Annotated in this window: 56 protein-coding genes (2 of these 56 running past the window's edge); 25 read left to right on the top strand and 31 right to left on the bottom strand. The window is 61.2% G+C overall.

Annotated elements, in window-relative coordinates; genetic code table 11:
- Nucleotides 1–755, top strand: partial view of an alpha/beta fold hydrolase gene (locus RBB29_RS06675; protein WP_306113776.1) — the 3' portion only. The gene continues 25 nt to the left of window position 1, outside the view; 755 of the gene's 780 nt are visible here — the last part of the coding sequence; its start codon lies off the left edge, out of view; it ends in the stop codon at nucleotides 753–755.
- Here the strand turns inward: RBB29_RS06675 and RBB29_RS06670 are convergent.
- A complete protein-coding gene (locus RBB29_RS06670) occupies nucleotides 752–1975 on the bottom strand; it encodes an MFS transporter (protein WP_306113775.1) in 1224 nt (407 codons plus the stop codon). The two genes, RBB29_RS06675 and RBB29_RS06670, sit on opposite strands and share 4 nt — an antisense overlap.
- A gap of 71 nt (nucleotides 1976–2046) precedes the next feature.
- Complete coding sequence (locus tag RBB29_RS06665) at nucleotides 2047–2604, bottom strand: YceI family protein (protein ID WP_306113774.1); 558 nt, start codon at nucleotides 2602–2604, stop codon at nucleotides 2047–2049.
- Nucleotides 2605–2785: 181 nt separating this feature from the next.
- Between RBB29_RS06665 and RBB29_RS06660 the strand changes: the two genes are divergently transcribed.
- On the top strand, nucleotides 2786–3829 hold the full coding sequence (locus RBB29_RS06660; protein ID WP_306113773.1) for an aldo/keto reductase: 1044 nt from the start codon (nucleotides 2786–2788) through the stop codon (nucleotides 3827–3829).
- Here the strand turns inward: RBB29_RS06660 and RBB29_RS06655 are convergent.
- Nucleotides 3823–4761: a LysR family transcriptional regulator gene (locus RBB29_RS06655; protein WP_306113772.1), complete on the bottom strand. Its 939-nt coding sequence runs from the start codon at nucleotides 4759–4761 to the stop codon at nucleotides 3823–3825. The two genes, RBB29_RS06660 and RBB29_RS06655, sit on opposite strands and share 7 nt — an antisense overlap.
- Nucleotides 4762–4868: 107 nt before the next feature.
- Between RBB29_RS06655 and RBB29_RS06650 the strand changes: the two genes are divergently transcribed.
- Nucleotides 4869–5873: a D-cysteine desulfhydrase gene (locus RBB29_RS06650; protein ID WP_306113771.1), complete on the top strand. Its 1005-nt coding sequence runs from the start codon at nucleotides 4869–4871 to the stop codon at nucleotides 5871–5873.
- Nucleotides 5870–6568: an aspartate/glutamate racemase family protein gene (locus RBB29_RS06645; protein ID WP_306113770.1), complete on the top strand. Its 699-nt coding sequence runs from the start codon at nucleotides 5870–5872 to the stop codon at nucleotides 6566–6568. The genes RBB29_RS06650 and RBB29_RS06645 overlap by 4 nt, the downstream gene beginning before the upstream one ends.
- A gap of 89 nt (nucleotides 6569–6657) precedes the next feature.
- On the opposite strand, the gene RBB29_RS06640 is transcribed toward RBB29_RS06645, so the two are convergent.
- From RBB29_RS06640 to RBB29_RS06630, 3 genes are all read right to left on the bottom strand, one after another.
- The gene (locus RBB29_RS06640; RefSeq protein WP_306113769.1) at nucleotides 6658–7020 is read right to left on the bottom strand and encodes a hypothetical protein; all 363 of its coding nucleotides are present in this window, start codon (nucleotides 7018–7020) and stop codon (nucleotides 6658–6660) included.
- Between the two features lie 93 nt (nucleotides 7021–7113).
- Nucleotides 7114–8064: a hypothetical protein gene (locus tag RBB29_RS06635; RefSeq protein ID WP_306113768.1), complete on the bottom strand. Its 951-nt coding sequence runs from the start codon at nucleotides 8062–8064 to the stop codon at nucleotides 7114–7116.
- Nucleotides 8065–8156: 92 nt separating this feature from the next.
- Nucleotides 8157–9203: a Glu/Leu/Phe/Val dehydrogenase gene (locus RBB29_RS06630; RefSeq protein ID WP_306113767.1), complete on the bottom strand. Its 1047-nt coding sequence runs from the start codon at nucleotides 9201–9203 to the stop codon at nucleotides 8157–8159.
- Between the two features lie 121 nt (nucleotides 9204–9324).
- Between RBB29_RS06630 and RBB29_RS06625 the strand changes: the two genes are divergently transcribed.
- Nucleotides 9325–9780 (top strand): Lrp/AsnC family transcriptional regulator, encoded by a 456-nt coding sequence (locus RBB29_RS06625; protein WP_306113766.1) that lies wholly within the window; start codon nucleotides 9325–9327, stop codon nucleotides 9778–9780.
- A 65-nt stretch (nucleotides 9781–9845) separates the two neighbouring features.
- Nucleotides 9846–11018, top strand: a complete 1173-nt coding sequence (locus RBB29_RS06620) for an NAD(P)/FAD-dependent oxidoreductase (RefSeq protein ID WP_306113765.1) — start codon at nucleotides 9846–9848, stop codon at nucleotides 11016–11018.
- Between the two features lie 89 nt (nucleotides 11019–11107).
- Here RBB29_RS06620 and lptE read toward each other — a convergent pair whose 3' ends face one another.
- A complete protein-coding gene (gene lptE / locus RBB29_RS06615; RefSeq protein ID WP_306113764.1) occupies nucleotides 11108–11581 on the bottom strand; it encodes an LPS assembly lipoprotein LptE in 474 nt (157 codons plus the stop codon).
- Nucleotides 11582–11848: 267 nt separating this feature from the next.
- On the opposite strand from lptE, the gene RBB29_RS06610 reads away from it, so the two are divergent.
- Together RBB29_RS06610 and RBB29_RS06605 are read left to right on the top strand one after the other, a co-directional pair.
- On the top strand, nucleotides 11849–12793 hold the full coding sequence (locus tag RBB29_RS06610; RefSeq protein WP_306113763.1) for a glycosyltransferase: 945 nt from the start codon (nucleotides 11849–11851) through the stop codon (nucleotides 12791–12793).
- Between the two features lie 132 nt (nucleotides 12794–12925).
- Nucleotides 12926–14710: an ABC transporter ATP-binding protein gene (locus tag RBB29_RS06605; RefSeq protein ID WP_306121112.1), complete on the top strand. Its 1785-nt coding sequence runs from the start codon at nucleotides 12926–12928 to the stop codon at nucleotides 14708–14710.
- 9 nt (nucleotides 14711–14719) lie between these two features.
- Here the strand turns inward: RBB29_RS06605 and RBB29_RS06600 are convergent, their stop codons facing one another.
- The 3 genes from RBB29_RS06600 to RBB29_RS06590 all read right to left on the bottom strand — a co-directional run bounded on the left by RBB29_RS06600 (nucleotide 14720) and on the right by RBB29_RS06590 (nucleotide 17440).
- Nucleotides 14720–15670, bottom strand: a complete 951-nt coding sequence (locus RBB29_RS06600; protein WP_306113761.1) for a glycosyltransferase — start codon at nucleotides 15668–15670, stop codon at nucleotides 14720–14722.
- Nucleotides 15667–16362 carry a sulfotransferase gene (locus RBB29_RS06595; protein ID WP_306113760.1) on the bottom strand — a complete coding sequence of 232 codons (696 nt, stop codon included), beginning with the start codon at nucleotides 16360–16362 and terminating at the stop codon, nucleotides 15667–15669. Before RBB29_RS06595 ends, RBB29_RS06600 begins: the two co-directional genes overlap by 4 nt.
- An 82-nt stretch (nucleotides 16363–16444) precedes the next feature.
- A complete protein-coding gene (locus tag RBB29_RS06590) occupies nucleotides 16445–17440 on the bottom strand; it encodes a sulfotransferase (protein WP_306113759.1) in 996 nt (331 codons plus the stop codon).
- Nucleotides 17441–17504: 64 nt separating this feature from the next.
- Between RBB29_RS06590 and RBB29_RS06585 the strand changes: the two genes are divergently transcribed.
- Both RBB29_RS06585 and RBB29_RS06580 read left to right on the top strand, forming a co-directional pair.
- A complete protein-coding gene (locus RBB29_RS06585; protein WP_306113758.1) occupies nucleotides 17505–18257 on the top strand; it encodes a WbqC family protein in 753 nt (250 codons plus the stop codon).
- 91 nt (nucleotides 18258–18348) lie between these two features.
- Entirely contained in the window at nucleotides 18349–19383 is a 1035-nt protein-coding gene (locus tag RBB29_RS06580) for a DegT/DnrJ/EryC1/StrS family aminotransferase (RefSeq protein WP_306113757.1), read from the top strand.
- Here RBB29_RS06580 and RBB29_RS06575 read toward each other — a convergent pair.
- The 10 genes from RBB29_RS06575 to RBB29_RS06530 form a co-directional block, all read right to left on the bottom strand.
- Nucleotides 19380–20354, bottom strand: coding sequence for a sulfotransferase (locus tag RBB29_RS06575; protein WP_306113756.1), 975 nt, complete (start codon nucleotides 20352–20354; stop codon nucleotides 19380–19382). The two genes, RBB29_RS06580 and RBB29_RS06575, sit on opposite strands and share 4 nt — an antisense overlap.
- Before the next feature lie 65 nt (nucleotides 20355–20419).
- Nucleotides 20420–21316: a glycosyltransferase gene (locus tag RBB29_RS06570; protein WP_306113755.1), complete on the bottom strand. Its 897-nt coding sequence runs from the start codon at nucleotides 21314–21316 to the stop codon at nucleotides 20420–20422.
- A 152-nt stretch (nucleotides 21317–21468) separates the two neighbouring features.
- Complete coding sequence (locus RBB29_RS06565; RefSeq protein WP_306113754.1) at nucleotides 21469–22245, bottom strand: LamB/YcsF family protein; 777 nt, start codon at nucleotides 22243–22245, stop codon at nucleotides 21469–21471.
- A gap of 3 nt (nucleotides 22246–22248) precedes the next feature.
- The gene (locus tag RBB29_RS06560; RefSeq protein ID WP_306113753.1) at nucleotides 22249–23271 is read right to left on the bottom strand and encodes a biotin-dependent carboxyltransferase family protein; all 1023 of its coding nucleotides are present in this window, start codon (nucleotides 23269–23271) and stop codon (nucleotides 22249–22251) included.
- Entirely contained in the window at nucleotides 23268–24011 is a 744-nt protein-coding gene (locus RBB29_RS06555; RefSeq protein ID WP_306113752.1) for an allophanate hydrolase subunit 1, read from the bottom strand. Before RBB29_RS06555 ends, RBB29_RS06560 begins: the two co-directional genes overlap by 4 nt.
- Before the next feature lie 21 nt (nucleotides 24012–24032).
- Nucleotides 24033–25316, bottom strand: coding sequence for a TRAP transporter large permease (locus RBB29_RS06550; protein ID WP_306113751.1), 1284 nt, complete (start codon nucleotides 25314–25316; stop codon nucleotides 24033–24035).
- A gap of 3 nt (nucleotides 25317–25319) precedes the next feature.
- Complete coding sequence (locus RBB29_RS06545) at nucleotides 25320–25883, bottom strand: TRAP transporter small permease subunit (RefSeq protein WP_306113750.1); 564 nt, start codon at nucleotides 25881–25883, stop codon at nucleotides 25320–25322.
- 61 nt (nucleotides 25884–25944) lie between these two features.
- Nucleotides 25945–26982, bottom strand: a complete 1038-nt coding sequence (locus RBB29_RS06540) for a TRAP transporter substrate-binding protein (protein WP_306113749.1) — start codon at nucleotides 26980–26982, stop codon at nucleotides 25945–25947.
- Nucleotides 26983–27004: 22 nt separating this feature from the next.
- Nucleotides 27005–27817, bottom strand: coding sequence for a putative hydro-lyase (locus tag RBB29_RS06535; RefSeq protein WP_306113851.1), 813 nt, complete (start codon nucleotides 27815–27817; stop codon nucleotides 27005–27007).
- A 77-nt stretch (nucleotides 27818–27894) separates the two neighbouring features.
- The gene (locus tag RBB29_RS06530; protein ID WP_306113748.1) at nucleotides 27895–28800 is read right to left on the bottom strand and encodes a LysR family transcriptional regulator; all 906 of its coding nucleotides are present in this window, start codon (nucleotides 28798–28800) and stop codon (nucleotides 27895–27897) included.
- A 244-nt stretch (nucleotides 28801–29044) separates the two neighbouring features.
- On the opposite strand from RBB29_RS06530, the gene RBB29_RS06525 reads away from it, so the two are divergent.
- Together RBB29_RS06525 and RBB29_RS06520 are read left to right on the top strand one after the other, a co-directional pair.
- Complete coding sequence (locus tag RBB29_RS06525) at nucleotides 29045–31303, top strand: ATP-binding protein (protein ID WP_306113747.1); 2259 nt, start codon at nucleotides 29045–29047, stop codon at nucleotides 31301–31303.
- Nucleotides 31300–32010, top strand: a complete 711-nt coding sequence (locus RBB29_RS06520; RefSeq protein WP_306113746.1) for a response regulator — start codon at nucleotides 31300–31302, stop codon at nucleotides 32008–32010. Before RBB29_RS06525 ends, RBB29_RS06520 begins: the two co-directional genes overlap by 4 nt.
- Here RBB29_RS06520 and RBB29_RS06515 read toward each other — a convergent pair.
- From RBB29_RS06515 to RBB29_RS06485, 7 genes are all read right to left on the bottom strand, one after another.
- Nucleotides 32003–33040, bottom strand: coding sequence for a DMT family transporter (locus RBB29_RS06515; RefSeq protein WP_306113745.1), 1038 nt, complete (start codon nucleotides 33038–33040; stop codon nucleotides 32003–32005). The two genes, RBB29_RS06520 and RBB29_RS06515, sit on opposite strands and share 8 nt — an antisense overlap.
- Nucleotides 33041–33165: 125 nt before the next feature.
- On the bottom strand, nucleotides 33166–33969 hold the full coding sequence (locus tag RBB29_RS06510; protein WP_306113744.1) for a metallophosphoesterase: 804 nt from the start codon (nucleotides 33967–33969) through the stop codon (nucleotides 33166–33168).
- Nucleotides 33966–34775: a carbohydrate ABC transporter permease gene (locus RBB29_RS06505; RefSeq protein ID WP_306113743.1), complete on the bottom strand. Its 810-nt coding sequence runs from the start codon at nucleotides 34773–34775 to the stop codon at nucleotides 33966–33968. Before RBB29_RS06505 ends, RBB29_RS06510 begins: the two co-directional genes overlap by 4 nt.
- Nucleotides 34772–35665, bottom strand: a complete 894-nt coding sequence (locus tag RBB29_RS06500) for a carbohydrate ABC transporter permease (RefSeq protein WP_306113742.1) — start codon at nucleotides 35663–35665, stop codon at nucleotides 34772–34774. Before RBB29_RS06500 ends, RBB29_RS06505 begins: the two co-directional genes overlap by 4 nt.
- A 61-nt stretch (nucleotides 35666–35726) precedes the next feature.
- On the bottom strand, nucleotides 35727–36971 hold the full coding sequence (locus RBB29_RS06495) for an ABC transporter substrate-binding protein (protein ID WP_306113850.1): 1245 nt from the start codon (nucleotides 36969–36971) through the stop codon (nucleotides 35727–35729).
- A 109-nt stretch (nucleotides 36972–37080) separates the two neighbouring features.
- A complete protein-coding gene (locus RBB29_RS06490; protein ID WP_306113741.1) occupies nucleotides 37081–38103 on the bottom strand; it encodes an ABC transporter ATP-binding protein in 1023 nt (340 codons plus the stop codon).
- Nucleotides 38100–38840: a DeoR/GlpR family DNA-binding transcription regulator gene (locus tag RBB29_RS06485; protein ID WP_371931433.1), complete on the bottom strand. Its 741-nt coding sequence runs from the start codon at nucleotides 38838–38840 to the stop codon at nucleotides 38100–38102. Before RBB29_RS06485 ends, RBB29_RS06490 begins: the two co-directional genes overlap by 4 nt.
- Before the next feature lie 344 nt (nucleotides 38841–39184).
- Here RBB29_RS06485 and RBB29_RS06480 point away from each other — a divergent pair, with 344 nt between their 5' ends.
- Complete coding sequence (locus RBB29_RS06480; protein ID WP_306113739.1) at nucleotides 39185–40081, top strand: HAD-IIA family hydrolase; 897 nt, start codon at nucleotides 39185–39187, stop codon at nucleotides 40079–40081.
- Between the two features lie 21 nt (nucleotides 40082–40102).
- On the opposite strand, the gene RBB29_RS06475 is transcribed toward RBB29_RS06480, so the two are convergent.
- On the bottom strand, nucleotides 40103–41008 hold the full coding sequence (locus tag RBB29_RS06475; RefSeq protein WP_306113738.1) for an AraC family transcriptional regulator: 906 nt from the start codon (nucleotides 41006–41008) through the stop codon (nucleotides 40103–40105).
- A gap of 430 nt (nucleotides 41009–41438) precedes the next feature.
- Here RBB29_RS06475 and RBB29_RS06470 point away from each other — a divergent pair, with 430 nt between their 5' ends.
- Nucleotides 41439–41900: a (2Fe-2S)-binding protein gene (locus RBB29_RS06470; RefSeq protein ID WP_306113737.1), complete on the top strand. Its 462-nt coding sequence runs from the start codon at nucleotides 41439–41441 to the stop codon at nucleotides 41898–41900.
- A 1-nt stretch (nucleotide 41901) separates the two neighbouring features.
- Nucleotides 41902–44079 (top strand): xanthine dehydrogenase family protein molybdopterin-binding subunit, encoded by a 2178-nt coding sequence (locus RBB29_RS06465; RefSeq protein WP_306113736.1) that lies wholly within the window; start codon nucleotides 41902–41904, stop codon nucleotides 44077–44079.
- Between the two features lie 39 nt (nucleotides 44080–44118).
- Here RBB29_RS06465 and tdh read toward each other — a convergent pair whose 3' ends face one another.
- The 3 genes from tdh to RBB29_RS06450 all read right to left on the bottom strand — a co-directional run bounded on the left by tdh (nucleotide 44119) and on the right by RBB29_RS06450 (nucleotide 47443).
- Nucleotides 44119–45144, bottom strand: coding sequence for an L-threonine 3-dehydrogenase (gene tdh / locus RBB29_RS06460; RefSeq protein WP_306113849.1), 1026 nt, complete (start codon nucleotides 45142–45144; stop codon nucleotides 44119–44121).
- An 11-nt stretch (nucleotides 45145–45155) separates the two neighbouring features.
- Entirely contained in the window at nucleotides 45156–46346 is a 1191-nt protein-coding gene (locus RBB29_RS06455) for a glycine C-acetyltransferase (RefSeq protein WP_306113735.1), read from the bottom strand.
- Between the two features lie 179 nt (nucleotides 46347–46525).
- Nucleotides 46526–47443: a LysR substrate-binding domain-containing protein gene (locus RBB29_RS06450; RefSeq protein ID WP_306113734.1), complete on the bottom strand. Its 918-nt coding sequence runs from the start codon at nucleotides 47441–47443 to the stop codon at nucleotides 46526–46528.
- Nucleotides 47444–47537: 94 nt separating this feature from the next.
- Between RBB29_RS06450 and RBB29_RS06445 the strand changes: the two genes are divergently transcribed.
- From RBB29_RS06445 to RBB29_RS06400, 10 genes are all read left to right on the top strand, one after another.
- A complete protein-coding gene (locus tag RBB29_RS06445) occupies nucleotides 47538–49061 on the top strand; it encodes a trimethylamine methyltransferase family protein (protein ID WP_306113733.1) in 1524 nt (507 codons plus the stop codon).
- Between the two features lie 29 nt (nucleotides 49062–49090).
- Complete coding sequence (locus RBB29_RS06440) at nucleotides 49091–51562, top strand: FAD-dependent oxidoreductase (protein ID WP_306113732.1); 2472 nt, start codon at nucleotides 49091–49093, stop codon at nucleotides 51560–51562.
- A 225-nt stretch (nucleotides 51563–51787) separates the two neighbouring features.
- Entirely contained in the window at nucleotides 51788–51949 is a 162-nt protein-coding gene (locus RBB29_RS06435; protein ID WP_306113731.1) for a hypothetical protein, read from the top strand.
- On the top strand, nucleotides 51940–52107 hold the full coding sequence (gene hemP / locus RBB29_RS06430) for a hemin uptake protein HemP (RefSeq protein WP_306113848.1): 168 nt from the start codon (nucleotides 51940–51942) through the stop codon (nucleotides 52105–52107). Before RBB29_RS06435 ends, hemP begins: the two co-directional genes overlap by 10 nt.
- Nucleotides 52104–52580, top strand: a complete 477-nt coding sequence (locus tag RBB29_RS06425; RefSeq protein ID WP_306113730.1) for a hypothetical protein — start codon at nucleotides 52104–52106, stop codon at nucleotides 52578–52580. Before hemP ends, RBB29_RS06425 begins: the two co-directional genes overlap by 4 nt.
- A 12-nt stretch (nucleotides 52581–52592) precedes the next feature.
- Nucleotides 52593–53870 (top strand): imelysin family protein, encoded by a 1278-nt coding sequence (locus RBB29_RS06420; RefSeq protein WP_306113729.1) that lies wholly within the window; start codon nucleotides 52593–52595, stop codon nucleotides 53868–53870.
- A 104-nt stretch (nucleotides 53871–53974) separates the two neighbouring features.
- Nucleotides 53975–55000, top strand: a complete 1026-nt coding sequence (locus tag RBB29_RS06415) for a hypothetical protein (RefSeq protein ID WP_306113728.1) — start codon at nucleotides 53975–53977, stop codon at nucleotides 54998–55000.
- A gap of 9 nt (nucleotides 55001–55009) precedes the next feature.
- Nucleotides 55010–55309, top strand: coding sequence for a bacterioferritin-associated ferredoxin (locus RBB29_RS06410; RefSeq protein ID WP_306113727.1), 300 nt, complete (start codon nucleotides 55010–55012; stop codon nucleotides 55307–55309).
- Entirely contained in the window at nucleotides 55252–55737 is a 486-nt protein-coding gene (bfr, locus tag RBB29_RS06405) for a bacterioferritin (RefSeq protein WP_306113726.1), read from the top strand. Before RBB29_RS06410 ends, bfr begins: the two co-directional genes overlap by 58 nt.
- Nucleotides 55697–55863: the start of a di-heme oxidoredictase family protein gene (locus RBB29_RS06400; protein WP_306113725.1), read on the top strand. It continues 1378 nt past the right edge of the window; the window shows 167 of its 1545 coding nt (coding positions 1–167); it begins with the start codon at nucleotides 55697–55699; its stop codon lies beyond the right edge, outside the window. The genes bfr and RBB29_RS06400 overlap by 41 nt, the downstream gene beginning before the upstream one ends.

Here is a 55863-nt window from a genome sequence, read left to right as displayed (position 1 = left end):
TCACGGTGCAGGGGGACGGCCCGCCGCTTTTCCTGATCCACGGGATTGGCGCGGCGCGCAATACCTGGGCCAAGGCCTTGCCGGTTCTGACGCCGCATTTCACCGTCGTGACCTATGATCTGCGCGGTCATGGTGCGTCGCCGATGCCGACGGGCGAATTTGGTCTCGACGCGTTGGTGAACGATCTTGAGCGGGTGCGTGAACGCTCCGGCTTTGACACCGCGCATTTCGCCGGGCATTCGCTGGGCGGCATGATCGGCCCGGCTTATGCGTTGCGGTATCCCGACCGGGTGCAATCGCTGGGCCTTCTGTCGACGGCGGCGTTTCGGACCGAAGACGACAGCGCCAAGGTCTGGGGCGTTGTCCGCGCGATGGAAGAAAAGGGCATCCCGCAGGTGCTGGGCACGCTGACGGACCGTTGGTTCACCGATGGGTTCATCGCCGCGCATGGCGATGTGGTCGAACGCCGGTTGAAACAGGTGGTCGATACCGATCCCGACGTATTCCTCAACGTGTTCCGCATCTATGCGGGGACGGAAATGGCGCCCTGGCTGCACGAGGTGACCGCGCCGTCGCTGATCCTGACCGGGGAAAATGATGGCGGATGCAACCCGCGCCTCAACCGGTTGATCGACGATGCGCTTCCCAATTCGGAACTGGTGATCCTGCCGGACCTGAAACACTCGCTGCTGCTGGAGGCCGGGGATATCGTGGCCGGTCACCTTGTCCGGTTTATCGAGGGGTTGGACGCCTAGCGTTTGTCGCGCAGCCGCTCTGTCAGGCGGCCCAGGGTAAAGCTGGTGCGGGGGCTCCAGATATAGGGGGTGCGTTCATCGCGGGTCTTGCGCGCCTTCATCCGCACAAGACTGAAGAACACCAACAGCAGGTGACCCGCTGCGATCATCACGAACATCGCTGACGGCCCGAAACTGTCGATCAGTTTCGACGCCAGCAACGGTGCCGCGATTGCGCCGAGCGCGTAGAAGAACATCAAGGCGGCGGAAAGCTCGACCCGTTGCGAATTGTCGGCGAAGTCATTCGCATGGGCGGCGGATATCGAAAAGATCGGGAAGCTGGTCAGGCCGAAGAGGAAGGCCGCCGCCATGACCCCTGCGGGGCCCAGATAATTGGAGTAGGCCCCGAAGACGCAGGAGATCACGGCGGCAAAAGACAGCCCGATCAGCACGTGCCGCCGGTTGAACCGGTCGGCCAACCAGCCCACGGGATATTGCGCCAATGCCCCGCCCAGCACAAAGACCGCTAGGAACCAGGCGATCTGCTCGACTTCGAGCCCCACCTGCTGACCATAGACCGGCCCGACCATGCGGAACGACGCGCTTGACAAGGCCGCAACCAGCACCCCGGCTGCCGCCAGCGGCGAACACTCGATCAAGAGCATCGGGCGCAGGCGCGGGGCCGCCGGTGTTTCGGGTTGGGACGCCTTGGTCAAGGTCAGCGGCAGCAGCGAGGCGCAGCAGACGATGGCCAGCAGATTGTAGGAGACGTAAGAGGCCGGCTCCAGAACCGAAATCAGCAGCTGCGCCGCAAGCGATGCGCCCATATCCGCGACACGGTAGGCACCCATGGCGCGACCGCGGGTCTTGTTGGTGACCTTCGCGTGCAACCAGGCCTCAATCACCGTATAACACCCCGCTACGCAAAGGCCCGATGCCACCCGCATCACCGCCCAGGCATAGGCGTCGATCCAGAGCATATGGGCCAGCAGGCCGATTGCACCCGCTGAGGTGAACGTGGCAAAGGCGCGGGAATGGCCGACACTGCCCATCAGGCGCGGCGCCCACCAGCAGCCGATGAAAAAGCCAAAGAAATGCGCCGAGCCAAGCAGGCCGATCTCGGCGGTGCTGAAGCTGAGCGCAAGGCCGGAAATCGCGTCAAGTGGCCCGACACCGCCGGTCGAAAGCTGCAACAGGATGACCGAGAGGAACAGGGCGGCAAAGGAAATCAGCATGCGCATAATGCGCCTACCATGTCATGGCCGGATCGCGGTGCCCGGCCCTATTCGACATTCGGGTGTCGTTTTCGGCGCTATCTGGTGATGCGGGCGATGATCCGAAGGCCGATCTCGTCGCCGACCAGATTGGGATAACCGTTGGCCCCGAAGGCCGAGCGGGGGATGGCGCCGGTCAGTTCGACAAGCAGGTTTCGGCGGTCCTGCGGTTCGGTCCCGCGTTGGCGAAACAGGCGGGCATCAAGCACGACCTGGCGGGTAACGCCTCGCACCGTAAGGTCACCGGTCACCTTCGCGCCGCGCAGGTCCCCGACAATGCGGGTGGAGCGAAAATGGATTTCCGGAAAACGCGCGGTATAGAGCACCTTGCGGCTCTTCATCGCCTCGGTTGCGAAAATGAACCCGGCGCGCGCACCCGCGGCGTTCAGCGTCACCAGAACGCGGCTGGCGGGCAGGTTGTCGAGGTCAATCAGCAGATCGGCGGACGATACCGGCATCTGCCCGGACTTGCGCGCGCCGTCGAAATCATAGCTGAAGCCAACGGTTGAGCGATCGGGGTCAAGGCGATAGCTCTCTGGCCCGGCGGCGGCGAGCGTGGGGGTGAGCGCGAAGAGGAGGAGCAGGGTACGTAACATCTGGTGACAGATAGGGGCGTTTCTGGCGTGTGCCGCAGAACGCGCCATCACGTTTGCGTCAGGGGCGCGCGATGTGACCCCTGCTGGCCGTGTCGCTTCGAGGGCTAACCACCCCAGAGGGCATTGCGATTGGCCGCGCGGGCGTTAGGGTGCGCGCAACAGAAGTGGGGAGAAACGCGCGATGAAGACAAGACCGCTCGGACGGACCGGGATGATGGTGAGTGAGCTCTGCCTGGGGTCGATGACCTGGGGGACACAGAACACCTCTGACGAGGGCCACGCCCAGATCGACATGGCGCTCGACCACGGGATCAACTTCGTCGACACCGCCGAGATGTACCCCGTCAACCCGATCAGTGCCGAAACGGTCGGGCGGACCGAAGAGATCATCGGAGAGTGGAACGCCAGGTCGGGTCGCCGGGCGGAGGTGATCCTGGCGACGAAACATTCCGGCGCGGGGATGAACCATGTGCGCGACGGTGCCGCAATTTCATCCGCCTCTGTGCCCGAAGCGGTCGAGGGATCGTTAAAGCGGCTGCAGACCGATTATATCGACCTCTACCAGTTCCACTGGCCCAACCGCGGCAGCTACATGTTCCGGCAGAACTGGCGTTATGACCCGTCGAAACAGGACCGTGCCGAGACCCTTGCGCATATGGAAGACACGCTTGGTGCGCTGCAACGCGAGGTCGAGCGGGGCACGATCCGCGCCTTTGGCCTCTCCAACGAAAGCGCCTGGGGGACGGCGCAATGGTTGCGCCTGTCCGAAGACAAGGGCCTGCCGCGTGTGGCTTCGATCCAGAATGAATATTCGCTGATGTGCCGGCTCTATGACACGGACCTGGCGGAGCTGAGCGTCAACGAAGAGGTGGGCCTGCTGGCATTCTCGCCGCTCGCCGCGGGGTTCCTGACCGGTAAATACCAGGGCGGTGCCGTCCCCGAAGGATCGCGCATGTCGCTTGTGTCAAACCTGGGCGGACGCCGGACCGACCGCGCCTTTGCCGCGGTCGATGCCTATCTGGGCGTTGCCGAAAAACACGGACTCGACCCGGTGCATCTCGCGCTTGCCTGGTGCCTGACGCGGCCATTCATGTGTTCGGCCATCTTCGGCGCGACCGATCTGGCGCAACTGGAACGGGCGCTGGGCGCGGGGGATGTCACGCTTTCCGACGAGGTGTTGCGCGATATTGATGCCGCCCACCGCGCCCACCCCATGCCTTATTGATCGGCGGCCTGCCGGTCGATCCCGTCCACCTCAAGCGTCCGGGCCTGGGTGCTTAGCCGGTCCCATGCCGCCGCCGCCAACGCCGTGGCCCCGGACCGCATCCGCAACAGGCGGATATCGAGGCGGGTGCTGGGCAGGCGGTCCGACAGGTCGGTCACCTCTCCGCGGGCCAGCGATTCATGCGCGACGGATCGCGGCAACCAGCCGATGCCGAGGCCTTGGCGGACAAATTGCAAGATCGCCGGGGTGAGGCCGGTTTCCGCCACGCTGTGTGTGACCGCATCGCGCGGCAGAGCGGGCAGGAGGTGGAGTTGCAGGATTTCGCCCAGGTAGATATCCGCCGGATAGGTGATGAGCGGCAGCTGCATTTTTTCGAGCGCCGCGCGGAGAGTCGGATGATCGCGAAGATTCGCCACCGGCAGCAACCGGTCCGCCCCCATCGGCACATTGTCGAAAAGCGCGCTGTCCGCGGCCGATGCTTCGCCCGCGGTCTGATACACCAGCGCAAAATCAATCTCGTGTCTGAGCAGCATCAACTGGCATTCGCTCCGCGTCCCTGACCGGATGCGCAGCTCCACATCGCGATCCTGCGTCAGGCTCCGCGCCAACAGGGGCGATACCATGGTCGTCAGCGCGTGTTGACACCCAAGGGACAGGCGATTGCGATTGCGGCCGTCAATATCCGACAAGCCTGCTTGCAAGTCTCGAAACTGTCGCGCCGCGGCGCGCATCTCTGCCTCCATCGCCCGCACATGCGGCAAGAGCGTCACGGGTTTTCGATCCCTGTCGAACAAATCGCAGCCAAGTGCCGCCTCGATCCCCCGGATACGCCGGGTAAATGCGGAGGGCGTGAGGAACCGTCGTTCGGCGGCCGCGCTGAACGATCCGGTGTCGAGAACCGCCAGTATGTCGTCAATCCATTCAAGTCGCATGCCACACTCTAACTTGCATGATTTGCAAAAAGAAGTCGGGATTTCGAATTTGAGCGTTGGCTTGCGGTGTGATTAATGTCGATTAACGTCATATAAGGAGTCCTGCCATGAATCTCGCCAAATTCCCCCGCGTCCGCCTTGCCCATCTCGCCACGCCACTCGAACATATGCCGCGCCTGAGCGAACATCTCGGCGGGCCGGAGATCTGGATCAAGCGCGACGATTGCACCGGGCTATCGACCGGCGGCAACAAGACCCGCAAACTGGAGTTCCTGATGGCCGAGGCGCAGGCTGAAGGTGCCGAGATGGTAATGACCCAGGGCGCCACCCAATCGAACCACGCCCGCCAGACCGCGGCGGCGGCGGCGAAATTGGGCATGGCCTGCCATATCCTGCTCGAAGATCGCACCGGCTATAACCATGAGAACTACAAGTATAACGGCAACGTGTTGCTCGACCATCTGCATGGCGCAACGATGGAACATCGCGGTCCCGACCTCGACATGAATGCCGAAATGGAGGCTGTTGCCGACAAGTTTCGCGCGGAGGGCAAGAAGGTCTACACGATCCCTGGTGGCGGCTCCAACGCGACCGGCGCTTTGGGCTATGTGAACTGCGCCTTCGAGATGCTGCACCAGTTCGTGACGATGGGCCTTGATGTTGACCATATCGTGCACGCGACCGGCTCTGCCGGGACGCAGGCGGGCCTTATCACCGGCCTCAAGGCGATGAACGCCAACATCCCGCTTCTGGGCATCGGTGTTCGTGCGCCCAAGCCAAAGCAGGAAGAGAATGTCTACAACCTCGCCGTCAAAACCGCTGAAAAGCTCGGCTGCCCCGGTGTGGTGGCGCGCGAGGATGTCGTGGCCAACACCGATTACGTCGGCCCCGGTTACGGCATGCCCGGCGACGACACGCTTGAAGCGATTGATATCTTTGCCAAGACCGAGGCGATCCTGCTTGATCCGGTCTATTCTGCCAAGGGCGGTGCCGGTTTGATTGACCTGATCCGCAAAGGCCATTTCAAGAAAGGAGAGCGTGTGGTTTTCCTGCATACCGGCGGCGCCATCGGCCTGACCGGTTACACGCATTGCTTCGACGTTCCGAAATGAGGCCAGTCGGCATTCTTGGCGGGATGGGGCCCGAGGCCACCATCCTGCTGATGCAAAAGGTTCTCGCGGCGATACCTGCGGCGGATGATGCCGATCATGTCCCGCTGATCGTGCATCAAAATCCGCAGGTGCCATCGCGCATCGCCGCCCTGATCGAAGGTCATGGAGAGGATCCTGGGCCGACGCTGGCGGGCATGGCACAAGACCTTCGGGAGGCGGGTGCGGCGGCGCTGGCGATGCCCTGCAATACCGCGCATCACTATGCCCCCGCGGTCCAAGGCGCGACTGATCTGCCCTTCCTGAACATGATCGACCTGACCGCAGAGGCTCTGGCGGCCTCCGGCGCCCGCCGTATTGGCATGCTTGCCTCCCCGGCCACGCGGATGGCGTCGGTGTTTGACGCAAGTTTTGCCGCGCACAATCTGACACCGGTCTGGACATCGGATGAACCGGCAATGCTCGCCCTGATCCAGCGCGTCAAGGCTGGCAGGGGTCCGGAAGAGACCGGCGAAGAGCTGAGACTTCAGGCGCAGAGCCTACTGGACGCAGGCGCGGAACATCTTCTGATCGCCTGCACGGAATTGTCCCTGCTCACGGATCATCTTCCAAGGGGGGCTGCCTGGCATGACAGCCTTGATTGCCTCACGACCGCTATCACCCGATTTGCACGCCAGAAAATCACGCAAGACGACTGATCCTGGCGGCCCGAGGATGTCGCGCCGGAGGCGCGCGACGAGATATGGGGATGTGCGCGATAGCGCACGCAATCTGATAACCTCGGAGATCACCCCGTCCGGCAGACCCGTTCCGAGCGCTCGCCATAGGCGCGATAGGCTTTCCAGAATTGCTCGTCCGCGGCCCGATCAGATTGCCGTATATTCTGTGCCTGCTGCGGGTTGCTGTAGAAAGACGCGGCGCGGCGTTGCTCGCTGCCGGTCAAGGTCTGATTGGCAACCGCCTGAATGCAGTCGCAGAGCTTTCTTGACCGCGCCGTCCGGTCCGAGGCAAGGCACGCATTGCTGATGGGCCCACTCGCCACCGGCGTCGGGGCGGTGCTGACGGCGCGGCCCGGTGTTGAATTGCTGTTACCCCCGCCGCAGCCTGCCAGAACCGCTGCAACCACGCCCATCATCAGAAAATTTCGCACCACTCACCCCATGCCTGTTGCCGCGTTTCGACCTGTCTTTCCTGTTAGATGCCGCATCGGACTGCGGTTTTCAATTGTCGGGGCGGTGATTTTTCATCCACCGCTGCCGGTCGGCGAAAAAGTGATGGCGCGGTCGGGCCCGGGATAGACCACGAAGGCCGGAAACCGCAGTGACACTGTCCGGGTATCGGCAAGATCCGCCCAGGACCGCCCGGTATCGACGCAGTTCGCCTGACGCCCGGCAAGGGACCCGCGCGATGATGCCCGGCGCAGGAACCGCAGGTCTTTGACCAGCACCTTGCCATCAACGGTCACGGCCGCGCGGGCCAGCACTTCCGGTGCCTGCATTTCGGTGCGCGGTGACTGGCCCCGGCTTTCCGACCAAGTGCCGCAGATATATGCGTCGTTGCCCACCGGGCGGAGATCCACGGCAGCTTTCACACCACCCCCTGAACTGTACCGACCGCCGCCCTGGATTGGGTTGTTCCCCAATGGCAGGCGCACCGTGTTGCCGAATACCGCCTGCACAAGGTTCAGCGATCCGCCTAGCGCCCCGGGACCGGTTTGCCGGAACTCGACGATCGGCCCCTTGATGCCGCCGCGATCCTGATAGACGATCTGTTGCGGCAATCGGATATCCGGGACGCGGTCGGCGTATCCTGGCCGCCAGGGTACTTCGGTCACGGCGCAAGGTGCAGAGACGGTGGCGTAATCCGTCGTCGGGGGGATCTTGGCAAAAAAGTCGACCCCGGAGAGGAGCCTTGTGCCATCGAGGTACACCGCGCCGCTGGAGAGGACCTTCTTGGCCTTGCCCTTGGTATAAGGCGTTTGAACCGCGCTTTCCGACCATAATCCACAAACCGCGGTCTGTCCGCCGATGTCGCGAAACGCGCTTGCCACGGTGATGCCGCCCCCGGTCGAATAAGTGCCGCCGCTCAGGACCGGTTCCGTCTTGAGGCGGGTGACATCGCTGCCGCTGCCAGCGGTGCACGCGGCAAGCAAGGCAAGCGCGGGAATGGTAGAGTTTTTCAGAAGACGGGCCATGGACACCTCACCGATCTGCGCCGAACACGGTGTCGATCGTAACAGGCCGCCTCCGGCCTCTCAAGCGGGCGAAAGGCCGGGTGTCAGATCCGTCAGACGGCTTCTTGCAGGATCAGTTCATCCACTGTCCGATCGGCGACATGGGCGGGGCTGCTCCGCTCGGTCCGCGCCTTGGACAGAATGCGCTCCATCGTCTGCCGCAACGTCTCGAGCTTCTCAGCCACCCATGGGCCCCGATCCGAGATCTTCAGGATCTCGGCGGCCACGTTGATGATGCCCCCGCCATTGGCGACGTAATCGGGCAGATAGAGAATGCCCTTGTCGACCAGAAGATCAGCGTCCGATGCTGTGGCGAGTTGATTGTTGGCGGCGCCACAGACGAGGTCCACGCGCAGCTCGGGGATGGTCTGCGCGTTCAGGATACCGCCGATGGCACAAGGGGCAAAGATATCCGCCGGGACACGGTGGATCGTATCCGGCGCGGCCGCCTCGGCGCCGAACTCCTTGACTGTTCCGGCGGTTCGGGCCGCATCCATATCCGCGACGATCAGGTTTGCCCCGGCCGCGTCCAACATGCGGCAAAGATGCCAGCCGACATGCCCCAAGCCCTGCACCGCGACGGTCTTGCCACCGAGATCGGCGCCGCCAAAACGATGCGCCGCCCCCACCTTCATGGCATTGAAGACCCCCTCGGCGGTGACGGGCGACGGATCGCCGCTTGCATGATCGCCGGTATCGAGCCCCGCCACAAACCTGGTTTCGCGGGCCAGCTCCGACATGTCCTCGGGGTTCATGCCCATATCCTCGGCGGTCCAGTAACGACCCTGCAGCGCCTCGACCGCGCGACCCATGGCGCGCAGCAATTCCGGGGTTTTGGCCGTGGCGGGGTTGCCCATGATAACCGCTTTGCCACCACCAAGCGGCAGCCCCGCGGCGGCGTTCTTGTAAGTCATGCCACGCGACAGGTTCAGCACGTCCTCAAGAGCGGCCTGCGCATTATCATACTCCCGCATCCGCAAGCCCCCTGCCGCCGGTCCAAGGCGGGTCGAGTGCAGGGCGATAAACCCCGACAGTCCGCTTTCGTCGTCGGATACCTGGTAGACGGCTTCATGTGTGGTTGATGCGATTTGTGTGATCATGTCTGAAATTCCTCCGCTGCCGCAGGAATAGAGGGTGTCTTGCGCGAAAAATCAGCGTATTTTGGATGAAACAAGGTTAATATTAGGTGAAACGCCTAAAATTTGCGGGGAAATTAGGGGAATGGATCACATCGACCGACAGATTATCGCGGCCTTGCAACGCGATGGCCGTCAGAAACTATCCGACCTGTCCGCGGCAGTTGGGCTGTCGCCGACGCCTTGCGCGCGGCGGATCACCCGGCTTGAAGCTGACGGGATCATCACCGGATATTCCGCGCGGGTGGATCAGGAGAAGCTCGGCCTGCCGCTGAATGTCTTTATCTTCGTTGAACTTGAGACGCAGTCGCGTGACGCGATCAAGACATTCGAAGAGGGGCTGCGGCGTTTCGACGAGGTGATGGAGTGCTACCTGATGACCGGGACGCGCGATGTGCTGATCCGGGTTGTGGCCGCCGATCTGACCGCGTTCGACAATTTCCTGGAAGAGGGGTTGATGCGGATCGGGGGCATCCGGTCCATGCGGTCGAGCTTTGCGCTGCGAACCATGATCCGAAGGAACGCCTTGCCGGCGCAGTGATCTGAAGGGCATTCCCCGGCGGCAAAAATCTGTTATCGCAGGGCGCGGACAAGGACGGGAGCGACATGGGCGCGGAGCTATTCGATGTGGTTGTGATCGGCGCGGGGCCAGCGGGATCGGCGGCGGCGGCCACGGTGGCCGCCGCGGGGCACAGCGTGGCCTTGATCGACCGCAAGGCATTCCCGCGCGACAAGCTCTGCGGTGGGCTTATCACGGGCCGGTCGCTGCGGTACTTTGCCGAGATCTTTGGCGCGCCGCTCGATGTCACACCGCTGGAACGCAGGGCGGCAATCACGTTTCAATTCCAGGGGCGACCGATGGGGACAATTCATGATGCCCCGCCGGTTTACCTCTCGATGCGTTGGGATTTCGATCATCACCTGGTCAAGCAGGCCCTGGTGCGCGGGGCTGTGGATCTGACCGGGCAGGAAATCGCAGAGGTTGATCTTGCGGCCCGTCATGTCGTTTTGAGCGATGGCCGGCGGATTGGATACCGCGTCCTGATCGGCGCGGATGGGGTCAACAGTATGGTTGCGCGGACGCTTTTCGGGCAGAGCTTTGACCACGCCCGGATCGGTTTTGGCCTGGAAATTGAGGCCCCGGCCAACCCAAGGGCACAGGAGATGCCGATCAGCGTCGATATTGCCGCCGCGGCCTGGGGCTACGGCTGGAGTTTTCCCAAGCAGGGCAGCACGACCATCGGTGTTGGCGGGCTTCTGGCGGAAAACGAGGACATGAAAGGTGCGATGGCATCTTATCTCGCCGGGCAGGGCGTCGAGGGGGCGGCCAAGAGTATCAAGGGGCAGTTCCTGCCCTTCGGGGATTACCGCAAATTACCGGGTAAGGGGGCGGTCCTGCTGGCGGGCGATGCGGCGGGGCTGGTGGATCCGATCACCGGCGAAGGGATCGCCCATGCGATGAAAAGCGGACAGACGGCGGCGCTTGCCGCGGTCGGCGCGATAAGGTCGGGGCGGCCGGAGCATGCGTTGACGGCGTATCGACGCAGGCTGCGGCCTCTTCACAGGTCCTTGAGGGCCGCCACCCTGTTGCGGCATCTGATCTTTCGCCCTCGGTGCCGACGGATGTTCGAGACATCTTTCCGCAATTCGTCGAGTGTGCGACGGCAATACATGGAATTGCTCGCTGGTGAGCTGGAATATGGGGTGATCGTGAAGGCCTGCTTCCGGCGCTTGCCGCGTATCCTGCGCCTGTTGATTCAGTCAAAAGGAGTGCGCTGACGCGCACGCCGGGTATCTCGTTGTCCGCGCTTCGCTTGTCCGCCTCGGATCGGCGCCAGGTGGTGTCGTCGGGAAAGAAATCCGGCGGATCAGGGAGCGGCGAGTTTGACGATCAGTTCGCGGGTCACTTGATCTGCAAGGATGATGACGAGGCGTTTGATCGCGTCCTGGCGTGCGCTGCTGAAGAGACCATCGGAGACGGAATAGCCGGCAAAGGAATCGACCGTGCCTCTTTCCAGAACTGCGCGGGTTTTGAGGTCGATGAGTTCATAATTGACGGCACCGACGAAACGCCGTCTTTCGGTGTCGCTTTCAACACCCTCACCGCGAATCGTGATCTTGTAGTTGAGCAGCTTGGTGGCATTGGACGGACGGCCAAGGCGATCTTCCATCTCGCGGACAAAGAGATAGCCCTGTTCGTTCCGAGGTTCCGCGATTTCGATTTCCGATAGAATGGCAGAGGAGTCGGTACCGGGGGCATAGACCGGTGTGAAGCCGCAAGAAGCCAGGCCGATCAGAAGGACCGAGAGCAGAAGCAGCGGGCGACGCGGGGTTCCGGCCATGTGCGAATCCTTGTGCAATGCCCGGATTGGCCCGGGCTTTCTACAGTCATATTAGATAATAGCGGGGAGGCGAAAGGCCGAAGATGAGGCGCGCGCGCGTCCCTTTCGCCGACCGCGTTCGGCGGCACTTGGCCCATGGGATCGGGAAATCCACGGAAACGATGGCGAAATCCTGTGGCCGGTCGGGTTTTCTTGCGGATACCGGTTGTACTTCTGCGCCGGGGCTAGTAGCGGAGGCCACAACTTCAACGATAGCTGCAGAGTGTCATGGCTGCACCCAAATACCGCGCAAGCATCTTGCTGCTTGCCTACAACCAGGAAAATTTCATTCGCGATGCGGTAAACTGTGCCTTGGCTCAGGATGCCAGCGACCTGGAGATCATTCTTTCCGATGACAGCTCCTCGGACGCGACCTTCCAGATCATGCAGGAGATGGCGACCGGATACGACGGGCCGCATACGCTGAGGCTGAACCGCAACCGCAAGAACCTTGGCGTCAACAACCACATCAACTTCCTGGTCGAAATGGCCAGCGCCGATGTTTGCGTGCCGTTTCCGGCCGATGATACCTCGGTCCCCCATCGCGTTTCCCGCCTGCTGGAAGTGATGGAGCGCGACGACGCCCTGTTAGTGCATTCCGATGCCAGCACGATCGACGGAGCGGGTAACCCGGCGGAGGAAAGCCACAAACACGCACTGTTTTATCACAGCGAAGATATCGCCAAGGCCGCACTTTCCGATGCGCTTTTCCTGGGGGCGACGTCTGCCTATCGCAAGGAGCTTTGGCAGAAATACGGACCGCTGCCTGCTTACAGCAAGGCTTTCGAGGACCTTATTACCGGGTTCCGGGCGGCCCTTGAGGGGCGGATCAGCTATGTCGACGAGCAGCTTGTCTGTTACCGGCAGGATGTGGGCATTTCGAACGTGTCCAACAGCCAATACCGGCTTGAATCGATGGCTGCCTCGCGCAAGCGGCGCCAGCAGCGATTTTGGGCCAGGAAGGCCCTTTTCGAACAACGCCTAAAGGATGCCAGGACTTTTGGCCTGCCGGATGACAGCGAGGTCATACGTAGTATCGAGGCAGAGATCGAAAAAGTACGCCACCGCGGCGACTTCTACGCAATGCCATGGCTGAAATTCCTGCGGACCTATGGGCGCGTCGCCGTAAAGGTGACGCTTTCGGAATTGAATTACATCGTGAAACGCAAATGATCCGCGCCCGGGCTTGGCGGTTGGCAAGCCCGGTGTCAGTTGTTATTTGGCACTAGACATGCAATTGGCGGGGTGACCTGACGGCCCGGCCTCAGACGCATACCTGCGGTTGCGACGGATAAGCAAAACCTCATGGCAAAAGAAAAGCAAAAGAAATACGGGCCGCTTTTTTCCGCGACCGATCGGGATAATCTTCGCTGGATCTGGCGAACCTATTGCCGAAAGCGGTTCAAGATGATCCTGGTCGTTCTTGCGATGATCGTCGTGCAGGGCCTTGTCTATCAGCAGTTCCTGGCGATGACGGAAAGCGGCCTGCGGGTCATTTTCGAATCCGGCACGATGCGTGAGTTGCTGCATGTATGCCTCTTTGTCTTCTTCCTCTTCGCGGTGCGGGGGCTGATGTCCTACCTTGTGCCGGTCGTCTCCATGCGGCTGAGCAATGGCGTGGTGTTCGAACTGCGCCGCGACATGATCGAGCATATGATGCAGCTTGATCTTGCCTATTTCGAACGCACGAAATCCGGGCAAATCCTGCAGCAGGTTGTCGGTCAGCCGCAATCCCTGGGCCTTTTCGTGGGCGGGGCGGCGGCCAATGCGTTGCGGGATTTTGTGACTGTGGTGATTGTCTCGGGCTACCTGATCTACAAGAACCCGTATCTCTTCTCGACGGCACTGATCGTGTTGCCATTCATCATCTGGGTAATGAACCACGTGGCTGACCGGGTGAAGGACGCCCAGGAAAAGATGCAGGAGGCGTCGATCCAGTACATGAGTGGCATCGAAGAGATGACCAACGGCATGCGCACGGTCAAGATCGCCCGGCAGGAACCGATCGAGCGGGACCGGCTCATCAAAGGCACAAGTATCATTCGCGATCTGCTGATCCGGGCGCAGACCACGCAGGCGCTTCTGATGCCATCCATCGACCTCTCATCCGCCTTTGTCTACGCGTTGGTGATCGGCGGCGGCGGCTACATGGTACTCAGCCCCGATTTCGATATGGATGGCGCGGGCATCATTACCTTCCTTCTGGGCATGGTGATGATCTTCGATCCCGCGCGCCTTCTGGCGCAGTTCTTTGGCGGGGTGCAGAACAACCTCGTGATCCTGAACCGGGTGCGCAATTTCTTCCACGAGAAGGCAACGATCAACGACGCGCCCGATGCGCTGTCGGAATTCGATACAAGCGCGGATATCGTCCTCAAAGACGTCGGTTTCAGCTATAGCGAGGAACAACCGCTCTTTGACGATCTGAACATGACCTTCAAGGGCGGGCAGGTGTCGGCCATCGTCGGGTCGACCGGATCGGGCAAGACAACCATCCTGTCGCTACTCTCGCGGCTTTATGACGTGAAATCCGGCGAGATCACGATCGGCGACATTCCGATCAACAAGCTCAAGGTTCTGAAGCTGCGGGATGCGTTTTCCGTGGTGGCGCAGGATATCGTGATCTTCAACAACTCGATCTGGGAAAATATCCGCTATGTGAACCCCGACGCCACCGACGAAGAGATCTGGCGCGCGGCCGAAGATGCCGAAATTGCCGATTTCATCCGGTCGCGGGGCGATAAGCCCGTCGGCCCCAAGGGCGCGCAGCTGTCGGGTGGGCAGAAACAGCGGATTGCGATTGCACGCGCCTTCCTGCGCGACGCGCCGATCCTTTTGCTGGACGAGGCGACCTCGGCACTGGATCAGGCCACGGAAGAGCGGATCAAATCGGCGCTGGACCGGCTGACCAAGGGCAAGACCACCATCATGGTGGCGCATCGCCTCTCGTCGGTGGTCGATGCGGATCAGATTTTCGTGCTGGAAAAAGGCAAGCTGATCGAGCGTGGCAAACACGAGGAATTGCTTGCTGACCAGGGCCTTTATGCGCAGCTCTATGGCGCGCAGAAGCAAGGGTATGCCAAGAAGTAACCGCTGCGCTCAGCGTCCGCGCAGGATGCGCAACCCCTCGGCCCCCGCCGCAGTCAGGGCGGCGCCGGGCTGGTGCAGGTTTCGCAGGATCATGCGACCGATGCCGTCATAACAGGCCGCGCGCAGCGTGGCCTTGCGCCGTGCCTTTGCCAGTTTGCGCATGATCGGATGATCAGTGGCGAGGCCAAAGGTCGTGGCGTCATCAAGGCGTTGGCTGAAGGCCGCCACCATCATGTTCAGGATCTTGCGGCGCCGGTCCCGCGCGGCCCCGGCATTGCGATCCTGTTTCAACTGATGCGACAGGCCGATCCCTTCGCGATACTTCAGAAGCGGTTTTTCGATGAAGCTTACACGACCCTCAAGCGCCGCGCGGAAGCCAAAGACGTGATCGTCATAGATATTGGGGTGTTTCAGCGGCCCGTACTTGGTGAAGAGGTCGCGGTGCCAGGCGCCCGAAGCCCCGAGGTAAACCGCCATGGAGGTCGCCGTGTCCAGCGGGTCGGTGGTGCGAAAGAAATCCGCCTTGCGATAGGTCGTGGCGGTCTCGTGTCCCTCCGGATCAATCGCTGTCGCATCCGAATGCACCAGAAGCGGCGCTTCCGCATCGAACGTCTTCATGATCTCGGCCGCGCGGTTGGGCAGCGAGATATCGTCGCCATAGGCCGGGATCAGCACGTCGCCGCTCGCCACATCGAACATGGCATTGATATGCGCCACGAGCCCGATGTTTTGCGGATTTTGCCGCGCGGTGACACGATGCGGGCCGTCATAGCCGCGGATCGTGTCTTGGATAATGTCAAAAGTGCCATCGGTCGAACAATCGTCGGAGATGATGATCTCAAGCGGTGGGCAGTCCTGCGCCAATGCCCCCTCGACGGCGTCGCGGACAAAGGGCGCCTGATTATAGCTCAGGACAACGATGCTATAGCGCAGCGGCTCTTTTGGCGCGGCTTGCGTCACTTCTGCTGCCCTGCGGGGGATTTGTTTTCGTGTACCTCCTGGGCCTTCGCCGGATCAAGCCCGAGGAAGGTCGACAACCCCGTCCATTTCTCCGGATCTTCCAGCCGGCAATAGTAAAGCCGCGTTGGATCGCGCTCCTGGAAAAACTGCCGTGTCTCGCGGTTCCGGGTGCGGTAAATCTCGGTGTAATGCGCGTCATGTCCGGCCAGAGACAGCCCGTTCAGGTCCACATCCTCCGGTGTCTTGGCCCGCTCGCAGAGATCGAGATATTCCGCTTCCCGGCGATAGATCTTGGCATGGACCGCCGTCACCCCCAGTGAACGCCCCCCGGAATGCGAGAGCATCGAGGCGAACCAGGCATCTGCGTCGCGCTCCAGCAGGATGAACCTGGCGCGCGGGAAGCGGTGATAGAGAACACGGTAGAATTCGGGGCAAAACCACGGCCCGTCTTCGAACCCCTGGTGCTGTTGAAAATCGTCGCTGTCGAAGATCGCGTCGAACTGCCCCTCGGCCCATTTCCTGCCCCATTGGTTGCGGTGCGACACCGACCAATCGGCAACGCGGATCCCCGCGTTCTTGAGGAATTTACCGACGCTGGTCGTGCCGGTGCGCTGAAACGAGATGCAGAAGATCTTGTCCTGCTCCTGCGGGGTGCTGGATTTTCCGGCATTGAAAAGGGTGCGCAGTTTCATCGTGATCTTCCAGCGTTTCCGGGTGGCTGTCGTGGCCCCGTTGGTACTGCGCCTGCCCGGATTGATCCACCAAAAACCGAGGTCAGCCGTGACGGTCGATCAATTCCTGCCGCAGGGCGGACCAATGTTCGAGACGTCGGCGCTCGTCCTCGGGCAATGCCTGGTATGCGGGCTTCTCCCACGGCTCCTGCGCTTCCAAGGCGACCTCCAGTGCCGCGAAACTCTCGTGACTGCCATAGGGCGGCGCGTCCGCGGGCCGGGATTTTTCGTATCCGAACCGCGCCATCATAGGGCCGCACAGGGCCTCGATAAACGCGATCTCGTCATCGCTGAGCTTGCCTGCGAACTTGTTGAAATTGTCGCGCATGATCCCGCGCGACAGGTTGCCCCAGAGCGCCGTGCGCCCGGCATCCTGCGCCACGCCCTGGCTATGGCCGACATGTTCGAGCATGGCCTCGGAAAAAGGCACGTCCAATGCGTCGCAAACACGCCTCAATGTCTCTTCCGGTTGGCTCACAAGGGCCTCGTAGCTGAGCCGCACGATGGTCCGTCCATCCTCGGCCTTGACCGACCCTTCGGCGTCCGACAGCCACCGCCGCGCCGCGCGCACGACACCGCCCCGCAAAGTGGGCGCCGCCACCCACGACACCGCCATGTCCCGCGGGTCACGGATCATATGCACGTATTGCGGGTCGTCCGACACGCTTTCCATGAAGTCCAGAAACCCGTGCGAGGAGTTTTCCTTGAGGAACAGGCGGTCGCGTTGCTGCAACCTGCCTTCGGCGTTCAGCAGGGTCGCGATCATTTCGGCGGTTGTCCCGCTATCGGCCATCACGGCCAATCGTTCGTCCACGGGCAGGTCGTCGAGCTTCCAGATCCCGAGCTTGGCATCAAACATCCGCGCGATGTCCCGGCTCAGGTCCTGCGCGGGGTCGAAGGGCGCAAAAACCCGGAAAAGATGCGCGGGACTGGGTGCAAAGAAATCCGGATGGGCGCCAAATATCCGCGTGATCAGATTGCTGCCCGACCGTTCCGAGCACATCAGGAAAACCGGACTGGAGAGCCGCTTGTGATGCATTGAAATTAATCCTAATTTGTCCCCCAGTCTTAGCTGGTTCCGCCAAGTGCTTACAACCAAATTGATGAGGCGCAATATCGAACAGAACAGCCCAAAATCCGCCCCGTCCGGCGACAAATCGCTGGCGATCATGCAGCCCTATTTCCTGCCCTATCTCGGCTATTGGCAGTTGATGCAATCGGTGGACGAATTCATCGTCTACGATGATGTCCAGTTCTCCAAGGGCGGCTGGATCAATCGTAACCGGCTGCTGCTCGGCGGTGCTGCGCACACGTTCACACTGCCGTTGCGCAAGGGCCGGCTGGGCGACAAGATCAACGAACGCTACCTGTCGGAGAACCACGAAGCGGCAAGCCAGTCATTGCTGGCCAAGGTCTCGCAAGCCTATGGTGATGCGCCGTTTTTCGCCAAGGTGATGCCGGTCTTTGAACGGATCATGACCGCGGATGAAACCAACCTCGGCGATTTCCTGTTTATGTCGCTTGAGCAGGTCAAGAAATATGTCGGACTGAAGACACCTCTGTTGCGCGCGTCAGAGTTGGACGCCGGGCAAGGCCTGCGGGCGGACGAGCGCGTTTTGGCGATTTGCAAAACCCGCGATGCGCGACTGTACGTAAACGCGCCGGGGGGGCGGGACCTCTATGACAAGGATGCGTTCCGGGAACAGGGCCTAGACTTGAAATTCATCGAACCGGCAGAGATCACCTATCCGCAGTTCGATGGCGATTTCGTGCCGTCATTGTCGATCCTCGACGTGATGATGTTCAATGACCCGGCTGAAATCCGCGATATGCTGACGCGCTACCGGCTCGATTAACCGGCCTGCGCTTGCGCCGGTGAAACCGGGCTGATAGCCAGATGGCAGGAAGCGGCAAGCGCCGTTTCATCAGGTTGGCGAGGACCCGCGCGTGATCAAGTTCGTTGAAAACAAGACCCCCGATATGGCGCGTGTTGCCACCCTGCTGGAAGAGTGCGCGGCGGTGAATACCTGGGCCAATCGTGGGCCGCTCTACCACCGCATGGCCGACGCCTTTGCCGAGCACCTGCAGATACCTGCCGGTGCCTGTGTGACACCCTGTTCCAACGGCGGTGTGGCACTTGAGGCGATGGCGCGGCTGCACGAGGCGGATCTGGGGCGGCCGCTGCGCTGGGTCTCGTCCAGTTTCACCTTTCAGAACATGGGCCGTGGCTATTTTGCGGATATTGCCTTTGTGGATTGTGACGCGCGCGGCATGCTGGACCTCGAGGCGCTCAAGGCGCTTGATCGCGATAGTTTTGACGGCTTCGTCGTGGTCAACACGCTGGGGATGGTGCAGGATTTCTCGGCCTATATCGATTTTGCCCGGGAGAGCGGCAAGGCGATGCTTTTCGACAATGCCGCGGGCGTGCGCGCGGGTATTCCCGATTGGCCGTGGCAGAGTTTCAGCCTGCATCAGACTAAACCTTATGGGCTGGGCGAGGGTGGTTTGGCGATCACGCCCGCGGATCGGGCCGAAGATTTCTATACGCTGCTGGATTACAGCGCCCCGCCGGGGGAAGCGCGACTTTGGATGAATAACGGCAAGATCTCGGATATTTCCTGCGCCTTCCACCTGAGCCGGTTAGAAAAGACCGCCGAATGGACCCCGCGCTACTACGAGCAGGAGGAACGGATCGGAGGGATCGCGGCGGAAATGGGCCTGCGCCCGTTATTGCCCCTTGGAGGGGTCACGCCAAAGACCAGCGCGGCATTTCTGTCCGAGGCGCCGATCCCGCTGGAGCGTCTGCGCCTTACGCGGCACATCAATTTCGCAAAGTATTACAAACCCCTGGCCGCGCTTCCGATGACCGAAGAGGTCTATGGCCATGTCATCAACATCCCGACGCATCCGGATATGGCGGGGGCAAGCAAGGAGCAGATCATCGGCGATCTGACCATCCTGATCCGCGGCAACGAGGCTTAATTGCCAAGATAGGCATCAAATGCCGCGGCCACATCGGACGGGATATCGGGGCGCGAGACGCGCGCCGGTGGCAGGCAGTTCTGTCCACTGAGTTCGACACCCTGTCCGGCAAAAAGGCTGCGAATGCGGTCGAAAGCGCCATCCGGGTCCTGACATAGGGCGCTGTAGTCAATCGAAAGCCAACGGTCCTGCGGCAACTCCGATAGCTGTGCCTTGAGATCGCGGCGGATCGTGTCGATCTGTCCCATGACCTGCTGCGGTGCCGGCAGGGTTTGCAGGTCGGCCTGGTTCGGGGTCTTGAAGGAATACCAGATCGACCGCTCTCCGTGCATCCGTTCCCGCGCCTGCAGGAGCGACCAGGCCGATGCGTATGGATCGCGGTCGAGATGGATGAAAAGCGCGTTCGGCAGACCCTTGGCGAAGGCCGTCACCTGATGGTTGACGATCATCCCCTTGGTCACGACCGGTTTGGCGCGAACTGCCGCGAAATCCTGCAGCTTCTCCGTAAAGGCACTGAATTGAGGCCCCGTGGCCTGGGTCAGGTCTATGCCGATATCTCCGTCCCCGGGGAAGATGGACCGCCAGAAATACCAGAACTCGTTCGGCGACAGGAGGCCTTGCGTCTTGCCCAATTCCGAGCGGTTTTCGAGGCCGCTAAAGCTCACATCGGCAAATTCACCCCGGAAATCATAGGTCGGATCGGTCAGCATCTGCTGACACACGGCACCGATGGCCGGGGTACGCCAGAACCGCGCAATCAGGTTCGACGGATAGGAAAACGCACCGCTGGCCGCGAGCCACTGCATGCAATAGGTCGTCCCGCTGCGCGGTGTTCCAAGGATGAAGAGCGGCGGCAGGGGTGGGGTTTCCTGCGCCGGAAAGGTGACGTCGGCGATCGCCTCGTTCAATCGCCCAAGCAACGCTTCGAGCCTGGGGTTCCTCTGGAAAGCGGCGGTGCGTTTCGATGTCATCTGCGCGGTCTCCTGGTTCGCACGTTGCGTCCCATTTCATGCCTCGGCGTTGCCATCAAGCCAAATCAGGGACGCAGACCCAATGCCTGCTGAACCGAAAACAGAGCCTTGGGAACAAATCCGAACAGGTCATCAAGCGCCAAGCGCCGTTTGCGCGCCTTGATGCACTTCTTCCGAACCTCCATTGGCGGTATCATTTCCCCCTTGCTGACGCCGTTCCAGACAGCATCAAAAGGTTCAGGCGCGTGTTTTGCAACATAGGCCTGGACGGCCTGGGTCTTCTTCAGGCGTTCCTCGTAAGGTTTGCCGTACCACATGTTCTTCTCGTGAATACGGTACTTCGTCGCGTCGATGTCTATGAAACCGATCCAGCCCTTGCGGGCAATCAGCGCAAACTTGGCATAATCCCCGAATCCGATGTCGTTGAAATCAGACGGCAATGCCGGCAGGGCATCGCGCCGGTGCATCACCGCCGATGAAAGAAGGTAGTTGGCCGGGGCGAGGTCTTCGAAATGCGTCCGCATGATCCGCTTTTCCTCGGGCGGGAACGGGTGCAGCACCTCGCCGGTTGCATTGTCGAAGAAAACCGCACCGGTCTGACTGATCATGCACCGTGGGTATTTGTCCATGAAATCAACCTGCTTCTGCAGCTTGTCGGTGCGGGTCCAGATATCATCACCATCCAGGTAGGCGATATATTTGGCCTTGTAATAGGGCCAGACCAGCGTGGCGATGCGGTGGCCCTGCTGGAACATGTTCTCATCGCGCAGGATACACTCGAAACGCCCGGGGTGCCGGGCGGCATACTCTTCGATGATCTCGCGTGTCCCGTCCGTCGAGGCATCGTCATGCACAAGGATCTGGTAATCGTGCTGGGTTTCCTGCGCCAGAATGCTGTCGAATGTCTGCGCCAGGTAGGCCGCGTGATTATACGTGGGGACAACCACCTGAACTTTCAGCATTCGTATTCTCGTCCATGTGCCACTGGTCGGCATGTCGTGCGTTTCCGACCGGTCTTATCGCCAATAACGCCATTTTGGAAGGTTTTGTTGTCCCGTCAGGCTTGGCGATTGGACGCCTTGGTGCCTGGGTTGTGGCATTCTGGGCGATAAGATCAGCGCACCGGTGATCCGTCGAATTGCCCGAGCGAGATGCCGTTGGCGATCAATTCCTTACGCACCGAACGGGCAATATCAAGCGCGGTGGGCGTGTCCCCATGCAGGCAGATCGTGTCGATGCGCACCGGCAGATGTTTGCCGCTTTCGGTGATGATCGCCTGCGCCTCGACCATGTCGACGATCCGTTGCGCCGCGACATGGGGATCATGGATGACCGCCCCGGGCAGGCTCCGGTCCACCAGCGTCGCATCGTTATTATAGGCCCGGTCGGCAAAGATCTCGCAGGCCGCGTTGCAGCCAAGCTCGGTCACCGCCTCCTGCTGCGCGGTTCCAGCCAGCACCATGATGATGATTTCAGGCGCCACGGAGAGCGCCGCCTCGTAACACGCCCGCGCCATCGCAAGGTCTTCGGCGGCCATGTTGCCCATCGCGCCGTGCAGTTTCAGGTGCCGTACTTCGCCGCCTTCGGCGCGGGCGATGGCCTGCGCTGCGCCTAGTTGATAGCGCACCAGGTTGCCGAGGCTCTCGGGGGACATCTTCATTCTTTGCCGCCCAAATCCTTGCAGGTCGGCGAAACCGGGATGGGCGCCGATGCCGACACCTTCCTTGATTGCTTGACGCATGGTCGCGGCCATCACGTCCCAATCGCCCGCATGCATGCCGCAGGCGATATTGGCGGAGGTCACCACTTTCAGCAAATCACCGTCATTGCCCATGACCCAGGGGCCGAAACTCTCGCCCATATCGGCATTCAGATCGACGGATTGACCCATGGTTCAACTCCTCTCCAGATCATCACCGGCGGTGACGCCGCTTATCAGTTGATAGGATAGCAGGTCGTGGATGCGGTGTGGATCGCGGATCAACGGGCGCAGGCGGTTTCGCAGACCTTTCCGGTGCGTCTCCTCGCGGCGTTCGGCCTCGACACCCTCTTCCAGGGTGACGAAGCGGCAGCGCAGGGTGGCACCGGGGCGGGCCTGGGCCACGATCGGCAGGTCGCAGGGCAGGACCGAGCCGATGCGGGGATAACCGCCGGTGGTCTGGCATTCGCCCAGCAGGACAAAGGGCGATCCGTCGCCGGTGATCTGAATATCGCCGGGGACAATCACCTCGGACAAAACGCTTAGGCCTCGTTCGCTGTGAAAACCGTCGCCGTCGCACAGCAGGCGCACGCCCATGCGGTTGCCGCGTGTGTCGCGGCGGAAGGTCATTGCCCCGAACCGTTCCTGTTCGGTGATATTGAAGAAATCAGTCTGGGGTCCCGGTACGACCCGTATGGTCCCCCCGTCGAACCGTGCGTTGGCATCCAACACCTGCCCGATATCGGCGGGCCGCGGATCAGGTCCGACCCCGAGAGAGGCGCCACCCGGGATTGCCGCGCCGATATGGGCGGCCAGATGCGCGCTGCGTGACCCAAGCGTGGGCGTTGTGGCAATGCCGCCGCCCAGATGCAGGTAGCCATAGCTTCCCGTCTCGCAAGCTCCAATGGAAAGGCGCACACCCGCGGGCAGCAGATGGCTGGCATTCCACGCGATCCGCGTCCCGTCGATGCTGGCCCGCATAGAGGCGCCCGTCAGGGCGATGCGCATGTCCTCGGTGGCTTCGAATTCGCCGCCCATCGTGGCCATTTCGATGGCGGCAAACCCGTGGTCCTGCCGCAGGAGTGTGGCCCCTTCTGCCAGGGCCAACCGGTCCGCCGCACCCCCGCGCGAGAGCCCGTAGGCGAGGTATCCGGGCCGCCCGGCATCCTGCACGGTCATGCCGGGGCCCGCGCGGTGGATGATGAGCGCGCGGGTCATTTCAGCACCGTGGAGGTGGCGCCGCCATCGGGGTCGCGGGCGGCCATATTGGCCAGTTCCTCGGGCGTGGTTGGGGTGAATTGCACTTCGTCCCCGGGGCGCAGGACGAAAGGCGCGTCGGCTTCGGGCCGGAAAAGGCGAAACGCGGTCTGTCCGATATGCCGCCATCCCGTGGGCGTGGTCACCGAGAAGAGGACCAATTGTCGGATCGCGACAACGAGCGCGCAGGCGGGGACGTTATCGCTGAGCTTGGTTTGCCGGGGGATGTCCCAGCAGTCAGGTAGCTCTCCCAGATAGGGCTGACCCGGGGCAAAACCGATCGTCTGCACCCGTACCTGCGTGTTGGAAATCGACTCAATCGCCGCGTCCCGGGTCAGGCCCGCCGCCGCCGCCGCCTCGTCAAGCTGTGGCGCGAGGTCCGTGCCATAGACGGTCGGCACCCGCCAGAGCCGCCGGCCGTCGGGCAAACTGGCCGTGGTCCAGTCCCGCTCGGCCAGCAACGCCTCGATCTGCGCCTGCATCGCCACGTGATCCTGTGCGGTCAGGTCGAAGCGTAGATAGGCCGAGGCGAGCGAGGTCGATGTCTCTTCAACCCCGGACCAACCGGCGCGGTTCAGGGTGGCGCGAAAGGCTAGGGCGGCGCGGTTGGCGGGTTCGCTGAGGCGGTCGCCGAAGCTGATGAGGAAACCATCGACGCCAAGCCTTCTGATCCTGGGCCAGGTGGCGGACACCGAAGACATGACAGGGGACCCTTTCCAAGCCTAGTAGAAGAGCGATGGCAGCCAGAGTGCCAACCCCGGGAACATCAGCAGAAGCGCCAACATCACGAACATGGTCAGAACGAAGGGCAGCGCCCCTTTCATCACATCGAGCATAACGCCGGTTTTCCGCAAGCCTTGCACCACGTAGAGGTTGATGCCAATGGGCGGTGTGATGAGGGCGGTTTCCAGGAGCACCATCAGGAGGATGCCGAACCAGACCGGATCGAAGCCGAGCGCCACGACGATGGGCGTGACCAGCGGCGCCATGGTCAGGAGCATCGAGAGCGTCTCCATGAAACAGCCGATGACGACCAGCACCAGCACGATCATCAACATCGTCCCCATGGGCGACCACCCGAGGCCGGTCACGAAATCGGTGAGCGCCTGGGTGAGGCCGATGATCGACAGCACGAAGTTCAGGAAAACGGCGGCGATGATGATGAGCATGATCATCGCGGTCGTGCGCATCGTGCCTTCGATCGCCTGGCGCATCATGTCGATGCTCATCTTGCCATTGAACGTGGCCAGAGCCATCGCCGCGACCACGCCAAGCGAGGCGGCTTCGGTCGGCGTGGCGATGCCCGCGTAGATCGAGCCAACGACCACAAGGAAGATGCCCAAAGGCGGGATCAGCGCGGGCAGGGCACGGATCCGTTCACCCCAGCTATAGCTCAACCGTTCGCCGCCCCAAGCGGGCCGCATCATGCAGGTAATGACCACGGTGGCGATGAAAAGTGCTGCCAGCAGGAAGCCGGGGATGAAACCGGCAAGATAGAGTTCGGGCACCGATGTGTTGGTCAGAAGGCCGTAGAGGATCAGGTTGATCGAGGGCGGTATCAGGATGCCAAGCGTGCCGCCCGCGGCGATGGTGCCAAGGAAGAGCGGCTCGTTATAGCCGCGCTTCTTGATCTGCGGGATGGCGACGGTGCCGATGGTGGCGGCGGTGGCCACGGACGACCCGGACGTGGCGGCGAAGAGCGCCGAGGAGCCGATATTGGAATGCATCAGCCCGCCCGGCAGCCAGCCCAGCCATTTGACGATCCCGTCATACATCTTCTCGGTGATGCCCGCGCGCAGGAGGATTTCGCCCAGCATGACGAACATCGGAATGGCAACCAGCAGGAAATCGGTGCTTGTCTGCCAGGCCATGTCGGAGATGGCACGGTGCAGCGGCATAGGGCTGTCGGTCCATTGCAGGATCAGCCCGAGCCAGCCAAGGGCCGCGGCGATGGGGACGGCCAGCCCGATCAGAGCCAAAAGAATGAGGAGCGTTTTCAACAGCATGGCTTATACACTCTCGTCTTCGATCTGCTCGTCGATGGATTTGACGCCGATCAGGTCCTGCACCCCCGCATGGTCCCCCGCGATCAGGCGTTTTACCGCGACGAGGCCCAGAAGGACACCGGTTGCCACGAAGAGCACCCAGCCGATCAGCCAAGGGATTTGCGGGATGGCCAGCGGCACCCGCATGGGCGTGATCGAGCGCGAGCCGTGTTTGATACTGTCGCCGACCATGCTCCAGACCATCGTGACGACGACGAGGGCGAAGCCGATCAAAAGGACGAGGCCGAAGAGGTTGAGGAGCGGATGCAGCTTGCGCGGCACAACACCCATCAGCGCGTCCACCCGTATATGCGCCCGTTCAAAAAGCGCAAAGCTGAGGGCGAAGGCGGTGGCCACGCCGAACGCATAGCCCGAGATTTCGTCCGCCCCGCCGAGCGAGACATTGAAGACCTTGCGCAGCACCACTTCGAGTGTGACCAGGAAGGCCGAAAACACGATTAGGGTGCCGCCGAGCCAGGTCAGCCAGAGGCTGAGCTTGCGGCTGCCGTTCAAAAGAGATTCCAGCATCGTCCCACCTTTCAGATGCAAAAAGGGCGGCCGGTTCGTTTAGGCCGCCCCGTCGGTCAGATCACTTGGCCGTGGCCGTCATGCCCAGCACTTTGCCGACCGTGTCGTTCCAGTTCGCGGCACATTCCGCGCCACAGCGTTCGGCCCAGCGGGACAGAACCACATCGGCGGCGATCTTGTCGCGGATGGCCAGATCTTCGGCAGACGGCTCCACCAGCTTCATGGCGCCCGGCTCACCGATGCTGCAGTCACCCCCTGTGATGCAGGAAATCGCGATGTCATCCTCGGTTGCGGTCTCTGCCCACATCCGTTCGGTCAGCGCGTCGATCTCGGTCTTGAACAGCGCCTGCTGATCCGCGGACATGGAATTCCACTTGTCCATGTTCATCGCGCCAAAGGCCAGACCCCAGCCAACCCGCAGCGTGTAGGCGTGTGTGGCAACCTGTTGCCAGTTGGCGGTATAGGCTGACATTGTGCCGGTGATGCCACAATCGACGACGCCCTTTTCCAGCGCCGGGATCACCTCGGAGAAGGCCACGGTGACGGATGTGCCGCCGGCGCCTTCGACGAAATCACCCAAGGTGGTGGCGTAGACGCGGATCTTCTTGCCGTTGAGATCCTCGATGCTGTTGACCTCGGCATTGCACCAGAGCGTCTGGCTCGGGAACGGATAGAGCATCAGCAGTTTGGCGTTGTAAATCTCGGCAAAGGCCTTTTCCAGCGTCGGGAAATAGGCATCGGCCACCTTGCGCTGCGTGTCGATATCCTGCGTGAGTGAGCTGAGGTCCGCGCCCTCGAAGATCGCGTTTTCCGCGGCGACATAGCCGGGCAGGCCGAAGGCAAAATCGAACACACCGTTCTTGACGAGACGCATGATCTCGAACCCTTTCAGGCCGAGCCCGGATTGCGACTGGATATCGCCCACGATCTGCCCGTCCGAGGCTTCGGCCAGACGTTCGTTGAAGAACGGTCCTTCGTGTTTCTGGAAATTGGTCAGGCTGGACCAGGTGCCAACGGCCTTGAGGACCACCGGGTTGTCGGCAAATGCGGCGCTGGCGGTCAGGGCCAGTGCGGCGGTCATGGTGACAAGTTTCTTCATTGCTTTCTCCCTTGAAGCTCTTTCAATTCTGATAGTTGGGTATTTCGGCGCATTCGCTGACATCGGTGATGAGCATATGACCGGGTTTATGGGTGATGCAGATCGGCAGGCCTGCGTTTTCGATGGCGACCTGTGGCGTCACCCCGCAGGCCCAGAAGACCGGGACATGGCCGGAGTGTTCGGGGGCAGCGTCGCCCCAATCGGGGCGGGACAAGTCGTGGATGCCAATCCCGGCCGGATCGCCCCAATGCACGGGCGCCCCATGGGCCAGCGGATAGCGGCGCGAAATCGCGGCCACCTCGTCGACGCGGGTCTCGGGGATCATCCGCATGCTGACCACCATCTTGCCGGAAAACGGCCCCGCAGGCACCGTGTCGATGCCGGAGCGATACATCGGCACCGTTTTATCGTTGTCGATATGCCAGAGCGGGATGCCCGCCTGCGTGAGCGCATGTTCAAACGTGAAGGAACAGCCAAGCGCAAAGGCTACGAAATCATCCTGCCAGAGGTCCGTGATGTCGGTGACCGACCCGTCCAGCACACCGTTGCGATAGATGTTATAGGCTGGCACGTCCTTGCGGATGTCGATATCCGCGCCCAGGGTGAACATCATCGGGTTGCCCGTGTCCGATACGCCCGTGAGCGGGCAGGGTTTCGGATTGCGCTGGCAGAATCGCATGAAGTCGAGCGCGTGGGAGTGCGGCATGATCGCAAGATTGGCCTGCAGGTACCCCGGCCCGAGACCCGCCGTATGCGAGGTATAGGCCCCCGTCCGGATCGCCCCCCGCACCGTGGTCAGATCGACACTCTTCAAGCTGTCATATGATGTGTTCAGCACAAGCCCATCCCTTTTGCGGCAAGGCTGGCGCGACTCCATGATAAAATCAAATCGAAAATTTTTGCATATTAGTATCAGGAATTTTTATCTCTGGCCGCAGCATAATCCACCGCCACTTCCCGGGCGATGCGGGCGGCGGTTTCGACCATGTGGCTCTTGGGTTCGGCAATGAAGGACGCCGAAAATCGCAGGGGGCTTGGCACCCATCCCGGGTCGAATTCCCGGATTTTCGCCGTCTTTACATAGTCTTCTCCGAGGGCGCGGGGCAGGGCGGCGACGCCGAGTTTCGCTTCGACAAGGCGGAAACAGGCGGAAAGCGACGAGGATGGGAAAAGCGATACGCCCGGCCCCGCATGGGTAAAAAGCAGCTCTTTCAACTCGCGATAGGGTCGCGTGTTGCGCGCATAGGTGAGGACCGGTTGCGTGAAGTAATCGCCGGGATTTGCGACCGGGTCGGCATCGGCGGCGATGTACCAGGCCAGATCGAATCCCGGCAATTCGATGTTGTCCACCGAAAATTCCGAAATCGGCCCCAGCAGGATCGCCAGATCGACCTCTCGATTGATAAGCCCCGCGCGCAGGTTCATCGAAATGTCCACGTTGAATTCGATATCAAGCCGGGGGTAGCGGTCATGCAGGCGCGAGATGAATTCGGGCAGCCAGCATTGCGCGATGGTCTCGGACACCCCAAGACGCAGATGGCCTTCGATCCCCTCGGGGTCGATCACGTCCTTTTCGACCAACTCCGACAGACGTTCGAATTGTTCGGCATAGGTCAGAAGGCGTTCGCCGCGTTTCGTGAGCGTCATCCCGGCGCTGCTGCGGTCGAAAAGCTCGCAGGCCAGCGCCTCTTCAAGGTTCTTGATCCGCGCCGTGACCGCAGGCTGGGTGAGGTTCAGCCCCAGGGATGCCTTGCGCACCCCGCCAAGGCGGACAACCGACAGGAACGTGCGAAGCTGATCGAAGTTAATCCGTGCCATGGCGGCAGTCTAAACAGATACGGCGTCATCGCATCCCCAAAAAGTCGTCGGAGGTGACAGCGACTTTCGTGTCCTCATCCCGGGGCGCTATTCCGCTCGTTTTCGGTGGCACGCAGAACGCCACGCACAAATCCGACCAAAACAGGTTCCGGGTCTAGGTGACTTTGGCCGTCGCTGTTACAATTGAAACAAAAGCGCAGAGCGCCGACAACCCGTTGAAACAATGATGCGATAGTCAGAACACATGTTGACCGGATCCAAATCCAAGGAATTTGTACGCAACCCGGCGGCGGCCGATCTAGTCTGGGACGCGATCGAAGCGTTGACGGAAGGCATCGCGGTTTACGGTGCCGATCACCGGCTTATCACCTGCAACCAGCGATATATCGACATGTATCCGATGGTGGCCGAGCTGATCGGGCGGGATGCTCATTGGGAAGATCTGCTGCGCGCCGGGGCGGAGCGGGGGCAGTATGTCGATGCCCTCGGGCGGGTCGAGGAATGGATGGCCGAGCGGATCGCGGCCGGACGCCGTTTCCAGGAAAACCCGCACACCCAGACGCGCGAAATTTATCTCACCAACGGTTCGGTCTACGAGGTGCGGTTCAGCCCGACAAGCGAGGGCGGTTTCGTCGTCACCAATATCGACATCACCGAACAGAAACAGGCCGAGGCGGTGGCGCGCGAACAGGAGAACATCCTGCGCACCGTCCTGCAGACCAGCCCGATGATCGTTGTGATGGCGCGGCTCGAAGACGGGTTGATCCTTTATCGCTCGCCGGGGGCGGTGGCGATGTTCGGGGATACGAAGAATGCGCTGGAGCATTACGTCAATCCGCAGGATCGCGAAGATTACCTCAGCCAACTCATCGAAAGGGGCCATGTCGATGACTATCGCATCACGCTCCGGGATGCGGATGGCAAGCATTGTGCCACGACGTCCTGGGGGCGGCTCGTCGAGTTTGAGGGCGCCATTTATGTGGTTACGGCGATTATGGACCTGAGTGAACAGCAGGAGCACGAGGCGATGATCCGCCGTGTGCTTGAGGCCTGTCCCGCGCCGATCCAGATGACCAAGGCCGAATCCGGCGACGTTCTGTTCAGCAGCCCCGAGACGATTTCGCTCTTTGGTCGCTTCGACAGCGCGAAGGGCTTTTACGCAGACCCCGGCACGCGCGAGCGATACCTCAGGCAGATACGCCGTGACGGATCGGTTTCTGCTTTCAAGGCCGAATATGTGAACGCCGATGGCAAACGGTTCTGGGGGTCGGTCGATGCGCGGTTGATCCAGTATGAGGGCGAGGATGTGATCGTGTCGCATACCCGCGACCTGACCGAACAGCTTCGGATCGAGGCCGAAATGGCGAAGCAGCAGGAACAGCTTTTCCAGAACGAAAAGATGTCGGCGATGGGTGGCTTGCTGGCCGGTGTGGCGCATGAGCTGAACAATCCGCTGTCGGTCGTGGTGGGCCATTCGCTGATGCTGCGCGAGGATTGCCAGGACCCCGAAACCCTGCGCCAGGTCGAAAAGATCAGCCAGGCCGCCGAACGCTGCGCGAAGATCGTGAAGACATTCCTGACCATGGCCCGCCAGCAACCCGCGCGGATGCAGAAGGTCGATGTCAACGAGATCATCCAGACGGCCATCGACGTGGCGCAATATGGCGACAAGCGCGATGGCGTCACGCTCGACTATACGCCCGATCCGGGCCTGCCACGGGTTTGTGCCGATCCTGACCAGATCACGCAGGTCTTCATCAACCTCATTCTGAACGCCGATCAGGCGATGCGAGATTCCGAGACCGGCCAGACAATTACCGTCTCATCCCGCGTGGCCGATGACGGTAAAGGGGTCGAAGTTACGGTTGCCGATGACGGGCCCGGCATCCCGGACAAATACCATAGCCGGGTGTTCGAGCCGTTCTTTACCACCAAAGATGTCGGAAAGGGCACCGGCATAGGCCTCGCACTGTGTCACCGTATCGTGCGGTCTCATGACGGCCGCATCACCTTGTCGAATGGTCAGGGGGGCGGATCGGTCTTTACCATCTATCTGCCGCTTGATGTCGATAGTTCCGCGCCGGCGGAGGTGGGCAAGACGAAGGAAACACATGATCAGGCGACCCGGGTATTGATCCTTGATGACGAGGGCGACGTGGCCGAGCTCAACGCCGAAATCCTGGCGCGGGTGGGCTATCAGGTCGATGTTTTCGACCATGCGGATCAGGCCGCCGACGCCATGGCGCGGGCGGATTACGGTCTTGTTCTTAGTGATCTGAACATGCCCGAGGTCGATGGCCGGGGCTTTTTCGAGATCATTAAACGCGATTTCCCGCATCTTGTGAAACGGACCGGTTTCGTTACCGGCGACACGATGGGCCGCGCGTCGCAGAGTTTCCTGGCCGAGGCCAAGCGGCCCTATGTCGAAAAGCCGGTCTCGCCCAAGGAGTTACGCAGTTTCGTGGCAGAAATCATCGCACATGCAGAAAAGGGATCTGAATGACGACCAAGGCAACAATCATGATCTGCGACGACGAGCGCGATGTCCGCGAAATGCTGGAGGAGTACCTGTCTAAGCGCGGCTATAACATCGTCCCCGTCGCCAATAGCGAGGAATTGCAGGCGTCCCTGGCCGAGCGGCAGGTCGATCTCGTCCTGCTCGACATCAACATGCCCGGGCAGGACGGGTTGACGACGTTGCGGTCACTTCGGATCGACAACCAGGTGCCGGTGGTGATGCTCACCGCCGCCAGCGAGGTGATCGACAAGATCGTCGGGCTGGAAATGGGGGCGGATGATTACCTGTCCAAACCGGTTGACCTGCGCGAGCTTGAAGCGCGGATCAAGGCGGTGTTGCGCCGCGCAAGTGAACCGGCAGCCAAGGTCGCGCCCGACATGGACGCAAGCACCGCAGAGTTTGGTGCATTCACGCTGGACCTGACCGCGGCCAAGCTGCTGAATGACGGGGGCGAAGAGGTGCCGCTGACCGCGATGGAATTCAACCTGCTGAGCCTTTTTGCCCGCAACCGGGGTCGGGTGCTCAACCGCGATCAGATTCTGGAGCAGGCGCATGACCGGTCCTGGGATCCGTTCGATCGCAGCATCGACATCCGCATCTCGCGCCTGCGCCGCAAGATCGAGCCGAACCCGCAGAAACCTCAGATCATCAAGACCGTCCGCGGGATCGGATATATTTACGATCCTAAGTGACCGCGGCGATCCGGCCGCGGCCTGTGGTCCAGTCATGCACTCGCAGCCACACCACCGCCAGGTCGGGCAGGAGCGGCCCCTTGATCCGGCCAACACAAATCGCCAGCAGGATCAACGCGCCGCCGGGTAGCAATCCCGGCCCCGGGTCCTCTCCCAGAAGAAGCATCGCAAAGACGATCGCTGCGAGCGGCGTGAAAGATGAGGCCAGGGCCATGTCACCAGACCGCGCATGTTTCAGCGCCAGTGTCCAGGCCAGTTGACCGACCACCACCACCGGCAGGGCATAGAGCCAGATCCAGCTCAGCAAGACCGGCGAGAGCACGTCCTGAAACGCGTCTGGTCCCTTCAGCGCCGAGATCAGCACGAAATAGAGAGTCGTGCCCGCCGCAGTGCGGTAGATCGAAAAGATCCCCATCGGCACCGTCCGAAGCACCCGGCGCGCGACAAGGGCCGAGGCGACATAGGAGAGCGTCGCGAGAGCCGCTGCGACGTCGCCCATACCAAAACCGCCGATATCGCCGGGCTGACGCAGGACGAGGATCATTCCCGCCCCGATGAGGGCGATCAGGCCCGCAATCAGGATGCGCGCGTCTATCCGCTCCTTCAGCAAAACCCCTGCTGCCAGCAGAAAGACCGGCGGTTCGATCCGGCTTATCAACGCGATGTTGGTCACGCTCGACTGTTCCAGCGCAAAGATGAAAAGCCCCGGTGTCACCGCGCAGGACAGCAGTGCCGAGAGGTTCAGGAACACCCAATCCCGCCGGGTCAGGCGGCGCAGGGCCGCCTGCGTCCAGTCACCGTGAAACATCGCGAAAAGCGGGACCAACGAGATCAATGACCCCAGCAAAAAAAGGTTGGTGAAGGTGATTGCGTTGCGCCCGCCCGCGACCGGGGACCCCTGGCCGATATCCACGAGCATCGTGGCAAGGGAGTTGGAGGCGGCGTAGATCAGCACCCCCGCCGAGGCAAATACCATGCCCATCCGGGCCGGTGTGATCTGATTGAAATAACTAAACGAAACAACTCGCATGAAAACGCTCCGGTCTTTTTGAATGGCGAAGACCTAGAGTTGTCGTGTTTCGGCTGAATTTCCGCGCGCGGGTTCGCGTGTTTCATTCGTTGCAGGCGGGTTTCGGCGATGTGCCTTCCGCAGATTTAGAACGGCAGAGTAGTCGGATTGAGCCCGGCGGGCACATGGGTGCTGCGGAAGCTGCCAGCCCAATCGTGGATCATGTATCCGCCGGGTTTTTCGACAAAGCCTTTCGGGCCATCGGCGCGGAAATCAGGGGTAAAACTGCTCGCGCAGGACGGCGACGCGACGGCGATATGCCGCCCCACATGACCAATGCTCAGGCTGTGGACATGGCCGCAGATCAGGCGGATATCGCAGGTGGCGCGGTCCAGTACCTTGGACAGTTCCGCGATACCCGACAGGCCCAGCACATCCATGAAGGCAATGCCGCACGGATAGGGAGGATGGTGCAGCGCAATCAGGGCGGCGCCCTCGGCCATGGTGTCGAATTCGGTTTGCAGAAAGCTCAAACTCTGCGCCGTCAACTCTCCGCGCCCCTCGCCTTCGATCAACGTATCCAGCCCGATCAGCCGCAGCGCGCCCACTTTTTGCGACCAGTTGAGCGGACCGTGGGCGGGCATCACTGGATCGCTTGCAAAACTCTGGCGCATCGCTTCGCGTTGGTCGTGATTGCCGGGGATCACGTGGTAGGGCAGGTTCAGCCGCGCCATCTGCGCCATGAATGTCCTGTAACTGTCCGGCGCGCCATCATCGGTCACGTCGCCGGTCACGATCACCGCGTCAACCGGATGCAGGCGCGGCAGGTCGTGCAGGATTTGGTCGATCACCTGTTCGAAAAGGCCGCTTGTATCCAACCTGCCCGAGACAAGGCGGCCCGGGGGTACCAAATGCGGGTCGCTGATTTGCAGGATGCGGGTCGTGCTCATTTGATCCCGGCCCGCAGGAAGGCCTGCACGAATTGCCGTTGGAACACGAGGAAGGCGATGAGCAACGGGGCAATGGACATGATCGTCGCGGCGGAAATGACCGAGATATCAACGCCGTTTTCCGGCGCGCCGAAGATCGACAGGCCCACGGTCAGGGGCCGTGTATCCGGTGAATTGGTCACGATCAGAGGCCAGAGGAAATTGTTCCAATGGGTCGAGACGGAGACCAGCGCATAGGCGAGATATGTGGGCTTGGCCAGCGGCACATAGACCCGCATCAGGATGCCAAAAAGGCTGCACCCTTCGACGCGGGCGGCCTCATGCAGTTCGATCGGGACGGATTTGAACGATTGCCGCATGAGGAAGATGCCGAAGGCACTGGCCATGTAGGGCATGCCGACACCGACGATTGTGTCGAAGAGGCCGAGGCGCGACACCATGGCGTAGTTTTCGACGATCAGAACCTCCGGCAGGATGAAGAGCTGCAAGAGTACGAGGATGAAAACGATGTCGCGGCCCGGGAATTTCACCTGCGCGAAGGCAAATCCCGCCAGCGTTGTCAGGATGAATTGCCCGATCAGGACAACCGTCACCAGAAGGAAGGTGTTGAGGAAATACCGCAACCACGGCGCACCCTCCCAGGCGGTGCGGAAGTTGTCCAAAGTCCAGGGTGAGAAGAGGTTGAAGTTGACCGCGTCCGACGTGCTGTGGAACGCGGCCCAGAAGGCAAAGAACAGCGGCGCGATCCAGATGATCGCCAGGGCCACGGCACCGAACGTGTCGAGATATGGGACCAGCCGCCTCATTGGTAGTGGGTCCGCTTGTCGATCAGGAGGAACTGGATCGCGGCGATGATGCCGAGGACCAGCAGCACGAGGATGGTCATCGCCGCCGCGTGGGGCGCATCAAAGAAGGCAAACGCCATTTCCCAGATGTAATAGAGGATGAGTTTCGACGCATCTGACGGCCCGCCCTTGGTCAGGATAAAGAGATGGTCGATGAGTTTGACCGAGTTGATCATCGCGTTGACCATGATGAAGAGCGTCGTAGGCATCAGAAGGGGCAGCACGATGCGGCGTGTGTAGGTCCAGCGGCTCGCGCCTTCGATATCGGCGGCTTCCTTTAGGTCGGCGGGGATGGTCTGCAGCGCGGCGAGGTAGAAGATCATGAAGAACCCGGCCTCTTTCCAGATCGTCACGATGATGACCGCCCAGAGCGCGGTTTCCGGTTGGCCGAGCCAGTTGACCGAAGGCAGGCCGAAGAGCGATCCGATCTGGTCCAGCACGCCGAGGCCGGGTGTGTAGAAGAAGAGCCAGAGGTTGGCCGCGGCGATCATCGGCAGGACGGTCGGCGTGAAATAGGCGGTGCGCACGAAGCCTTTGGCCGGGATTTTTGAGTTGGCCCAAAGCGCCATGGCTAGCGCAATGATGATCGAAATCGGGATCGTGGCGGCGGCATAGATCAGGTTGTTTTTCACCACCAGCCAGAAGGTCGGGTCGGCGAAGAGGTCGGTGTAGTTCTCGCCACCCACGAACTCGGCAGGTTTGCGTCGGGTGCCACGGGAAAAAAGGCTCGACCAGAGGGTGGCGATCGAGGGGTAGAAGGCGAAGGTGGTGAGCAACACGCCCGCAGGGCCCAGCAGAAGCCAGCCATAGATGGCCTGCCGTCGGCGCTCAAGTGAGGCGTGTTTGCTCATGGGGCTGCGATCCGTCGGAGAAGGGCGGGCACCGACCGATCAAGGCCGATGCCCCGATGGCTTACTGGTAGTCTTTCAGAAGACGTTCCGCGGCAGCCTGCGCCTCGCCCAGGGCATCCGCTGCGGATTTTGTCCCGGTCAAGGCGGCCTGGATCGCGTTGTTCAGCCCGTCACGAACCCGCGCGGTCTCGAAGGTCGAAAACTCCGCCACCGCATGTTCCAACTGGTTGCGCGCAACGAGGGCTGGCGGGAATTCGGTGGTGTAATCCGCCAGTTTCTCGGTCTCATAAGCGGCGGGCGACACGCCCATATAGCCGGTCTTGATCGACCATTCCGCCGCCTGTTCCGGGGCGGTCATGAACTTGATGAGTTTGAGCGCCGCGGCCTTCTCTTCGTCGGTCGTGTCCTTGAAGAGATAGAAGTTGCCACCGCCGGTGGGGGAGCCAAGCCGTTCATTGCCCGGCAGCATCGCGACCCCGAAGTCGAACGAAGCGTTGTTCTTGACCGCGGTCAGGTTGCCGGTCGAATGCCACATCATCGCGGTCTGCCCCTCAAGGAAGGCCTGCCGCAGAGTGCCCCATTCAACGGTGCCTTCGGGCATGATGCCATGTTCGGCCGAAAGCGATTTCCAGAAATCGAGAGTTTCAACCACCTTGGGGTCGTCGAAATAGGTGGTCAGGCCGTCACCTGCCATCAGCTCCTTGCCGTTCTGAATGGCCAGCGCCTGGAACATCCAATAGGGATAACCGGTCGAGGGGATCATCACGCCATAGGTGTCGTCCTTGGTCAGGGCCTTGCCCATCGACACCAGCTCTTCCCAGCTTGTCGGTGCCTTTTCCGGGTCAAGCCCGGCTTCGCGGAACATGTCCTTGTTGTAATAGGCCACGATGGTCGAGCGTTGGAACGGCACACCCCATGTCTTGCCCTCGATCTTGCCGTTGGCCATCAGCGCGGGATAGAAACCGTCAAGCCATGCGCGGTCTTCATCGCTGCTGATGACGTCATCGAAAGCCACGACGATATCCTGTTCGATCAGGTCATAGGCGTCGATGGAGAACATCACCGCCAATTGGGCAGGCTCGCCCGAATTCAGCGCCGACAGCGCCCGCACACGGGTGTCGTCGTAATTGCCCGAATAGATTGCGTTGACCTTGATATCGGGGTTTTCGGCCTCGAAATCCGCAACGATCCCGTCGACCACTTCGGTCAGCGCGCCGCCGACGGCAATCGGGTAATACATCGTCAGTTCTGTTTCCGCATCCGCCGCGAGGCCCCAGGATGCAAGGGCCGTGGCCCCGGCCAGCATGGCCGCCTTGTGAGTTGAGAAAAACATGTCGTCCTCCAGTGTTTTGACTTCCAGATCTTCTAAATGCGCCATTTTGCTCGGGCAGGGTGCCGATGGCGTTCTCTATTCGTTATGTCGTGTTCAGCCGCTGCCCGTCCCCATCGAACCGGTGCAGGTCGGCGTCGTTGAACGTGATGTCGATGGCCTCGCCCGCGGCCTTTTGTACTAGCCCAGGGAGTTTAAGGGTCAGCCCCTTGGCGCCGTCATGGGTCAGGCCGATGAAGGTCTCCGAGCCGAGGAATTCGCATTCGGCCACGTGGCAGGTCATCCGCCCCGCGCCCGCATCGGCAATGGCGATATGTTCGGCGCGCAGGCCAATGGTCTCGCCGGATGAAAACCCGTCCAACGCGGCACCATCGATGAGCGCCATGGGCGGCGCGCCGATGAATTCTGCGACAAAGGTGTTTTCGGGCCGGGAATAGAGGTCCTGCGGCGTGCCCACCTGCTGAATGCGGCCGTCTTTCATCAGCACGACCATGTCCGCCATGCTCATTGCTTCGGTCTGGTCATGGGTGACGTAGACCACGGTGATGCCCAGATCCCGTTGCAGTTTCTTGATATCCTTGCGCACCGCATTACGGAGCTTGGCATCGAGGTTCGAGAGCGGCTCGTCCATGAGGCAAAGCCGCTTGCCCGCGACGATGGCCCGGGCGAGCGCAACCCGCTGCCGTTGTCCGCCGGACAGTTCTGCCGGTTTGCGATGCTCCAACCCCAGAAGCCCCGTGATCTCCAAAGCGCGACGGAGTTTTTCGGCGCGTTCGGCTTTCGGAACACGGCGTACCTTTAGGCCAAAGATCACGTTCTCTGCCACCGAAAGATGCGGGAAAAGCGCATAGGACTGAAACACCATCGACAGGTCGCGTTCCGCGGGCGGGCTGTGCGTCACGTCCGTGCCGGCAATGTGGATCTGCCCCTCGTCCGGGATTTCGAGGCCCGACAAAAGGCGCAGCGTGGTGGACTTTCCGCAGCCCGAGGGGCCGAGTAGTGCTACGAAAGCACCCTCCTCGATCCTGAGCGAGATATCTTCGACGCCAAGCTGGCCGTTCCAGCGTTTGGCAACCGCGTTGAGTTTGACAAAGGCGGTGTCGGTCATGGGCGACCTCCGCTTGTCAGGAAACTGTCGCCCAGAGGCTCCAATGCAGGCAGATAGGTGCGCTCTGGCGCCTTGTCCGAGATCACCAGGTCGAGATCGGCGATGTTGCCGCCCACTGCCGGGGCCAGGCGCCCGAATTTCGTGTGATCCAGTACAAGGATCGACGTCGTGCTTGCCTCCCGGATGGCTTCGCGGACGGCAACTTCGGTCGCGTGAAAATCAAGGAGGGCGCCATCTTCGGCCACGCCGGCCACGCCGAAAATGCCGAATTCGGCGCGATAGCCGCGGAACAGGTCGATCACGTCGCTGCCTAGGAAGTCCCGGTCCGGCAGGCGCAACTCGCCCCCCGGGAGGATGATCCGGTTCGTCGTTTCATGGCTGAGCGCCATGGCCGCGTTGAGGTTGTTGGTAATGAGTGTCAGATGCTTGCGCGGGCGCAGTGCCTGCGCGACTTCCATCGGGGTCGAGCCGATGGACAGGAAAATCGTCGCACCGTCCGGGATCCGTTCTGCCGCCGCCTGTGCCACCGCGCGTTTGGCCCGGGAATTCGTCGTAGCGCGCAGGTCGTACGGCATGTTCAACTGCTTTTCGAACAGTTCCGCCCCGCCATGGCGGCGGCGCAGTACGTTGAGCTCGCAGAGATCATTGATGTCCCGCCGGATCGTCTGCGCCGAGACATCGAGCCGCACGGCCAGCTCGTCCACCGAAACACTGCCCTGATGCTGGGTGAGTTCCACGATGGCCTCCCGGCGCTTGATCTTCTTTGCGGACATAGGGCGAGTCGATTCTGTTGTTTTTTTGAGTATATGCTCATTTAACCATTTTGGAGAAATTGTTTTCTGCAGTTTTCTGCTGGTGGCAGAAGGCGAAAAATACCCTTCAAATCAAAGGTAATTGTATCTTCTAAGTAAGATCTTTGGTGGGTTTCCATTGGGATGCGCCATTTTTCAACTACCTGACCTTTCCTTAGAATGAGCATGTGAACATTTTGTGACAATGGTCGATTTTTCGCCCAAACCGGGATTGCAATTGGGGCCAAAAGAGCGTTGATCGGGCGAGTTGCACACCGGTGGGGTGGATCATGAGCGCGACACTTCGGGATACGAAATCGGTTTTCGAACGGTATGAGGCGGTCCGCCCACGCCTGCCGGTTGCCGCGCGCCGGACTGTCACCCGCGAGGTGCCGTCGCTGCTTGCCGTGGCCGACGAGGTTGACGCTTTCGTGTTTGATGCTTTCGGTGTGCTCAATGTCGGCGAGACGCCGATCCCGGGCGCTGCGGCGCGACTGGACGCCTTGCGCCAACGGGGCTGCGCGATCCGGGTGCTGACCAACGCGGCGAGCTACCAGCGCGACGGTGCGATCGCCAAGTTCAAACGTCTGGGGATGCGCCTTGAGGATGATGAGATCATCACCAGCCGGGATGCGACGTTGCGGGTGGCCGGTCCCCGGAACTGGGGCATCATTGCCGCTTCGGGTGATACGCTGGCCGATATCCCCGGGGGCGGCATCGTGCTCCACCACGACTCGGTGGCCTATGAACAGGCAGATGCGTTCCTGTTCCTGTCGACGGCGGATTGGGATGCGGCGCGGCAGGAGATTCTTGAGTCAAGTCTTGCCCGCAACCCCCGCGAGGTGCTGATCGCCAATGCCGATCTCGTGGCGCCGCGCGATTACGGGTTTTCGCTCGAGCCGGGGTTTTATGGCCACCAGATTGCGGATCGGACCAAGGCGCCGGTCCGGTTTTTTGGCAAACCGTTCGGGGATGTATTTGCCATGGTCGAGGCGTCGCTGCCGGGCATCGCCAAGGACCGCATCGCGATGTGTGGCGACTCGCTTCATACCGATATCCTCGGGGCGGTCGCGGCGGGGTGGCGCTCGGTGCTGGTGACGCAGGACGGGCTTTTCGCCGGGTCCGATGTGGGGGCTTACGCCGCCGCCTCCGGGATTCACGCCGATTGGCAGGTGGCGCGTATCTGACCCCGGCGGGTTCGCGCGGCCTCAGGCGCGTGTCAGCGTGCCCTGTGCCAGCGCATTTGCCTTGTCTTCGCTGGGCGTCACGCCGAACTTGCGGGTATATTCACGGCTGAACTGCGTCGGGCTTTCATAGCCCACATCGAATGCCGCCGTGGCCACAGATTTCGCCCCGGTTGTGAGCAATCGCCGGGCTTCGAGCAGCCGCAGTTCCTTCTGATATTGCAGCGGCGTTGTCGAGGTGAGCGTCTTGAAATGCTCGTGAAACGCGGATTGGCTCATGCCGGCGGTGCTGGCCAGTTCAGGGATCGTGATCTGCTCGGCGAACCGCTCGCGGATTTCGACGATGGCCCTGGAAACACGGCTCGCGGGGCTTTCCTGTCGGAGCAACTGCCGCAACATGCCGCCGTTACTGGCGCGCAGCAGGCGAAAGTGGATTTCCCTAAGGACAAGCGGCGCAAGGGAGCGCGCCTCCAACGGATCATGAGAAAGCCGGAAAAGCCTTGAGACCGCATCGACGAGGGCCGCATCGGGCTTGGCCACTTCAAAGGGCGAGGCCGGTGGTGGTGCCAATGCCTGATCGCCGATCTCATTGAAAAGGCTGCGCAACATGGCCAGGTCAATGCGCACGACAAGGGCCGTGTAGGGCGCGTCGGGCGTGGCGACCGTTACCCCGGCTGTCACTGGCACCGCGTGGCTCACGATTGCCGTATCGCCTGCGCCGTACTCAATCTCCTGCGCGCCCAAGCGGGCTTTCTTCCGGCCACCAAGGACGAGGCAGACAACGGGCTCGTAGAGCGTCTTTTCGAAGGTGGTTGTTGACGTGCTGCAGAACGCGACAAGGTCGGGCACGCCGGTTTCGCAGGGCGTGGCATTGGTACCGTTTTGCGCGACGAATGCCGCGACCTCCGTTGCCAGATCCGTAAGGCTCATGGGCGTCTTCCTCTCATCACCTGAATAAAACAAGATAGGCGACGGCTGAACAGTAATCACCGCGTTCCGGAGGATTAGGCAGATGTTTCGGAGGATCGGGCAGGGCGCCGCGCCTGTCGGATGTTAGGTTCCTGACAGTCGGGGCGCAGGCGAACAGCCGGTCGACAATCATCGGCCGGAAAGCCCCGCGATGGGGTGCAGCGCCAGCACATTGCGAGTGGTCGCGCCGAAATGGCGGTAAAAACAGGGAGTATCGTGACAGGACGACCAATCACCCTAGATCAATGACGAGGTACCGATGCAAAGTTGCTTCTGTTCCGGCGGCGCGTGTTGAAAAGCTGCCCCTGCATCGGATGGTTCCAGCCAAGAACCGGGTCGCTGACCCGATAGAATCCAAAGTTCCCAGCCAGTTCAGATGGAGCAAATGAAAATGACGATTTCCTTGAAACTGAATGGCCAGACGCATGACGTCGAGGCCGAGCCAGGCACCCCGTTGCTATGGGTGATCCGGGATGAATTGAAGCTGACCGGTACCAAATTCGGCTGCGGCGTCGCGGCATGTGGTGCGTGCACGGTGCATATGGATGGGGAGCCGGTACGCTCCTGCCAGACATATATCGAAGATGTCGAAGGTGTTGAAATCACGACGATCGAAGGTCTGAATTCCAAAGCGGCAGAAGCGGTGCAGGCTGCCTGGACGGAGCTCGACGTGGTGCAATGCGGTTACTGTCAGTCCGGGCAGATCATGTCGGCGGTGGGCCTTCTGAGCGAAAATGCCAGCCCCTCGGTCGAGGAGATCGACGATTACATGAACGGCAACGCCTGCCGCTGCGCCACCTATCAACGTATCCGCGCCGCGATCCAGCGCGCATCCGACATCATGGAGGCCTGAGATGACCATCAACACTTCCCGCCGTGGGTTCCTGCAAGGGGCCGCCGCGGCCTCCGCCGTTCTGCTTGTTGGTGTGCGCCCTGATGGCGCTGTTGCCGCCGGTGGCTCGGACGCCACGATGCTCAACCCGTTTGTTCGTATTTCTGCCGATGGCCGCGTGACCGCCATCGTCAAACACTTCGAAAAAGGCCAGGGGCCTGCCACCGGCCTGACCACGTTGATCGCCGAAGAGGTTGGCGTGACCATGGATCAGATCGACTATGATTTCGCCCCGTCGAATCCTGAAGTTTACAACAACCTCGCTTTTGGTCCGTTTCAGGGGACCGGCGGATCAACGGCGATGGCCAATTCCTACATGCAATACCGCCAGGCCGGTGCCGCCGCGCGCGGCTTGCTGATCGAGGCCGCGGCGCAGGAATGGGGTGTCGATTCCGGGTCGCTTTCGATCACCGATGGCGTTGTGAGCGGTGCTGGCAAATCAGCGCCCCTAGGCAATTTCGTGGCCACGGCGGCCACGCTGGATGCCCCCGCTGAACCAAGCCTGAAAGACCCGTCCGAGTTCAGCCTGATCGGCAATCCCGACATTCGCCGCAAGGACACGCCGCCCAAGGTCAACGGCACGGCGATCTATGCGATGGATCTGCATCTCGATAATCAGATGGTCGTCATGATTGCCCGTGCGCCGCGGATGGGGGCGACTGTGGCCAGCTTTGATGACGCGGACGCCAGGGGCATCAAGGGCTTTATCCAGGCGATGACCTTACCCAACAAGGCCGGCGTCGCCGTCTATGCCGAGCATACCTGGGCCGCGTTCCAGGCACGCGATGCGCTCAGTGTCGAATGGGATTTCAGTGCGGCAGAAAGCCGGTCGTCGGATCAGATCCGCGAAGAGCTGATTGCGGCGGTCAATGCCGATCCGGAATACTCGGTCAACAAGGCCGACCAAGCCGAGGTTGCCGCCAGGATCGACGGGGCGGCGCAGGTTCTGGAGGAGACGTATTACTTTCCTCTGCTGGCCCATGCGCCGATGGAAACGCTCACCTGCACGATCGAACCGTTGGCGGATGGTGGCATCATCCTTCATGACGGCGCGCAGATCCCCACCGGGCCGCACATGGCCCTGTCGCAGATCCTGGAACTGCCGATGGAGAAGGTTCAGATCAAGACGATGTTCGCCGGCGGCTCCTTCGGGCGCCGGGCCACGCCCGAGGCGGATTACCAGGTCGAGGCCGGGTTGGCCTTTGCGATCACCGATCGGACCCGCCCGGTCAAACTGGTTTGGTCGCGTGAAGACGATATTCGCGGCGGCTATTACCGGCCTGCCGTGGCGCACCGGGTGCGTGTCGGGTTAGACGCGGACGGGCAGATCGTCGGCTGGGATCACCGCATCGCAGCGCAGTCGATCATGAAAGGTACCGCTTTCGAGGGCATGATGGTCCATGACGGTGTGGATCACAGTTCGGTCGAAGGTGTCCCGGATTCACCCTATCAGATCCCCGGGCAATTCGTCGGGCTGACCGATGTGGCCAAGGCAACCTCGGTTCTGTGGTGGCGGTCGGTCGGGCATACCCATACCGCCTATGTGATGGAAACCATGATGGACATGGCCGCGCAGGCGGCCGGGCGTGACGCGGTCGAATTCCGCTTGTCGCTCTTGGAAGGCGGCGGCGCTGATCAGGAGCGGCTTGCGGATGTGTTGAAACTCGCCGCCGAAAAGGGCGGTTGGGGCAACGCGCCCGACGGTCGTCATCAGGGCATCGCTGTGCACAAATCCTTCGGCAGCTATGCCGCGCAGGTTGTCGAAATCTCGGGCGGTGCGGATGACGTGACGATCGAGAAGGTGACATGCGCAATTGATTGCGGTCTTGCAGTCAACCCGGATGTCATCAAGGCGCAGATGGAAGGCGGGATCGGCTACGGTCTCGGCCACGCGATGCGCAACGAGGTGACCCTGACCGAGGGGGAGGTGGATCAGTACAATTTCCCCGATTACGAGCCGCTGCGCATCGGCGATATCGGGGCGATCGAGGTGCATATCATGCCCTCGGCGGAGGCACCGACCGGTGTGGGTGAGCCCGGCACACCCCCCGCGGCGCCAGCACTGGCTAATGCCATTGCCGCGTCGGGTCCTCGCATCACGACCCTGCCGATGAACGCCAATGGCGCGTCATTTGCGTGAACAAGCACAACGCCGGGCGCGATATCAGCGCCCGGTGCCCTATTCCCAATCCATCACGACCTTGCCCGCGTCGCCCGAGAGCATCGCGGCGAAACCGGCTTCGAAATCGTCGATGCCGATGCGATGGGTGATGAGATCACTGAGGTCGAGACCTGACTGCACAAGCGCAATCATCTTGTACCAGGTCTCGTACATTTCCCGGCCATAGATGCCTTTGACGTTGAGCATCTTGAATATGATCTTGTTCCAGTCGATCGCAAAGGCCGTGGGCGCGATACCCAGAAGGGCGATCTTGCCGCCATTGTTCATCTTGTCGATCATGTCGCGCATCGCGGGCGCCGCGCCGGACATCTCTAACCCCACGTCGAATCCTTCGGTCATGCCAAGCCGGGCCATCACATCGGTCAGGTTTTCTTCGGCGGCGTTGACCACATGCTGCACGCCCATCTCGCGCGCGAGCTTGATGCGGTAGGGGCTGATATCGGTGATGACGACCTTGCGCGCGCCGACCTTCTGCGCCACGAGCGCGCCCATGATTCCGATCGGCCCGGCCCCGGTGACAAGCACGTCTTCGCCCACTAGATCGAAACTAAGAGCAGTATGTACCGCATTGCCAAACGGGTCGAAAATCGCGGCAATCTCATCGGGGATATCGTCCGGGATCGGCACCACGTTGCTTTCTGGGATGCAGAGATATTCGGCAAAGCTGCCCGGGCGATTGACCCCCACGCCAAGCGTGTTGCGGCACAGATGCCCGCGCCCGGCACGGCAATTGCGGCATTTGCCGCAGACCACGTGACCCTCGCCCGAAACCCGCTGGCCGATCTTGTATTTGCCCGCGGCCGATCCGCAATCCGCGATCTCGCCGCAGAACTCGTGGCCCACGACCATCGGCACCGGGACGATCTTGGCAGACCATTCGTCCCATTTCCAGATATGCACATCGGTGCCGCAAATCGCGGATTTCTTCACCTTGATAAGCACATCGCCCGGCCCCGGTTCCGGCACGGGAACACGTTCCATCCAAAGGCCTGCCTCGGGTCTGGCCTTGACCAGCGCGCGCATCTGATTGTCGCTCATGTGATAATCTCCATGTCACGGCCAACGGCGATGAAGGCGTCGATGGCGCGGTCCAGTTCTTCGCGGCTGTGGGCGGCTGACATCTGCGTGCGGATGCGGTCCTGCCCGCGCGGTACCACCGGGAAGCTGAAGGGCGCGACATAGACGCCCTTTTCGTCCAGACGCCGCGCCATCTCCTGCGCCAGTTTCGGATCGCGCAGCATGACCGGGATGATCGGATGCTCCCCGGGCAGGAGGTCAAACCCTGCTTCCGACATGCGGGTGCGGAAATGTGCGGCGTTCTCCATAAGCCGGTCGCGCCGCTCGGTTGAGGCCTCCAGCATGTCGAGAACCTTGATCGAGGTCTGCGCGATCACCGGCGCCAGTGTGTTGGAAAAGAGATAGGGGCGGGAGCGTTGCCGCAGCCAGTCAACGACCTCTTTCTTGGCCGATGTATAGCCACCCGAGGCCCCGCCAAGCGCCTTACCCAGGGTGCCGGTCATGATGTCCACCCGGCCCATCACATCGCAATGTTCGATACTGCCGCGCCCAGTTTTGCCAACAAAACCAACCGCATGACTGTCATCCACCATCACCATCGCGCCGTATTTGTCCGCCAGATCGCAGATCTCTTCGAGCTTGGCGATGTAGCCATCCATCGAAAAGACACCGTCGGTGGCGATCAGTTTGAAACGGCAATCGGCGGCGGCCTGCAACTGCGCCTCGAGGTCGGCCATGTCGGAATTGGCATAGCGGAAACGCTTGGCCTTGCAGAGGCGCACGCCGTCGATGATCGACGCATGGTTGAGGGCGTCCGAGATGATCGCGTCCTCGGGGCCAAGGAGTGTCTCAAAGAGGCCCGCATTGGCGTCAAAACAGCTTGAATAGAGGATCGTATCCTCGAACCCGAGGAAGCGTGATATGCGCGCCTCGAGCGCCGTGTGCTCTTCCTGCGTGCCGCAGATGAAGCGCACCGACGACATGCCGTAGCCATACCGCGCCAAAGCGTCACGCCCGGCCTCGATCAGGTCGGGATCATCGCTTAGCCCCAGGTAATTATTGGCACAAAGGTTGATCACCTCCTTGCCGGAGCTGAGCGCCACGGTGCCTGCCTGTTTGCTGGTGATGACCCGTTCGGTCTTGTAGAGCCCCGCGTCCTTGAGGCCGTCCAGCTCATGGGTGAGGTGGTCGATGAAGTCCTTGGTCATCCAATCTCTCCGCTGATGGAAGGGCAGGGGGAAGTCCGCCTTCCGGTAAATCATACGTGCCAACCACGTCTTTCGGCCCTCTTACAGGGCAATGAGCATCTAGGCCAGATTGTGCGGCGGCCGCCTGCCAATTCCGCGACATCTGCGAGGTTCATTGCGACGGCGGTTAGGTCGCGGGGTCAGGGGCCTTCGGGGAAGTCCGATACCGAAATGATCCAGTCCCGCACAAGTGTCGCCGGATGCGAGAGCGGCTTGGTTTTCGACCAGACGAGGTATATCCCGTTGCCGGTCTTCCAAGCCCATTCCTGCCGCGCGGCCAGGGTTTTGCGATCGACAAGGTTCTGCACGACATGCTGCCAGCCAAAGGCAAACCCCTCACCCGAAAGCGCCGCCTGCAACACCAGCGCATAGTCGTTCAGTCGCAGCCCCGCCACGATATCACGGTCCTTGATGTTGTGATGGGCGAACCATTGCGACCATGTCGGGCGTTGCCTGACGGGCTCTTCAAGATGAATGAGCCGTTCGTTCAGCAGGTTCGGGATGGAGCGGAGATTTTTGGCCGCCGCCATGACCTCGGGGCTGGCCACGGGAAAAATCACCTCCTCGGCGATCAGCGCCGTGTGCACGCCCGGCCAGGTGCCGTCCCCCAGCCGGATCGAGAGGCTGATGTTCTCGGCGTCGATATCGGGTTCGTGGTCGCTGTTTTGCAGGCGCAGGTCAACATCGGGGTGTTTGTCCCGTAAATGGTGTAGACGCGGTATCATCCAGTAATATGAGAAACCCGAGGAGGAGTTGAGCGTCACATGTTCCTTGCGGCCCATCTTGTGCACGGCTTCGGCGGAGGTTTCGATCTCATGCAGGGACCGCGATACATCGGTAAAGAACCGCATCCCCGCATGGGTAAGCGAGACACGGCGATGCCCACGCTCGAATAAAATCACGCCCAGAGAGGTCTCAAGCTGCTTGATGGCGGCGCTGACGGAAGGTTGCTGCATACCCAGTTCTTCGGCCGCGCGAGTGAATGATCCGAGCCGTGCCGCCGCCTCGAAGACGAAAAGGTTGCGCGGGGAGGAGAGGAGTTTGAGGGATTTTCGCATAGGCACAGCCTATCCAAATCATCGCTATTTTCAAGGATCACAGACATGCCAAAGGCCCCTAATAATCGGCCCAGGAAGTAATCAGGAGGCTGCAATGGCCCGTCGCGCCCGTGCCAATCGCACACGTTCCGACAATACTGAGGTCGCAGCGCCCGCATCGCCGTATGTCCAGCGTGGATTGCCGTTCTTCGACCCGCTTGACGAAGAGCAACTGGCGCGGATCGAGGCGCAGGTTGACTGGCTTATCGAAAATGTGGGTTTTGCCTTTCGCGATGATCCCGAGGCCATCCGCATCTGGGAAGAGGCCGGGATCAAACAGAAGGATGGGTTGATAAAGGCCGATGCCGAATGGGTGCGCGACCTTTGTGCAAAAGCGCCCCGGCAGTTCACCCAACTGGCCCGCAATCCCGAACGCTCCGTCGTGATCGGCGGCAATAATCAGGTCTTTGCACCCATCTATGGCGCGCCTTTCGTGCGCGACCTGGAAGGCGGGCGGCGCTATGCGACGTTCGATGATTTCGAAAAGCTGGTGAAGCTCGCCTATATGCATCCGAACCTGCACCACACCGGGTTTGTGATCTGTGAGCCCACGGATATCCCGGTCTCGAAACGCCATCTCGACATGGTCTACGCCCATATGGTCCTGAACGACAAACCGCACCTGGGCGCGATCACGGAAAAGAGCCGGGCGCAGGATAGCGTGGACATGGCCGAGATCCTGCATGGCAAGGACGTGATGGACGAAAACGTGGTCATCATGGCCAATGTGAACACCAATTCGCCTCTGCTCATTGACCGCGTGGTGACCGAGGCGGTGCAGGTCTATTCCAGCCGGGGGCAGGCGATGGTGGTCACGCCATTTATTCTCACCGGTGCGATGGGGCCGGTGTCGACTGCCGCGGCGGTGGCGCAGGCGATGGCCGAGGCGATGATCTGCTGCGCGTTTACGCAACTAGTCCGCCCCGGAGCGCCTTTTGTCATGGGCAATTTCCTCAGTTCCATGTCGCTCAAGTCCGGCGCGCCGACCTTCGGGATGCCCGAACCCGTGATGTCGAACTACGCCATCGGGCAGCTTGCCCGCCGGGCCGGGTTGCCTTTGCGCTGCGGCGGCTCGCTCACCGCGTCCAAGATCGAGGACGCGCAGGCGGCCTATGAAAGCGCGGATTCGATGCATTCGACCATGCTCGCCGGGTCGAATTTTACCCTGCATGCCGCCGGATGGTTGGAAGGTGGCCTCGCCACGGGGTTTGAAAAACTCATCATGGATGCGGATCGTCTGGGCAGCTATCAGAAGGTGCTGGGGGCCGGGCTGGATTGCAGCGATGACGCCTTTGCCCGCGATGCTTATGAGGAGGTCCCGGCGGGCGGGCATTTTCTCGGCTGCGGCCACACGATGCGCAACTATCAGGATGCGTTTTACGAGGCGAAACTGAGCGACAGCGAAAATGTCGAAAGCTGGGAGGAAGGCGGCGGCAAGGACATGCGTCGCCGGGCCTTTGACCGCTGGAACGAGATGCTGAACCAATATGAGGCGCCGCCGATTGATGCGGCCAGAAAAGATGAACTCGCGGCCTATGTGGCCAAACGCAAAGAAGAGCTGCCGGACGCCTGGTATTGAGCGCCGCCCAAGATCGAGAGGAACCCTTCATGTCTGACAATCTCGCCCAATCGACATTGAATATTCAGAAAGACGAGACATCGCGCGGCAAACCACTGCCGTCCCATGCCAAGGTGGTCATCATCGGCGGCGGTGTGGTGGGGTGTTCGATCCTTTTCCACCTGGCGAAATTCGGCTGGAAGGATGTCGTACTTGTCGAGCGTGACGAGTTGACCTCGGGTTCAAGCTGGCACGCCGCGGGGCAGATTCACACGATCAGCTCGGACCCCAACATCTCGCGCCTGCAAAGCTACACGATCGGGCTTTACAAGGAGATCGAGGAGCTGTCTGGGCAGTCCGTCGGCCTGCATATGACCGGCGGCTTCTACCTGGCCTCGAACAAGACCTGGTACGACTACCTTAAGCGCGAACGCTCCAAGGCGCGGTATATGGGCCTCGAGCAGGAATGGATCAGCCCCAAGGAACTGGCCGACCGGCACCCGCTCATCGACCCGAAACATTATCTCGCGGCGCTTTGGGACGATCAGGATGGCGATCTGGATCCATCTGGCACGACCTATGCCTTTGCCAAAGCCGCCCGCCACTACGGCGCGCAGTATTTCACCCACACCCCGGCGACCGAGACCACGCAGCGCCCGGATGGCACATGGGACGTGGTGACGCCCCGCGGTACGATCAACGCCGAATATATCGTCAATTGCGGTGGCCTTTGGGCGCGCGAAGTTGGGCAGATGGGTGGTTTTCTGCCGCCGGTGCAGCCGATGGAGCATCACTACCTTATCACCGAGCGCATCGACGAGATTGCCAATGCCGGGCGGCGCCTGCCCTGCGGGATCGACTATGAGGCCAATATCTATTTCCGGCAGGAACGCGACGGGATGCTGCTCGGCACCTATGAGCCGGTGGGCGTACCGTGGAAGGTTGACGGCACCCCGTGGGATTTCGGCCATGAGCTTCTTCCGCCCAATCTTGAACATATCGCCGACCGGCTGGAGCTTGGGTTCGAGCGTATCCCCGCGCTGGCCAATGCCGGGATCAAGGATGCGATCAACGGGCCGTTCACCTTTGGCCCTGACGGCAACCCGATGATCGGGCCGGTGCCGGGGATGAAGAACTACTGGTGCGCCGTGGGCGTCATGGCGGGCTTCTGCCAGGGTGGCGGCGTGGGCCTTACCATGGCCGAATGGATGATTGACGGGGAGCCGTCGATTGACGTCTGGGCGATGGATGTGGCGCGGTTCGGCAAATGGGCCTCGCCCGATTGGGGTACGGTCAAATCGACCGAAAACTACGAACGCCGCTTCGTGATGACCTTCCCGAACGAAACGCTGCCCAAGGGCCGCCGGCAGCAGACCACGGCGCTTTATGACCGCCTCGTGGCCAAGGGTGCGCTGATGGGGCAGGCGTTTGGTCTGGAACACGCGCTCTGGTTCGCGGATGGGCCTGAGGACGCCCATGAAGATCCAACCTTCGAGCGTAACCGCAGCCATGATTACGTCGCGCGTGAAGTCGCGGCGGTGCGGACCGGTGTGGCGGGGATCGAGGTCGCGAACTTTGCCAAGCATGTCATCAAGGGGCCGGGTGCCCGCGACTGGCTGAACAAGACGATGGCGGGATATATCCCCAAGCCGGGGCGGATCACGCTCTCGCCGATGCTGACTGAAAAGGGACGGCTTTACGGTGATTTGACGGTGGCTTGCCTGGGTGACGAGCATTTCATGCTCTTCGGGTCCGGCTCGATGCAGGACGCCCATGCGCGGTTCTGGGCGCGGACCCTGCCCGATACCGTCAGCTATGAAAACCAGACCGGCGATTGGCATGGCATCGCCATTTCGGGGCCGAAATCCCGCGAGTTGCTGGCGCGGATCACCCGCGATGACGTCTCGGCCGAGGCGTTCAAGTTCCGCGATTGCCGCGAGACCTTCGTGGGCGGGGTGCCGGTTGTTCTGAACCGGATCAGCTTCTCTGGCGAGTTGGGCTATGAGATCTATTGCCGTCCGCAATACCTGATCTGCCTCGCGGAGGCGATCGAGGAGGCCGGGGGCGATCTGGACTATCGCTGGTATGGTAACAGGGCGCTGATGTCGCTCCGGCTCGAGAAGGGTTGGGGTGCCTGGGGGCTGGAGTTCCGCCCGGATTTCAACGCGGTCGACTCAGGCATGGAGGTCTTCATCAACTGGAAGAAAGACTTCGTGGGCAAAGCCGCGACCGAGGCGTTCAAATCCGAAGGCACTGCCCGCAAGTTGGTGACGTTGGTCATCGACACCGATATCGACGTCACCCTGGACGAGGCCGTGCTGAAGGACGGCGAGGCGGTTGGTTACATCACCTCGGGCGGTTACGCGCACCATGTCGGCAAGTCCATGGCGCTGGCCTATGTCAGTGCCGAAAACGCCACAGCGGGCAGCAAGCTCGATGTTGAAATCCTGGGCGAGTTCTGCGCGGCCGAGGTTCAGGGCGCACCGTTTTATGATCCTGACGGATCGCGCATGCGGGGCTGATCGGGGCCGAAGCCACGAGACCCAAAGCGATTGGCATCTTACGCAAGGCCCGGCGTCGAAACGCCGGGCCTTTTGCATGGTTGCGGACAACTGCCAAATTCAATATCCGACTAAAAAAGTCAGATTGACATATCCTACTAAATCACTCAAGTTATGGCTGTCCAGCCATCCCGCTGATTCCGGGCGAGCCAAGATCAGACGATTCTGCAAAAAACGGAGGTACTGATGATAGTTCTCGCGCCCGATGGCTTTAACCCAGGCTGCGATGGAAGAGCGCGCCTTGAAATGATCTGTGCGGCCTTCGAATCCGGTGTGCCGTCCTTCTTCAATCTTGAAAACTGCCTCGACGCGATCGAGCGCGGGGAATGGGGCGGACTATGGTGGTGAGCGTGGCAAAGGAAATCCGGCATTTCCCGACAGAGACCCTGCCTCTCTACGAGGCGATGGACCTGACCAAAGGCGGCGATCTGGCGAAGATCAAGCTCGACGATCAGCTTTATACCTTGCGCATCACCCGCGCCGGCAAACTGATTTTGACCAAATGACCGCGCCGCTCTCATATCGCGGCGGCGCGCCGGTGGGCCATATCTCGGAACTCGGACCGGTCGAGGCAGGCGCGATCTTCTACCTGCGCCTCTGGAGCGATGGTGTCGAGGCCAAGTCCCAGGTGTGGAATGACTTCGCCACCGCCCTCGGCCCGGAAAAAGGCCGTAAGGCCCTCACCGCGTTCGAGACGCTGAGCGGCCTTTGCGCCCGCTACGGCCGCCGCCCGCTGATGCGACATGGGGTGTCGTGCAAATGCGTGGGCGCGGACGAATCCTGTTTTGCCAACTTCATTGGCTACGCAAGCGAAGGCGCCCGCGAGGATGCGATGTTGATGGCCACCAACCTGGTGCGCCCTGACATGGCACCGGTCCTTGTGGGCCTCGCCGAAGAATTTGGTTTCGCGCTGAAACACATGGCGATCAAAGCCAGACGTTTCGCGGAGACCGCCCCGAAAGACGCCACATATCACTAAAAGGAAAGACTTATGAAACATCTCACGTTGGCCAGCAGTGTGCTGGCGCTCAGCCTCGGGTTTGGCGCCGCCGCATCCGCAAGCGAAAACGTCGCCAAGGCGTCGGTTCTGAAAACCTATGCGGATATCGCAGAGGCGAAATACGCCGACAGCCTGACCACCGCCAAGGCCCTGCAGGCGGCGGTCGATGCGTTGATCGCGCAACCTTCCGCAGAGGCGTTGCAACGGGCCAAGGAGGCTTGGATTGCCGCGCGTGTCCCCTATCAGCAGACCGAGGTTTACCGTTTCGGCAATGCCATCGTTGATGATTGGGAGGGTAAGGTGAACGCCTGGCCGCTGGATGAGGGCCTGATTGACTATGTCGATGCTGGCTATGGCGGTCCCTCCGACGAAAACGCTTTTGCGGTGCTCAACGTGGTGGCTAACCCGTCCTTTACTTTGTCGGGTTCGACGGTTGACGCAAACCAGATCACTCCGGAACTCCTGGCCGAAACGCTGCATGAGGCAGACGGGATCGAAGCCAATGTGGCGACGGGTTACCACGCCATCGAATTCCTGCTCTGGGGTCAGGATCTTAACGGGCATGACGCGGGCGCTGGCAACCGGCCCTGGACCGATTATGCCATGGGCGATGACTGCACGGGCGGAAACTGCAACCGCCGCGCGGCTTATCTCAAGGCGGCGACCGACCTGCTGGTCAGCGACCTGGAGTGGATGACGGCGCAATGGGCCGAAGGTGGTGACGCCCGTGCCGAAGTGACGGCCAATGAGGATGCCGGGATTGCAACGATCCTCACCGGTATGGGGTCGCTCTCTTACGGTGAGCAGGCGGGTGAGCGCATGCGCCTTGGCCTGATGCTGAACGATCCCGAGGAAGAGCATGATTGCTTCTCGGACAACACCCATAACAGCCATTACTACGATGGCCTTGGCGTGCAGAACGTCTATTTGGGCGAATATGTCCGGATCGACGGGTCCCTCGTGTCTGGGGCTTCGCTTGCGGATCTTGTCGCGGCGACCGATGCCGAGTTGGACGTGGAGATGCAATCCAAGCTCTCCGGCACGATGCTGGCACTTGGCCGGATCAAAACGGCTGCCGAAGCCGGGTTCAGCTATGACCAGATGCTCGAAGCCGGAAATGAGTCAGGTGAGGCGCTGGTCATGGGCGGTGTCAACGGGTTGATCGACCAGACCCGGTCTATCGAACGTGTCGTCTCGGCACTTGGTCTCGATCAGATCGAATTCGAAGGCTCCGACAGCCTCGATAACCCAACGGCGGTGTTCCAGTAACCGACAACCAAAACTGCGTCCGGTTTTTTGCCGGACGCAGCCCAATAATCTGGCACGCCAAGATTTATCCAAGCCAGCCATCTTGACCGAAGAAAGCAAAAAAAATGAAGACGACAGTTATGGCATCGGGTGCGGTGCTTTTTGGCTTGGCTGGAGCAGCTTTGGCAGAAGAGGGCAGTGGGCCGTTTTCGGCAGAATTCACCGTGGAGTTACAGAGCGACTTCACGGTCGATTCCTCCGATCCAACGGCAGAGATCAACAACACCTTCGCCACGATCGAAGGTGGCCTGTCCTTTGCCTTTACAGACCGAACATCGGTGAATGCGACACTTCTTTTCGAGCAGGTGATCGACCAGACAGACGACAGCTTCCTTGAAGACCACGGGTTTTATGCCGAAGAGATCTTCCTGTCGCATGACTTCGGCCCCGCGCAGGTGGTTCTGGGCAAGTTCAACCCCGCCTTCGGCTCTGCATGGGATGCGGCCGCCGGCATTTATGGCGTTGATTTCGCTGAAGATTATGAAATAACCGAGAAGCTGGGTGCCGCGGTCGTCGTCCCCTTCGCGGCGGGCGGGGGCGAGCATGAGCTTTCGTTCGCGGTGTTCCAGGCCGACCGCACGATCCTGAGCGATTCGATTGGTACCGAGCGGGGGCAGAACAGCCTTCCTGCCGGTGGTGTCTCGAACACCAGCAGCCCGGAATCCGTGGCGGTGTCACTCTCGGGGACCTTCGGGGAAACCGGGTATAACTTCGGCGTGCAGCACCAGGCCAAGGGTCGCGGTGATGCGGCGGATCAGACCGGCGTTGTGCTCGGGTTGACCCACGCGGTTGATACCGGCTCCTTCCCGCTGGAACTGCTGGCAGAGGTGGCGTGGTTCGATGAATTCGACGGCTCGCGCAACTCGGCCACCTATGCCACGCTCGGCCTTGCGGCACCGGTGGGTCCGGTCACCGTCTCGGCGGTCTACTCCCTCCGGGATGTCGATAGCCAGCCCACGGATCATCTCGCCACCGTCTCGGCCGAGATTGAACTTTTCGAGAATTTCACCGCCGCCCTCGGGTATCGCTATGGCGATGAGGGCGGAGCAGACAGCCACACCATCGGCACACTCTTTGCCTACACGTTCTGAGGAATAGACATGATCATCTGCCACTGTCAGAATATAGCAGATCACGATATCCACGCCGCTATCGACTGGATGAGGGCCGCCGACAGTGAGGCCCTTATCACCCCTGGAAAGATCTATCGCGCCCTTGGCAAGGCTGCGGATTGCGGCGGATGTATGCCGCTGTTTCTTGCCACGATGCGAACCAACGATAATCTGGAAGTCCCCATGGAACTCCGCGGCCTGAACCCGCGGGCAACACAGGAAAACCGACAATGCAAGGCGACAGTAAAGTCATTGACTACCTCAACCGCGCTCTCCGGAGTGAGTTGACCGCGATCAGCCAGTATTGGCTGCACTACAAGCTGCAGGAAGATTGGGGCCTTGGCCATATGGCCAAGAAAAGCCGCGAAGAGAGCATCGAAGAGATGAACCATGCGGACAAGCTGATGGAGCGGATCATCTTCCTTGAAGGGCACCCGAACCTGCAAAAGCTCGACCCGTTGCGGATCGGCCAGACGCCCAAGGAGACGCTGGAATGCGATCTGGCGGCCGAACAGGAGGCGCGCGCGCTCTACAAGGAGGCGCGGGAGTACTGCTCCGAGGTGGGCGACCATGTGACGAAAGACCTCTTTGACGTGCTTCTCGCAGACGAAGAAGGTCACATCGACTTCCTGGAAACGCAGCTCGACCTCTTGGATAAAATCGGACCGCAGAACTATGCACATCTCAACGCCTCGAAAATGGACGAAGCTGAGTAAATCACTGGTGGTGGCGGGGCTTTTGGCCCCCGCCGCCGCTTTCGCCGGCCCGCTGGACGAGCCGCACCTGAAGATCATTCCCCGAACCGAGGCCGAGCAATCCCGCGTCGACGCCGTCCTGGCGCC

The organism is Roseovarius sp. MMSF_3359 (genome assembly GCF_030733385.1).
Taxonomy (GTDB): domain Bacteria; phylum Pseudomonadota; class Alphaproteobacteria; order Rhodobacterales; family Rhodobacteraceae; genus Roseovarius.
This window is presented reverse-complemented; position numbering and strand designations above follow the sequence as displayed.

Bases quoted from the DNA above. Each gene is read 5' to 3' on its own strand.
- RBB29_RS06630 (WP_306113767.1), bottom strand. From the start codon at position 9,203: ATGATCACACAAATCGCATCAACCACACATGAAGCCGTCTACCAGGTA.
- RBB29_RS06645 (WP_306113770.1), top strand. From the start codon at position 5,870: ATGAGGCCAGTCGGCATTCTTGGCGGGATGGGGCCCGAGGCCACCATC.
- RBB29_RS06510 (WP_306113744.1), bottom strand. From the start codon at position 33,969: ATGAGCACGACCCGCATCCTGCAAATCAGCGACCCGCATTTGGTACCC.
- RBB29_RS06665 (WP_306113774.1), bottom strand. From the start codon at position 2,604: ATGTTACGTACCCTGCTCCTCCTCTTCGCGCTCACCCCCACGCTCGCC.
- RBB29_RS06450 (WP_306113734.1), bottom strand. From the start codon at position 47,443: ATGCGAAAATCCCTCAAACTCCTCTCCTCCCCGCGCAACCTTTTCGTC.
- hemP (WP_306113848.1), top strand. From the start codon at position 51,940: ATGGTGGTGAGCGTGGCAAAGGAAATCCGGCATTTCCCGACAGAGACC.
- RBB29_RS06445 (WP_306113733.1), top strand. From the start codon at position 47,538: ATGGCCCGTCGCGCCCGTGCCAATCGCACACGTTCCGACAATACTGAG.
- RBB29_RS06540 (WP_306113749.1), bottom strand. From the start codon at position 26,982: ATGAAGAAACTTGTCACCATGACCGCCGCACTGGCCCTGACCGCCAGC.
- RBB29_RS06415 (WP_306113728.1), top strand. From the start codon at position 53,975: ATGAAGACGACAGTTATGGCATCGGGTGCGGTGCTTTTTGGCTTGGCT.
- RBB29_RS06490 (WP_306113741.1), bottom strand. From the start codon at position 38,103: ATGACCGACACCGCCTTTGTCAAACTCAACGCGGTTGCCAAACGCTGG.
- RBB29_RS06625 (WP_306113766.1), top strand. From the start codon at position 9,325: ATGGATCACATCGACCGACAGATTATCGCGGCCTTGCAACGCGATGGC.
- RBB29_RS06650 (WP_306113771.1), top strand. From the start codon at position 4,869: ATGAATCTCGCCAAATTCCCCCGCGTCCGCCTTGCCCATCTCGCCACG.
- RBB29_RS06455 (WP_306113735.1), bottom strand. From the start codon at position 46,346: ATGACCAAGGACTTCATCGACCACCTCACCCATGAGCTGGACGGCCTC.
- RBB29_RS06525 (WP_306113747.1), top strand. From the start codon at position 29,045: ATGTTGACCGGATCCAAATCCAAGGAATTTGTACGCAACCCGGCGGCG.
- RBB29_RS06505 (WP_306113743.1), bottom strand. From the start codon at position 34,775: ATGAGGCGGCTGGTCCCATATCTCGACACGTTCGGTGCCGTGGCCCTG.
- RBB29_RS06550 (WP_306113751.1), bottom strand. From the start codon at position 25,316: ATGCTGTTGAAAACGCTCCTCATTCTTTTGGCTCTGATCGGGCTGGCC.
- RBB29_RS06570 (WP_306113755.1), bottom strand. From the start codon at position 21,316: ATGCTGAAAGTTCAGGTGGTTGTCCCCACGTATAATCACGCGGCCTAC.
- RBB29_RS06480 (WP_306113739.1), top strand. From the start codon at position 39,185: ATGAGCGCGACACTTCGGGATACGAAATCGGTTTTCGAACGGTATGAG.
- RBB29_RS06435 (WP_306113731.1), top strand. From the start codon at position 51,788: ATGATAGTTCTCGCGCCCGATGGCTTTAACCCAGGCTGCGATGGAAGA.
- RBB29_RS06555 (WP_306113752.1), bottom strand. From the start codon at position 24,011: ATGTCTTCGGTGTCCGCCACCTGGCCCAGGATCAGAAGGCTTGGCGTC.
- lptE (WP_306113764.1), bottom strand. From the start codon at position 11,581: ATGGCCGGAACCCCGCGTCGCCCGCTGCTTCTGCTCTCGGTCCTTCTG.
- RBB29_RS06495 (WP_306113850.1), bottom strand. From the start codon at position 36,971: ATGCTGGCCGGGGCCACGGCCCTTGCATCCTGGGGCCTCGCGGCGGAT.
- RBB29_RS06470 (WP_306113737.1), top strand. From the start codon at position 41,439: ATGACGATTTCCTTGAAACTGAATGGCCAGACGCATGACGTCGAGGCC.
- RBB29_RS06620 (WP_306113765.1), top strand. From the start codon at position 9,846: ATGGGCGCGGAGCTATTCGATGTGGTTGTGATCGGCGCGGGGCCAGCG.
- RBB29_RS06545 (WP_306113750.1), bottom strand. From the start codon at position 25,883: ATGCTGGAATCTCTTTTGAACGGCAGCCGCAAGCTCAGCCTCTGGCTG.
- RBB29_RS06560 (WP_306113753.1), bottom strand. From the start codon at position 23,271: ATGACCCGCGCGCTCATCATCCACCGCGCGGGCCCCGGCATGACCGTG.
- RBB29_RS06610 (WP_306113763.1), top strand. From the start codon at position 11,849: ATGGCTGCACCCAAATACCGCGCAAGCATCTTGCTGCTTGCCTACAAC.
- RBB29_RS06670 (WP_306113775.1), bottom strand. From the start codon at position 1,975: ATGCGCATGCTGATTTCCTTTGCCGCCCTGTTCCTCTCGGTCATCCTG.
- RBB29_RS06575 (WP_306113756.1), bottom strand. From the start codon at position 20,354: ATGACATCGAAACGCACCGCCGCTTTCCAGAGGAACCCCAGGCTCGAA.
- bfr (WP_306113726.1), top strand. From the start codon at position 55,252: ATGCAAGGCGACAGTAAAGTCATTGACTACCTCAACCGCGCTCTCCGG.
- RBB29_RS06595 (WP_306113760.1), bottom strand. From the start codon at position 16,362: ATGAAACTGCGCACCCTTTTCAATGCCGGAAAATCCAGCACCCCGCAG.
- RBB29_RS06465 (WP_306113736.1), top strand. From the start codon at position 41,902: ATGACCATCAACACTTCCCGCCGTGGGTTCCTGCAAGGGGCCGCCGCG.
- RBB29_RS06425 (WP_306113730.1), top strand. From the start codon at position 52,104: ATGACCGCGCCGCTCTCATATCGCGGCGGCGCGCCGGTGGGCCATATC.
- RBB29_RS06475 (WP_306113738.1), bottom strand. From the start codon at position 41,008: ATGAGCCTTACGGATCTGGCAACGGAGGTCGCGGCATTCGTCGCGCAA.
- RBB29_RS06585 (WP_306113758.1), top strand. From the start codon at position 17,505: ATGAGGCGCAATATCGAACAGAACAGCCCAAAATCCGCCCCGTCCGGC.
- tdh (WP_306113849.1), bottom strand. From the start codon at position 45,144: ATGCGCGCGCTGGTCAAGGCCAGACCCGAGGCAGGCCTTTGGATGGAA.
- RBB29_RS06590 (WP_306113759.1), bottom strand. From the start codon at position 17,440: ATGCATCACAAGCGGCTCTCCAGTCCGGTTTTCCTGATGTGCTCGGAA.
- RBB29_RS06530 (WP_306113748.1), bottom strand. From the start codon at position 28,800: ATGGCACGGATTAACTTCGATCAGCTTCGCACGTTCCTGTCGGTTGTC.
- RBB29_RS06500 (WP_306113742.1), bottom strand. From the start codon at position 35,665: ATGAGCAAACACGCCTCACTTGAGCGCCGACGGCAGGCCATCTATGGC.
- RBB29_RS06605 (WP_306121112.1), top strand. From the start codon at position 12,926: ATGGCAAAAGAAAAGCAAAAGAAATACGGGCCGCTTTTTTCCGCGACC.
- RBB29_RS06660 (WP_306113773.1), top strand. From the start codon at position 2,786: ATGAAGACAAGACCGCTCGGACGGACCGGGATGATGGTGAGTGAGCTC.
- RBB29_RS06410 (WP_306113727.1), top strand. From the start codon at position 55,010: ATGATCATCTGCCACTGTCAGAATATAGCAGATCACGATATCCACGCC.
- RBB29_RS06635 (WP_306113768.1), bottom strand. From the start codon at position 8,064: ATGGCCCGTCTTCTGAAAAACTCTACCATTCCCGCGCTTGCCTTGCTT.
- RBB29_RS06520 (WP_306113746.1), top strand. From the start codon at position 31,300: ATGACGACCAAGGCAACAATCATGATCTGCGACGACGAGCGCGATGTC.
- RBB29_RS06655 (WP_306113772.1), bottom strand. From the start codon at position 4,761: ATGCGACTTGAATGGATTGACGACATACTGGCGGTTCTCGACACCGGA.
- RBB29_RS06565 (WP_306113754.1), bottom strand. From the start codon at position 22,245: ATGGGTCAATCCGTCGATCTGAATGCCGATATGGGCGAGAGTTTCGGC.
- RBB29_RS06420 (WP_306113729.1), top strand. From the start codon at position 52,593: ATGAAACATCTCACGTTGGCCAGCAGTGTGCTGGCGCTCAGCCTCGGG.
- RBB29_RS06440 (WP_306113732.1), top strand. From the start codon at position 49,091: ATGTCTGACAATCTCGCCCAATCGACATTGAATATTCAGAAAGACGAG.
- RBB29_RS06515 (WP_306113745.1), bottom strand. From the start codon at position 33,040: ATGCGAGTTGTTTCGTTTAGTTATTTCAATCAGATCACACCGGCCCGG.